This window comes from Porticoccus sp. GXU_MW_L64 (assembly GCF_052983295.1).
Map to the genome: position 1 here is coordinate 1 of NZ_JBRKJK010000004.1, position 57671 is coordinate 57671.

The window sequence follows — 57671 nt, forward strand, 5'->3', positions numbered from 1 at the left end:
CTGTGGGGGCACTATCTGTGACCGTGGCCAGCATGGATGCTGGCGACGAGCCTACAGGGACGCATTTACGGCGTGTCACAGATAGTGCCCCCACAGCTCGCCTGCGGATTTAGAATGCCATAGACAGCTAACCATCCGGAGAATACTCCAACAACCAGGCATCCATCACCTGCCGGGCGACCTTGGCGCTGCGGCTGCTTTTCTCACCGTTTTCGATAATCACCGCCACCGCAATCTTCGGATCGTCAGCGGGTGCGTAACCAATAAACAACGCATGAGGCAAGGTGCGCTTGGTAAGAATTTCGGCATCGTACTTCTCACCCTGAGCAATAGCCACCACCTGAGCGGTGCCGGTTTTGCCCGCCATACGGTACTGCAACCCTTTGGCCACCGCGTTAGCAGTACCCTTGATACCGTGAACCACTGACTCCATTGCCCCCTGCACCGCATCCCAATGGGCACTGCTGGCGGTGACGTGCTGTATCGGCGGCTCCAGCTCCTGTGGTTCATCAGCGATTTTCTGCACCAATCTGGGTGGCCTGCCCTCGCCGCGATTGGCCAGGCGCATGGCCATCACCGCCAACTGCAACGGCGTCGCGGTGGTAAAGCCCTGGCCGATGGACGCGTTGATGGTATCGCCGTGATACCAACTAACCCCGCGCGCGCCCTGCTTCCACTCGCGGCTGGGCATCACACCCACTTTCTCACCAGACATATCAATACCAGTGGGCTGCCCCAAACCAACGCTTCTACCCATAGGAGCCATCTGATCAATACCCATCTGGTAGGCCAGTTTGTAGAAATAAATATCGCAGGATTGCTGAATGGCCGTTTTCAAATTCACATGGCCGTGGCCGCGGCGCTCCCAGCAACGGTATTGGTGATCGATATTGGGCAACTTGAAATGGCCGGGAGCCCACACCTCGGTGCCGGCACTGGCCACACCACTTTTCAGGATGGCCAGTCCGTAGGCGGGCTTGACGGTAGAAGCCGGCGGGTAAGTACCCTGCAACGTGCGGTTGAGCAGCGGCTTATCCAGGGAATCCCGCAGCTCGCCGTAATCCTTGTGGCTGATGCCGGTAACAAACAGATTGCTGTCGTAGCCCGGCGCACTCACCATGGCCAACACACCGCCGGTTTTTGTATCCAGGGCAACCACAGAACCGCGTTCCCCCTGCAGGGCATCCAAGGCCACCTGCTGCAAGCGGCTGTCCAGAAACAATTGCAGATTTTTGCCCGGCTGCGGGTCATTGCGCTCCAGCACCCGCATCACCCGGCCTCGGGAATTGGTTTCCACGTTCTCGCTGCCCACACCACCCAACAGGATATCCTCGTAGTGGTATTCCAGGCCGCGCTTACCGATAACATCCGTGCCACGGTAGCGCTGCTCATCACGGCCTCTCAGGTCACCCTCACTGATACGGCTCACGTAACCCAGCACATGAGCCAGGCGCTCTTTGTGGGGGTAGTGGCGCACCACCTGAGCCACCACCTCTACACCGGGCAAGCGGTGGGCATCCACCGCCAGAACGCCGCGTTCACGCTCGCTCAGGTTGTAGCGCAGGGGGATGGCTTCGTAGGGATGACGCCGTTTAAGGCGCTTTTTGAACTGCGCCACTTGCTGATCACTGATGGATACCATCTGGCGCAATTGGGCCAACAGAGCATCCAGGTCATTGCTGCGCTCCACTACGATACGCAGGATAAAACTGGGACGGTTGTCTGCCAGCAACACTCCGTTGCGGTCGTAGATCAGCCCCCGTATGGGGGCCACCGGGCGCACGTGCACCCGGTTTTCTTCCGATGCCGCCACATAGTGCTGGTGGCTTTCTATCTGCAAGCTGTAATAGCGCAAACCCAGAGCCAGCGCCAGGCCGAGCACCACAACAGCGGCCACCAGCAAGCGCAAGACATAGAGCGATTGCTCCCGCTGGGAATCTTTAAGTTCCTGATTAATGGCGGGGCTCCAATTGGGTACAAAGGTTACTTATGGTAGGGATGACCGGCATTGATCGTCCACGCCCGATAGAGTTGTTCCGCGAGCACAATGCGCACCAGAGGGTGCGGCAACGTCAGCGGTGACAGCGACCACTTAAGGTCAGCGCGGGCCAGGCACTCTGGTGCCAGGCCGTCCGGCCCGCCGATCAAAAAACTGTAGTTGCAACCCTGAAATTGCCAGTCCGCCAGTTGAGTCGCAAGCTGTTCAGTGCTCCAGGGTTTGCCTTTAACATCCAGCGCAACCACTCTGTCACTGCGGCCTATGGCCTTGAGCATGGCCTCGCCCTCACGGGCGATGGCTCGCTTCAGATCCGCCCCTTTGCCGCGCTGACCAAGTGCTAACTCATGCCATTCCAGTTTTAGCTCCGGCGGCAGGCGTTTACTGTACTCTTCAGTGCCAGCTTCTACCCAGGCAGGCATTTTGGTACCTACAGCGACAATTTTCAGGCGCATAGTGTTGAACGACTTTTATTGTTCTTTATTGGCATCGTCCGGGCGCATGGACCAGAGTTTTTCCAGGTCGTAAAAGGCGCGGGTGGCGGGCAGCATAATGTGCACCACCACATCTCCCAAATCCACCAGTACCCATTCTGCCTTGTCAGCGCCCTCTACCCCCAGCGGCTGAAAACCGGCGGCCTTGGCCTCGTGGGTAACATTATCCGCCAGCGCCTTGACGTGGCGGTTGGAGGTGCCGCTGGCAACGACCATGGTATCCATCACATCGCTGAGACCACTGACATCCAGGGCGACGATATCTTTTGCTTTTACGCCTTCCAGGGCATCGACAACCAATTCCTGCAAATTTTGACTCATAGATTTTCCAGTGAGTTTTTATTCCGCTCCGTAGAGCCTGTACTTGTTAATGTAGCCTATTACCGCGTCCGGCAACAGGTAACGCACCGATTGCCCGACGGCCAGTGCGCTGCGAATTTCCGTGGCAGACACCGGCAACAGGGCCAGGGCTTCCAGCCACACCTTGCCGGACGGTTGCCGATGCAGCTGGGCCACATTTTCAACCCGGTGCTGGCACAGCCACTCAGCCACATCACCGCTTTGCGGCTCGGCCCAGCCGGGGCGTGCCACCACCACCAGGTGCACAAAGTCCAGTAGCTCGCGCCAGCGGTGCCAGGTATCCAGTGACAACAGCGAATCCATACCCACACAAAGGCAGATAACGGCCTGCGGCCCCAGTTCGGCGCGCAGTTCAACCACGGAATCGATGGTATAGGAAGGCCGGTTATTGCCGTTATCGGCGGCGCGGCGCAGCTCGCGGTCATCTACCTGTAAACCGGGCTCTCCCGCTACTGCCAGTTGCAACATGGCCAGGCGGTGTTGCGCTGCCACTTGCGGGGCTTCCCGATGAGGGGGCAGGGCACAGGGCATCAGGCGCATGTCATCCAGTTGCACATGCTGGCGAATGTCCAGCGCCGAACGCAAGTGGCCGATATGTACAGGATTAAAGGTGCCGCCAAAAACGCCGACGGCTGCGGGCTTACTGGCGCACATGGCCGTCGCCAAAAACCACCCACTTCTGGGACGTCAACCCTTCCAGCCCCACCGGGCCACGGGCGTGGAATTTGTCGGTGGAAATGCCAATTTCCGCCCCCAGGCCGTACTCAAAGCCATCGGCAAAACGGGTGGAGGCGTTGATCATCACTGAGCTGGAATCCACCTCCGCCAGAAAACGGCGAGCGGTGCTGTAGTTTTCGGTGACAATGGATTCCGTGTGGCCGGAGCTGTACTGGGCAATATGGTCCATGGCGGCATCCACATCCGCCACCACGCGTATAGACAGCACCGGGGCCAGATATTCCGTCGCCCAATCGTCTTCGCTGGCCGGTTTGCAGGCAATCAGTTCAGCAGTGCGCGAGCAACCGCGCAGCTCCACCTCTTTTTCGCCGTAGGCAGCCGCCAGGCGGGGCAGTATTTGCGCCGCTACCGGTTCTGCCACCAGCAGGGTTTCCATGGCGTTGCACACACCGTAGCGGTGGGTTTTGGCGTTAACGGCAATGTTAAAGGCCTTTTCCAGATCCGCTGCGCTGTCGATATAAACATGACAAATACCGTCCAGGTGTTTGATCACCGGCACCCGCGCATCGTTGCTGATGCGTTCGATCAGGCCGCGACCACCACGGGGAATAATCACATCCACGTAGTCAGGCATGGTTATCAATTGGCCAACCGCAGCGCGGTCGGTGGTGGCGATCAACTGCACCGCCGTTTCCGGCAAATCCGCCTGGCGCAGCCCGGCCGCCACGCAGTCGGCAATGGCACAATTGCTGTGAAACGCCTCGCTACCGCCGCGCAAAATCGCCGCATTGCCGGACTTAAGACACAGGCTGGCGGCGTCGATAGTCACGTTGGGGCGGGATTCGTAAATAATGCCCACCACCCCCAGCGGCACGCGCATTTTACCCAGCTGAATACCGCTGGGGCGATAGCGCATATCGTCGATGGCACCGATGGGGTCTTCCAGAGCCGCCACCTGTTGCAAGCCTTCGATCATGCCGTCGATGCGGCTGTCATCCAACGCCAGGCGGTCCAGCAAAGCGGCGTCCAGGCCAGAGTCACGGCCCGCCGCAAGGTCTTTCTCGTTGGCAGCCAGCAACAGTTCACGGGCACCATCCAGCGCGTCGGCCATGGCTGACAGGGCGCGGTTTTTCTGCTCACTGCTGGCGCGGGCCAATTGGCGAGATGCAGCGCGGGCCTGCTGGCCGGTTTCATTCATATAGGTTGCAATATCCATGACGGCGATAATACCGAAAAAGGGTTCGGATTGCTTCGGGTTTACAGGCTACAGGGCTGACATCGGTGTCTGGTGGCGACCAAGCCTGCCCCTGATCTTAAAATTGAAGTGCGTTGGCACCCTTGCAGACAAGCCGCCTTGTGCTACAGTCCGCATCCGATCCAGGGGGAATACAGTGACCGTCCGCAACCAGTTCAAACACAGCCGCCGCTGGGTGGTAAAAATCGGCAGCGCCCTGCTCACCGACAACGGTCAGGGCCTGGATACCGAAGCCATCAACCAGTGGGCAAAGCAACTGGCTTTTCTGCGACAACAGAGCGTGGAGGTCATACTGGTGTCTTCCGGGGCGGTCGCGGCGGGCATCAGCCAGCTGGAATTGGCCGAGCGCCCGGAAAGTATTCACCAATTACAGGCAGTGGCCGCCGTGGGCCAGATGGGGCTGGTACAAACCTGGCAAAGCGCCCTGCAACAACACGGCTTGCAGACCGCGCAAATACTGCTGACCCACGACGATCTGTCCAACCGCCATCGCTACCTGAACGCCCGCAGCACCCTGCGCGCTCTGCTCGATCTGAGGGTGATTCCGGTGATCAACGAAAACGACACCGTGGTGACCGACGAAATCCGTTTTGGCGACAACGACACATTGGGCGCTCTGGTGGCCAATCTGGTGGAGGCGGACACCCTTGCCATATTGACCGACCAAAAAGGGCTATACAACGCCGACCCACGCCGCAACCCCGATGCACAATTAATCAGCGAAGAACGGGCCGCCAACAGCGAGCTGGATAAGCTGGCCGGCGATGGCGGCACTCTGGGGCGCGGCGGCATGGTCACCAAACTGCGCGCCGCCCGCCTCGCCGCCCGCTCCGGCGCCCACACCCTGATCGCCTGGGGCCGGGAAACCGACATACTCACCCGCCTGCACAATGGCGAACCCCTGGGCACCTGCCTGCGCGCCGACGAGCAACCGGTGGCCGCCCGCAAACAATGGCTGGCCGGTCACCTGCAATTTCGCGGCACCCTGACACTGGATGACGGTGCGGTACAAGTGCTGCAACAGCAGGGCAAAAGCCTGCTGCCCATCGGCGTTACCAACGTAGAGGGCGATTTCCAGCGCGGCGACCTGGTGCGCTGCGTGGATACAAACGGCACCGAAATCGCCCGCGGGCTGGTGAACTACAGCGCCGGCGACAGCGCCAAAATCTGTGGCAAAAACAGTGGGGATATTGTTGGGTTATTGGGGTTTATTGATTCTGAGGAATTGATTCATCGGAACAATATGGTGGTGGTTTAGGTTTTTGGAGTTACCTTTATTTTTTTCAGATGAGTTAAGGCCACATTAAATAAAGAAACACCAATAAATACTATAATCAACGCCACCGGCCACTTACCAAGTAAGTCGTACATGTCATTTTCTATCAAGCATCAAGCCATGTAGCGACCCGAGCAGTTTTTCGGGTATTGCACATACTCACAAGCCACCAAAACTCCATAGCCAATTATCATTATTGGGAATACAAAAAAGAAATACGTGGCCTTAATCTTTTTAGAGTTTTCTTTATCAGAGGACCTCTGATTACTCATAATGCGTCCATAATCGCAACACCTTAACGACTTTATCTTTCTCCAAAACCTGATAAACAAGCCGATGCTGGATATTGATTCTGCGTGAATATGCACCGGCAAGATCACCTACCAACTTTTCGTAGGGAGGCGGATTCTGGAAGGGGTTTTCTTCAAGGACGGCAAGTAATTCCTGTGCTTTCTCCTTCAGCCCTGATGAGGCCAGCTTACGTGCATCCTTTTGTGCTTGTTTGCTATAAAAAAGCGTCCAGCTCACCAATCCAGCTCCCTGCTGCAATCATCCAAATCTGCAGCCATTCCTTCGCGTATAGACTCCCGCATTCCGGGAATAGAGAGCAGGTGCAGTGTTTCATTGATGGCATGCCAATCTTCTTCGGCCAACAAAACCGCGTTACCCCGCTTTCCGGTAATGGTAATCGGCTTATGGCTGTTGGCCGCCTCATCGATCAAAGCGTAGAGCTTTGCCCGTGCATCAGTAGCGTTTAATGTAGTCATAAAATACTCCCAGCAATCAAGCGTACGCATAAGCGTACGTAAAATCAAGAGTGCTGACACCGTGCATTAAATAATCAAATAATTAACACCAACTCGCCTCTGCGTCCGGATGCTTCAGCAATTCTTCAATATTGGCCAGCAGCACCCGGTAGCCCACGTTGCCGTACAACGTCTGCCGCCCACCATCGATCACATAAGAGGGGCTGCCTTTGATGCCCTGCTGTTTTGCCTGCTGGTAATCGCGCATCAACGCGGCCATGGCGGTGCCACTGGCAACACTGTCCGCCAGCGCCTGCTTATCCAACCCCTGCGCTTCAAGTAATTGATACAGAACCCGCATATCACCAATATCCAGCGCCTCCAGAAAAAAGCCGCTGCGCAGTTTCAGCGCCACGTCGGTGCTTTTGCTTTGCCCATAAACCTGCTCAACCGCTTTAATCATCAAATGGGCATTGGCAGAGGTAGCGGGTTTGACGTCTGTCCACAGTTTGGGATTGATGGGAATTTCTTCAAAAGCCGCCGCCGATTTTTGCACGTGCTCGGCAAACCCCGGGTAACCACCCCTGCTTTCCCATTGGTTGTGCATTTTTCCCGGCACATCACCAAATACATCCATGTAGTGATGCTGGATATCAATTTTGCCGCGCAACTGCTGGTTGAGTTCGTCGATACGCCGCTGGGCAATCCAGGCCCAAACGCAGAGGATATCGGTGTAATAGTTGATAATCAGGGGAGAGTTCATGGGCTTGAAATCTACCGGAAAAACGAGAGCCGTCCATTGATGTGTGTTAAACGATCATCAATACCTCCCATCATCACTGTCCCACAAACTCGAACAACATGAATTGGGTCTTGCTTGCTGTGACCGTGGCCAGCAGGGATGCTGGCCTCAAGCATACATGGACGTACTTGCTGCGCGTCACCCCAGATGCATGTCCGGCACCAATTTATACCGCATTAGGTTCAAGGGGCATTGAGCGCCTGTTTATAGAACAACTGTAAGTCCACATTAAACCACTGGCATCGGACACCCCAGCGCCACCGCCACTACCCGTAGCCACTCTCTTTCTTTCACTGTCACCTGGTTGTCGTACTCGATACAAACGGCGCAGGCTTTTAACAGGCGTTCCTTCAACAACGGCTTGAGGCGTTGCAGGCGATTAAGGGCGCTGTCGATGCGAGGCAGGGTAAGCTCGTCTTCGCGAACAATACGGGCGGGGCCGATATTGAGCGCTTCCATGCCTTTGTAGAAAGCGCTTTCCGCCGGGTAGTAGCCACTGTGCCCTTGATGGGCCACCAGACTGAGGATTTCAAAACACTCTGCCGCCACCTGATGCAGATGCGCAATGTTGCCACCCTGCTTACCGGGCAGGCTGTAGCTGCTGTCGAGATAGCCCTTTAACAAGCGCTGCAGCATCCATTCAAAACGATCCAGTTCGCCATCGGCGGCGATCACCTCCTGCAAATAACGGTCGAACTGTTGGTATTGGCGGAAAGATTGCTGTTTCAGGGCGGGCACCGCCAGCTCCAGCAGCGGCAGGCGTTGTTCCGGTTTGAGATTGGCCACCGCGGGCAGCAGCGTTTGCACTCTCTGACGCAGGCGAATGCCGTCATCAATCAATTGCAACTGGCGCTTCTGCAACTCCCCCGGTTGCTTGTTCACCACCATGGCCAGCATCAACGCCCTGGCGTAATAGGGGTGACGACTGGCGCGCTCCAGCACCTCGGGAAGGCCAGCGATTAACTGGCGACCTTGCTGCAGATTGTTCTCGGTCAGTTGCCCGGCCTGAGGCACTTGCTCCTGCAGGCTCGGGGTCTGATTGCCACTGGCAAATTGGCTGACGTTTGAATCCGCATCCTTCAGCGTCAAGCCGGCTGTCGGCTGCAAAAACTCGCCATCCCATTTGGGCAGTATGCGCTGGATGCGCTGCTCCAAAGGCGGGTGAGTGGCAAATGCGGAACTGGCTTTGCGCAACAACACACTGCCAAAAAACAGGTGGCTGTTTTGCTCGGCATGGTTGCTTTGCATATAAGACCTGGCGGTACTGCCACCGATCACCTGCAAGGCACCGGCGATGCCCTCCGGGTTGCGGGTGTACTGCACCGCTGAGGCATCGGCGAGGAACTCCCGCTGGCGGCTGACGGCGGCGCGAATCAGATTGCCAATCATCACCCCCAGGTAGCCGATAATGGCCAGCCCAAGACCCAGTAGCACAATACCACCGGCGCCTTTGCCCCGGCTTCTGCCTACGGAAATCCGGCTGCGGCTGCCGCGCGACCCTCCACCACGAAGAATGACCCGCCCCGCCTGGCCGATAAACACAATGCCCGCCAACACCGCGATCAAGCGCAGGTTGATGCGGGTATCACCGTGCAGAATATGGCTGAATTCATGGCCAATGACCCCTTGCAACTGGTCGCGATCCAGGGCTTGCAAAGCGCCGCGCGTCACACCGATCACCGCATCGTTGGTGCTGTAACCGGCGGCAAAGGCGTTGATGCCCGGTTCCTCCAGCAGATACACCGGCGGCACCGGCATCCCGGCAGCGATGGCCATTTCTTCCACCACATTGAGCAACTGGCGTTCGTCGCGGCCGCCACTGTCCCTGCTCAGCAACAGGCCACCCATTTGTTCTGCCACCACTTTGCCGCCGCCGCGCAATTGCAGCCACTTGAATAAAATAACCATGCCAATAGTGCCGACCACGGCAATGGATATCTGCACAAACAGACGCTTGTCAACGGAAGCGAGCGAGCCGTTGTAGCCCAGCACTGCGGCCACCAACAGGTTGGTGAGCACCACCAGGCCAACCACTGCCACAGCAAACAGCGCCACCAGTTTCCAGGTGATGCGCCGTGCTTTATCTTGGTGTTGGTAGAAGTTCATGGCTTATAGCCGATGCCATTAAAAGCTGACGTTTGGCGCCTGTTGTATAGCTTCACTGTCGGCAAATTCCAATAGCGAGGCATCTTTGCCGTGGCCAAACAATCCGGCAAAGACCACCGGCGGAAAGGTTTGCTTGTAGCTGTTGTAGGCGGTCACACAATCGTTAAAGGACTGGCGTGCAAAGGAAACGCGATTTTCCGTGGAGGTCAGCTCCTCGGTCAGCTGCATCATGTTTTCGTTGGCTTTCAGATCCGGGTAGTCCTCCACCACCACACTGAGCTTGCCCAGCGCTCCGGCGAGAACTCCCTCGGCGCCAGCCAGTTCCTGCAAGGCAGCGCCGCTGGCGGGGTTGGCAGCGGCAGATTTAAGCCCGGCAAGAGCGCTGTTGCGCGCACTGATGACCGCCTCCAGGGTTTCTTTTTCGTGCTTCAGATAGCCCTTGGCGGTTTCCACCAGATTGGGAATCAGGTCGTAACGGCGCTTCAGCTGAACTTCTATCTGGGCAAAGGCGTTCTGATAGCGGTTTTTAAACAACACCAGTTTGTTGTAGATAGAAACCACAGTCAGCCCGATGCCAACCACCACAAGCCAAAAGATGACTGTTGACCAATCCATATCAATTCCTTATCAATAGCGGGGATACCCAGCAATGATGCAGGCTTGAGGGCATAAACTCAATGGCAGGATTGCTATTGCGTGGTGTAATTTCCAAAGGGCAGACGAACGGTGACACAAAGCCCGCCACCGTCCCGATTATGGGCAGAAACGCTGCCACCGTGGTACTCGATGGCACGTTTGGTGATGGCCATGCCCAGGCCGTAGCCGCGGTCATCCGGTGCGCGTTCGCGGGCGGCACTGCCACGCACAAAGGGCTCAAAGAGTTTTTCCAGTAAATCCCCCGCTACTCCAGGGCCGCGGTCGCACACATTGATGGCAAAAAAACCGGGTTCAGTGGCAGTTATTGCAACAGTGACTTCTGTGTTTGCCTCGCTGTAGCGCACCCCGTTGCGAATCACATTTTCCAGTGCCTGGTGCAGCAGCTCACCATCTGCCATCAGAGTAGGCTCAATGTCTGCTTCCAAAGTGACCTGGCACCCTTTGCTGGTGGCTTCGTAGTTTGCATCTTCAATGATGGTGGACAGCAATTCCGCCACATCCAGCAGGTCCTGCCGATGCTGGGGCGCCACGCCGGTTTCCAGCCGCGACAGGGTCAACACCTGGCCCACCAGCTCGCCAAGGCGCTTCACGTCCCGTTCAATGCGGTCCAATTCGTCACTGTTCAGGGAGCTGTCCTGCTGGCGCTTGCGCGCCAGCCCCACGGCCATCTGCAACCGCGCCAGGGGCGATCGCAATTCGTGGGAAACATCCGTCAACAGTTGCTGTTGGCCGTCGATCAACTGCTGCAGCTTGCCGGCCATATCATCAAAATCCCGCGCCAGGTCAGCGATTTCATCCCGGCGCGAGCCCACGTGGGGGGCCACTCGCACAGCCAGATTGCCCGCCGAATAACTGCGGGTGGCACGGCTCAAACGTTTGATAGGGCGGCTCAGATAGCGGGCCAGCCAGAAGCACAACAGCAGGCTGACGGCGGTGGCGATAGACAGTATCAGCCAGCGGCCACTGGTCATGGATGGCTCGTCATTGCCGCCGCGCTGCTGACGCATGGAAATAACGTGGTAGCTTGCCCCCTGGGGCGACACCACCTGCTTTTGCGGGTACATCAGAGGCTTGCTGAGGGCGTGCTGGATATTGCGGTGGTTACGCGGGCTCAACTCCCTGCCTGACAAGCTGGCGGTACCATCTTCATTGACAATCACCAGCCCCAAACGTCGCAGAGACTTGCCCGACGAACGCATTTCCCGCAGCAGGCGCTGGGCCGCCTCTACCCCGTCATCCCGCAGGGTATTGGCAACGGTGACCACCTCCGGGCGGCTGGAATTTTCGAACAGCTCATGGGTGAGATACTGACGATACAGTGAAAGCCCCAAAAAACCGCCGACAATAATCACCACGAACGCCAGCCAAAAGGCGGTGAACAGCTTCCAAAACAGGCGCCCCATCAGTTCGCTTCACCGCTGCTGAGCAATTGATAGCCAATACCGCGCACCGTTTCGATCACCGGACTGGACGGGTTGCCATCCGCCAGTTTGCGCCGCAAATGGCTGATGTGCATATCGATGCTGCGGTCGTAGCGAGCCAGGGGTTTGCCCAGGGCATCACTGGAAATCAGCTCTTTGCTCACCACCTCCCCGGTGCGGCATATCAAGGTATAGAGAATGTTGTATTCGGAACTGGTGAGCTCCAGAACTGCACCGTTGAGCGTGCTGCGACGAGCACTGGGTTGCATCGACAGGCCGGCAAATGCCTGTTCCTTCTGGTGGTTTTCCGGGTCGCCGCTGCGACGCAGAATAGCCCGCAAGCGCGCAGTGAGCTCCCTCGGATTGAACGGCTTGGGCAGGTAATCGTCTGCGCCCATTTCCAGGCCGACGATACGGTCCACTTCCTCGCCACGAGCAGTGAGCATCAGCACCGGCAGGCGCGAACTGGTGCGAATCCGTCGCAACACGTCAAAGCCGTTGAGCTTGGGTAGCATTACATCCAGCACAATGGCATCAAAGTTACCGCTGCATCCCAGCTCCGCCCCCTGCTCACCATCGTGCACACGGGTGGTGACAAACCCCTCCAGGGTCAGGTAATCCGACACCATTTCGCAGAGCTCGGTATCATCGTCGATAATCAGTATGTGCTGGCTCATAAATCCACTCCTCAGGGCGATAATGCCACAGCGGGCCAGAGTACCATTTTCCTTTACAAAACATTTACACCCCTTTTACAGAGCCGTCACCCACCCTTACAGGCCGCAGCCGTAGACTGGCACCACCTTTCGTAAACAGCACTTTAAACAGGAGAAAATCCATGAAAACTTTCAAAACAGCAGGTATGGCACTGGCACTGGTGGGCGCATTTGCGGTTTCCAGCGCTGCACTGGCAGAGCCCGGCAAAGGCGGCAAAAAACATCGCGGCCACCACACCGAGCAATCTTTCAAGCGCATGGCCAAACATCTGGGCATGGACGAAAACCAGCGTCAACAGGCCCGCGCCATTCACCAGGAGTTGCGCCCGCAAATCCGCGAACTGCACAAGCAGAGCAGAGACGTTCGCAAAGCACTGGGCGAAGCCGTACGCGGTGGTGCCAGCCAGTCAGAAATTGATGCGTTGGCCGCCCAGCAAGGTGACCTGCACGGACAGATTGTTGCCAAGAGAGCCGAGGCAAAAAGCCGCGTGCACGCCCTGCTCAGCGACGAACAAAAACAACAGCTGGAAGAACATCGCCAAAAGCGCATGGAGCGCAAGCAACAGCGCCGTGAAAAAATCAAGGAGCGCCGGGCACAGAACGAAGGCGCCTGAACAAATATCGACGCTTTACTTGCCAAGGCGCTCCAACAACCACTGGTTGCTGGGCGCCTGCACAAACAGGGAAAACACCACCACCCCAAAGGCGATGGCTTGCACCGTCCACCAGCCTTCCATCTCTGTTGGCAACGACAACGCCAGGGCAATGGCGATCACGCCGCGCAACCCGCCCCACATAATCACTGGCCGGTAGGCTTTGGGCACCGGTTCGCCACCGGGGGTCAGCTGTGCTGCTTTCAGGCTGAGCCAGGTGCTGATCACGCGCGCCACAATCACCGCACCAATGGCAATCAGAATCGCCAACCAACGCTCTGTAAACATGGCCAGGCTGACGGTCACCCCCATCAACAGGAACACCAGGTTATTGCCCAGCTGCCCCAGCAATCCCCACAGTTGCTTGAGCGGCTGCGCCTGCTCCCGGCTGTATAAAGATTGGTGGCTGCGGCCCAACACCAGGCCCGCCGCCAGCACTGCCATAATTCCCGATACGTGCAAGCTGTGCTCCCCCACATAGAAAGTGCCGTAAGCCAACAGCAGGGTCAGCAGTGGCGCGCTGTAGCTGTCTTTTAAAATGCGGCTGAGCAAGCTGGCCAGGTAACCGGCAAGCGCCCCGAAAGCAATGCCACCGAAAAACAAGCGGGCGAAATCCAGCAGTGCCGACGATGGCGTCACCGAACTGCTGTCCCCCACCGCCAGGGTGATAAACAAGGTAAACAACACCACCGCCGTGGCGTCGTTAAACAGGCTCTCTCCTTCCAGCAGTATTTCCAATTGTTGCGGCGCATGGCTGCTTTTGATTTGCGCCACCACCGCCACCGGATCGGTGGCCGCCAGCAACGCGCCACACACCAGGGCGGTGGTCCAGGGGAAACCGGTTGGGTGGTGAATGCCAAAGTAAACCCCGGCGGCGGTGAGCAGTGCCGACAGGCCCATTCCCAAAATGGCCATCCACAGTACCGCTGGCAGGTTATTGAGCAACTGTTTGGCATTGAGGTGATAGGCGGAATCGAAAATCAGGATGGGCAAAAACACGTAAAAGATCAGCGGCTGGAAGCTGCTGGCACGAATGCCGGTATCGCCGCCAAAATAAATAAATACCTCTGCTGCCAGATAACCGATCACCACCAGCAGTGTAGTGGCGGGAAAGCGGATCAGTTTCGCCAGCGGCGGCACCAGCAAACTTGCCAGCAGCAAAATGGATAAAAATGCGATCAGTTCGGGGATGGCCATAGCAACTCTCTTTGGATCAGACCTATATCAAGTACCACAATGGATGGCAGAGAGACTTAAGAATTACGTCATCGCGCGAAGCGCGGCAATCTACATCCAATTTACACCTCACTCGCAAAGTCCTCTGCCACACTGGTCGAGATTGCCACGGTCTTCGGCCTCGCAATGACGAAATCCACAAGCCTACACCAACCGCCTGGGCTCCCCTGCCAGAAAACTCTCGATATTTTCCGCCACCTGATCGAGCAGGGTCTGGCGGGCGCGGCGGCTGCCCCAGGCACAATGGGGGGTGACAATCAGGTTGGGGATATCCGCAGCCAGCAACGGGCTGCCTTCCGTCGGAGGCTCCTGCGTCAGCACATCCACCCCGGCACCGGCAATATCACCACGGCGCAGGGCGTCGGCCAGCGCCTGTTCATGGACAATGCCACCCCGGGCAACGTTCAATAACAGGGCACTGGATTTCATGGCCGTCAGCTCGGCAGCGCCAATCAGGTTGCGGGTGTGTTCGGTCAGCGGGCAGTGCAGGCTGAGCACATCCAGCTTCGGTAACAGCTGCGCCAGTGGAGTGCGGCCCGGTTGCTCGCGACCGGGCAAAGACGCCACTTTTACCGCCATACCAAAGGCCTCGGCAATGCGTGCCACCCCACGCCCCAGCTCGCCGTAGCCGACAATACCCAACGTCTGCCCGGCCAGATCCTGCACCGGATAATCCAACCGACAAAACATGGGGCTCTGTTGCCACCGGCCTGCCATGACATCCCGGTGGTAATCGAGAACCCGGGTTTGCAGTGCCAGCAACAGTGCCCAGGTGTGTTGCACCACGCTGTTGCTGCCGTAGGCGACACAGTTGCTCACCGCAACACCGGCGTGGCGGGCGGCATTCAGATCGATCACGTTGGTGCCGGTAGCAGCCACCGCGATCATCTTCAACTGCGGTGCAATCGCCAGCTGTTGCACGCCGACAGGTGCTTTATTGGTAACCACAAAGTGAGCGCCCTGCAGCCGCTCTGCTACCTGCTCGGGACTGCTGAGCGGGTAGCTCTGCCAACTGATCGGCAGCCGGTAGATGGCGTCGAGGCTGAGGTCGTCAATCCCGAAGGTATCCGTATCCAGCAGTACGCCTCGATATGTTTTGTCGCTATATGTCATCATTCACCCTCAGTGGCCATTAAAAGCGGCGCCAGTTAACATTAGTTAACCCTAAAAAGTATAACGTTACTGTCATTTCTCGGTCATAATACCGCGCTTTTTTTCCGCGCCCGCCACGGCTATAGGCAGGCGCAGTTAACACCCCAAGGAACTTTCCTTTTAAGGGAACTTTCCTTTTAAAGGAACATCGATGTCGAAACAGCTGTTCAACTGGTACGAAGCCATCGTACTGCGTCACCCCGTTCTCTCGCTGCTGGCTGTATTTGTAGTTGCTGCCGGACTCGCCCTTGGCTTGCCCAATTTCAAATTGGACGCCTCCGCCGAGTCGCTCACCCTGGAGCACGATACCGACCTGGACTACTTCCGCGAAGTGAATAAACGTTACGGCAGCGGCGACTTTTTGTTGGTGACGTTCAAGCCTCACCAGGGGGATCTGTTTTCCGACCAATCCCTGCAAGTGCTGGACAATTTGCGCGGCGAGCTGCAATCCCTCGACGGCGTACAAAGCGTGACCTCCATCCTCGATGTGCCTCTGCTGTTCAGCCCCAATATCACCGTATCGCAACTGAGCGACGCGCCGCGCACCCTGCGCACTGAAGGGGTAGACCGCGATCTTGCCAGAAAAGAATTTTTGCAAAGCCCGGTTTACCGCGACCTGATTCTCAGCCCGGATGGGCAGACCACCGCGATTCTCGCCACCCTGGGCAGTGACGACAAGTACGTTGAACTGGTGCGCGCCCGGGACGAACTGAGGCTGAAAAAAGAGCGTATTGGCCTGATTCCCGCAGAAGCCGACGAGCTGGCCAGGGTGAGCAAGGAATTCCGCGACTACCACACTCTGCGCACGGAAAAAGACCGCCGCCGGGTGGAAAGTGCCCGCGCCCTGATTGAGCCCTACAAACAACACGCCGAGCTGTTCCTGGGCGGCCCCAGCATGGTCACCGCCGACATGGTGGACTTTATCCGCAGCGACCTGAAAGTGTTCGGCATCAGCATTGTGCTGTTTATCGTACTCACCCTGGCAATTATTTTCCGCCGTTTGCGCTGGGTGGTGCTGCCACTGACTACCTGCCTGCTGTCGGTGTTGATGATGCTGGGCTTCCTCAGCTGGGTGGACTGGCGGCTGACGGTGATTTCCTCCAACTTTATCGCCCTGCTGTTGATCATTACCCTGGCGCTCACCATCCACCTGATTGTGCGCTATCGGGAGCTGCGCGCCAGCAACCCGGGCGATAGCCAGCAAGAGCTGGTCAGGCAAACCGTGCTGTCCATGGCCCGCCCCTGCCTGTACACGGTGCTCACCACCATCGTCGCCTTTGCGTCACTGGTGGTCAGCGACATCCGCCCGGTAATCGACTTTGGCTGGATGATGACCATTGGCATCTCGGTGGCACTGGTGCTGGCGTTTGTGGTGATTCCCGCCGGCATGATGTTGGGCACAAAGGCCAGCGAACAACTGCGCCGTGACCGCTCTGGCGCCTTTACCCTGCACTTTTCCCGGTTTGCGGAAAAACATCAGGGAGTGGTTTGGGCGGTTGCCCTGCTGGTGGCCATTGCCGGTGGCTGGGGCGTTACCCAACTGCAAGTGGACAACCGCTTTATCGACTACTTCAAGGACGATACCGAGATATACCAGGGCCTGTCGGTGATCGACGCCCGCTTGGGCGGCACCACACCACTGGACATTATTATCGACATGCCGGAACAGCCAGACCTGGCGCTGGATGAGGGCGAGGAAGACCCGTTCGCGGACGACAGCGAGCTGGATAGCGGCTTCGAAAATGACTTTGATAGTAAGAATGGCGACCCCTTTGGCGAGGAAGAAGATCCGTTCGCAGACGACCCTTTTGCCGACGACGACAGCGGCACCGCCAGCAACAGCTACTGGTTCACCAACGCTGGCCTGGAGCCCCTGGAAAAACTCCATTACCACCTGGAATCCCTGCCGGAAGTGGGCAAGGTCAGCTCTTTGGTCAATGGCTTTGAAGCCGCCAACAAGTTGATGAATCACCGTCTGGACGACTTTGAACTGGCCTTTATGCGCCAGCAATTGTCGCCGCAAGTGGCCGGCATCATTATCCACCCCTACATCGACGACGAACTCAACCAGGCGCGTATCACCCTGCGCACCAAGGAAACCGCAGGTGATCTGCGGCGCTCGGAGCTGCTGCAGCAAATCAGCGATTACATCGTTAACGAAGTGGGCATCGCGCCGGACAAATTCCGCCTCTCCGGTCTGCTGGTGCTGTACAACAACATGCTGCAAAGCCTGTTCTACTCGCAGATTGTTACCCTGGGCGCGGTGTTCCTGGGCATTATGGCCATGTTTCTGGTGCTGTTCCGCTCTGTGCGATTCTCGATTATTGCCATTATTCCCAACCTGCTGGCCGCCACCGCAGTGCTGGGCGGCATGGGACTGGCGGGTATTCCCCTGGATATGATGAACATCACCATCGCCGCCATTACCGTGGGCATTGGTGTGGACCACGCCATTCACTACATCATCCGCTACCGCAAGGAATTCGCCATCGACCGCAGCTACGTGGCCGCCATGCACCGCTCCCACGGCAGCATCGGCAAAGCCCTGTACTACACGGCAATTACCATTATCACCGGCTTTTCGATTCTGGCGCTGTCGAACTTTATTCCGTCGGTATACTTCGGGGTGCTAACCGCTGGCGCGATGATTGTGGCGTTGCTGGGGTCGTTGACGTTGTTGCCAAGGTTGATATTGCTGATCAAACCGCTGGGGCGGGGCAGTTATTAAACCGGCAACCTATAAGATTGCCGGTTTAATACTGTTCAGAAATTTGTGATCAGATCTATACCGATAGTTCGAGGCCTGGGCGCACTAAAATAAGAAGTATTGAAGGCCCTGGGAGTCTGATCGTCAAAAACATTTCTCATAAACAAAGCCACCTCTGTACCCCTGTATTTAAAGGCAACACGAGCATTGGCCAGGGTGGTGCCATCAACCTGGCGCGCCTGTTGGAGATTGACTTCGTTCCCGGAGTAGGATGCGTCAAAGTGAATGGAATAATCCCAATCGTCGACAAGGTTTGCAGAATAATCGAGGAACAGCGCCATACTGTTTTCTGGAATATTATTGATGCGATCACCCGCATCAATCATTCCACCAACCACCACCGTTGGGTTGTCAAATTCCGCTTCAAGAACCGATCCGTTGAACCCGACGACGAAGCCTTCTGACACCTCGAAGGAAACTTCCGCCTCAAACCCTAATATATGTGCATCACCCGCATTCTGGGTCAGATTTCCGAATCCGCTGGGTGCCGGGGTAAACACCTGAATCTCGGACCAGTCGTTATAGAAAAGCGCAACACCGCCACTCACACGACTATCGTTGGCAACGAACTTCGCCCCGAATTCGTATGCCCATAAATCATCGGGATCAAAAGAAGCTGGATCCGCAGGGGATGAAACCAGGTTGGCACCGCCAACCCGGAAGCCTTGAGAGGCGGAAGCATAAAGGTTCAAATTATCTGAAGCACTGTATTGCATCTGAAATTTTGGCAATACTTCTGTAAAGTTGGCATCGCCATCCAGGATGGATTCTATGCCAAAGAATTGGGTAAAATTGCTCTGCTCAACATCTTCGTCAAAGTAACGCAACCCGGCCGTTAACTGCAGCTTTTCAGTTGCCTGATAACTCAACTCACCGTAGATAGAAACCTGTTCACGCTCTTCGTCGGAAGACGCAGTCGCGCCAAAGGCCGTCAAATCAAACCGCCCGTCCAGAGATTCGCTGTCCTGATAAAACACCCCCGCGATCCAGCTCAAGGGGCCATCATTTTGCGAGGCAAGCCTTGTTTCGTGACTGAAGCCTTCAAATGGCAATGTTTGTATGATTGCCCCACCTGCAAAGCCGTCGGTAAATACGGCACGGTTGTCGGTTTCAATAATACTGGTGGTGGAAACAATTTCAGCAAAGCCTGCATCGTATGTAATTGTTGCGGCGTACTGCTCAAAATCAACATTGCTATTGGAACGAGGACCGAATTCCACATTGTCCTCAAAAGGTGAAGGTGAACCGGTGTTTACCAACGACAACCCTTGCAACTCGTTCTCGTCGTGCCAGGCCTGAAAATCGATTGTCAGATTTTCACTGGGTGTCCAGCGCAATACAGCGCGAACGGATGACTGCTCTCTTGAGTCTGCGTCTTCAAAAGGCCCGTCAACCGCTGTTAGCAAGTCAATAACGCCTGACGTATCTTGTTGGCTTGCCGTTACCCGAAGCGCCAATTTGTCTGTCACCAAGGGAATATTGATCATGCCGTCTACGGCGTAGTTTTCTCCGCCTCGCTGGGTAGACGACCCCTCCAGGTGGACTTTGGCACCAAATTCAGATGCATCCGGTTTATTGGTGATGTAACGGATGGCGCCGCCCATGGCACCAGCGCCAAACAGAGTTCCCTGTGGCCCTCTGAGCACTTCCACACGTTCCAGATCAAACGTACGGATAGTTGGCTCATTGCTGCCACCAGAAAACGTTTGCGCCACTTCATCCAGATAAACCCCCACCGTCGCCGTTGTCAGATTTTGTGCGGTAACACCGCGAATTGTGAAGCTGTTGCCACCAGTGAAGGGGCTGATTGGTGGCGCAAAAAGGCCTGGGGTTAATGCGACCAGGTCATTGATGGAGTCAATACTGCGATCATCCAAAAAACCTTCACCAAATGCAGTTACGGCGGACGGCGTATCAAACAATGAGGTATTCCGTCGAGTTGACGTGACAATAATTTCTTCGAAATGCCAGTTCTTTTTTGAAGCGTTATCGGCGTTTTCTTCGTTCTGTTGATTTTCCTGTGCTTGTGTGGCGACATTTGTAATCGCCGCAGCAGATGCCAAGAGCGCGGTTGCCAGTTTATTCTTTTGCATGTCATGCCCCTCTGATTTTGTATTTTGGTGTATGCGCGAGATCGCGATAACACCACGTTGGGTCAGACTGCCAGTAAAATTTGTGCCCTTCAGCATGAGCTCTAACGCTTGCGACAAAGAGTAGGTTCCATCCAATGGCTGTGAGCGGAAACCCGACTTGCCCCCTGACGGCATAATCAATGCCTTGTTCGATAATCGCGCAAGTGCAAACAACGCTTCTTCGATATCGAGGACAGGAATTTTCAAGTCGTATGTTTTCGCTGGAGTGTCATTCTCAGCGATAGCAGTGGTGACGCACAAAAAGGCTGACATCAAAACTACCACCAAACTCCGCAACACTTTCCCCACAGAAATTGTCATAAACCGGTTAAGCTATTTGAGAGGCTCCTTTTTATCGCAGTCTACTTTGTGAGAGTAAGCAAAAGCGAAAAACCACAATATTTTTTAGAGCACGATGTAATTTGTGTCATTCACGCTACTATTTAGTCGATAGCTGAACGTGCGTATTGGATATCCATTCCGTTTCAAGAGCCAATGACAGCTCAATTCCTTCCAGAATAGTTTCAATCTCACCGATTGGCAAAATCCCTGTAATTCTTTGTTCTTTTAAAACATCGTCAGAGAAACTGATTTGAACTGTGGTATAACGAGACACTTCATCCACAACAGACTCCAGACGCTGGTCATAAAAAACCAATTGCCCATTAGTCCAGGACAGTCGTTCTGCGAGTTGGCTTTCGGTAATATCTTCTTTCTCTGTGCCGGTTGACAGCTCAATTTTTGCCGCTTCGCCCCGGGCGACAAACAGGGCACTTGCATTCAGGCTGTCCTCGCTGGGCCAAGCGCTGGGTATTTGTGCACGATCCGCCACAGCCACCTTACCTTCGGCCACAGTTACGCTGACTCCATTATCGCGAACCCGTACAGAAAACCGGGTGCCAATAGCGCGAACCACTCCGTTGCCAGCGTACACCAGGAATGGCCGTTTTTTGTCGTGCGCGACATCGAAGACGGCCTCTCCGGAAATCAATCTCACCACCCGAACTTTACTGGAATACTCTTTCTCAAGAATCGTATTGGTATTCAAATGAATTGTTGAGCCATCTTCCAGCTCAAGGATATTCGCTTGACCAACTTTGGTGGCATGATATTCCGTGGTCGGCTCTAAAGGGCTAAAGTCAACAACAAACAGGGCTCCAGAAACAACCACAACAGCGAGCACTGCCATGACTGCAACGGGCCTGGCTTTCGCCATCAATTTCGCCAAGGACAGCAACATCAATCTCCGTATTGAGACTGTTGCACAGGCAACCTCCCGAGTACGGACTGTTGAGTGGTCGAGCAAGTCACTCAAGCCATACCAATACTGAATCATGTCACGCAGGGCTGTTTTATGTTCGGAGTTTTCATTTAGCCACTGTTTGAATTCCGCTTTTTCGCTACGGCTCAAGTCACCTCGATCAAGTTTGGCAAGCCAGAAAGCCACATCAGGGGTTTCCTCCCTGACTGTCGCCAAATCAATCAAATCCTGATCTTTACTCATTTCTTTTTACGCTCAAGCACCTGTAGTGCTTTTTTGGTCGCGCGACCTGTTTGTGCCATGTCACTCACGTCGAAGCCTTTGTTTTTCATGGTGTCCTGACAGCGCCGTATACCTTGGGCAAAATACTTTTCTACGGAGCTGACGGAAACATTCATCTTTTCAGCAACCTCCTTTTGAGATAAGCCATAAATACGTCGCAACATAATGGCACGACGTTGTGCTTGAGGGAGGCTGTCCATCGCTGCCCAAAAAACCGCAAGCATCTGGCGGTAATACAGGTCATCGGATGATTCATGAGCATTCTCATCGGCGATCGCCTCGTCGATGCTGGTAAGGACTTCGCGAGACTTTCGTTTTTGTTCGCGCAAGACCATGTTGCGAGATACAGAGAACAGATAGCTCTTGGGAAATTCGATAGAGTTGGTCTGGTCGGCATCAATGGTACGAGCCAGGGTTTCTTGCAAAATATCGTCCACATCAGCAGGCGCCACCGACATGCGCACCAGAGTCCGCACGAGCACATCGCGGTATTGGTAAAACGCCTCCAGTATGCGGTTGTGCTTTTTCGCCAAAGTCTGTTTGCCCTCAGATGCTGGTTTTGAACGGCGCATCGCCTACTTTAAAACAATGAGAGCACTATCGAGACAAAAACCGTAAAGCGATGATATTGGCGTTACTGAGGCGAGGGGAAGATTACCCACTATAATCTGCAATACCTGTCATCCTGAGCGCAGCGAAGGACCTCACAGCGAATGCCGGCACCGAGATCCTTCGCTGCGCTCAGGATGACAGAATATAAACCAGAATCGCTATTCCCCCCAGCGGGACACCAAATCCTGTTCCACCCCCAAGTGGTCAAGTACCCGCGCCACCACAAAATCCACCATGTCTTCCACCGATTGCGGGCGCTGGTAGAAGCCGGGGCTGGCGGGCATGATGGTGACGCCCAGGTGGGCCAGGGCGCGCATGTTGTCCAGGTGGATGGCAGAGTACGGCATTTCTCTGGGCACCATAATCAACTGACGCTTTTCCTTGATGGCCACATCAGCGGCACGCTCGATCAGGTTGTTGCTGGCGCCGGAGGCCACCGCTGACAGGGTGCCACCGCTGGCGGGGCAGATTACGGTGGCGGTGGGGGATGCGGAGCCAGAGGCCACCGGCGAAAACCAGTCACGCTTGCCAAACACTCGCAGCTGCCCGGCTTCGGTATCAAAGTAATTACAGAGGAATATTTCCAGTTCGTCTTCGTCCCTGGGCAGCTCCATATCGGTTTCCGCCTCCACCACAATATGAGCGGCTTCGGAGATCAGGAAATACACCTGCACACCGGCATCCAGCAAACATTCCAGCAAGCGCAAGCCGTACTGGGCACCGGAGGCGCCGGTCATGGCCAGGGTAACGGTTTTTTGGAAGTCCGACATGGGCTATGCCCCTTTTAATGCGTGAATCAGTTTTTGATGGAAACCACCAAACCCGCCGTTGCTCATCACCACCACATGAGCCCCGCCCCGGGCGGCAGTGGTGACTTGTTGCAGAAGAGCCTGCAGGCAGGTTTCAGTGCTGGCTGGCACCGGGCTGTTTGCTGCCACATCGTCCAGCCATTCCATGCCTTCTGAGCGAAACCACAATACTTGATCCGCCAACGCCGAGGATTGCGCCAGTTCGCTTTTGTGATGACCCATTTTCATGGTGTTGGAACGGGGCTCTATCACCGCGATAATTTTTTCGTCGCCAACCTTTTCCCGCAGCCCGTGCAACGTGGTGGCAATGGCGGTGGGGTGGTGGGCAAAGTCGTCGTAAACCTTGACATCGTTGCAGTCCGCCAACAACTCCATACGCCGTTTGATGCCCTCGAACGCACAGAGCGCTTCACAAGCGGTGTGCGGCTCCACCCCCACATGGCGGGCGGCAGCAATGGCCATCAGACCGTTATCCACATTGTGCTGGCCGGTCATGGTCCAGCGCACTTCCCCCTGGGTTTCGCCCGCCAGCAGCACGCGGTAGTGGCTGCCATCGCTGTTGATCAAGCGGGCCTGCCAGTCTTTCTCGCTGCCGGTTTTTTCCAGCTCTGACCAGCAGCCTTTTGCCAATACGTCTGCCAGATTGAGGTCCGCTGCCGGGGCAATAATCTTGCCGATACCCGGCACCGTTCTGACCAGGTGATGGAATTGAGTTTGAATAGCTGCCAGGTTGGGGAATATATCTGCGTGGTCAAATTCCAGATTGTTCATAACCAAGGTGCGCGGGCGATAGTGAACAAACTTGGAGCGCTTGTCGAAAAAGGCGCTGTCGTATTCATCCGCTTCCACCACAAAAAACGGCGATTCCCCCAGGCGGGCAGACACACCAAAATTCTGCGGCACGCCGCCAATCAAAAAGCCGGGCTGATAGCCGCTGTATTCCAGTATCCACGCCAACATGGTGCTGGTGGTGGTTTTGCCGTGGGTGCCAGACACCGCCAGCACCCATTTGTCTTGTAAAAACACATCACCCAGCCACTGCGGGCCGGAGGTGTAGGGAATGCCCTTGTTGAGCACCGCCTCCACACAGGGGTTGCCGCGGGACATGGCGTTACCAATCACCACCAGATCCGGCGCCGGATCCAGTTGGGCCGGATCGTAGCCCTGGATAATATCGATACCCGCCTGCTCCAGCTGGGTGCTCATGGGCGGGTAGACATTGGCATCGCAGCCGCTCACCCGGTGGCCACTGGCCACCGCCAGCTGCGCCAGGCTGCCCATAAAGGTGCCGCAGATGCCTAAAATATGGATGTGCATGTTTTGTTCGATTCAGTCTTTTTTTGATGGCGGGATTATCGCACTCGGGGTGAGCTGCGGGCAACGGGCGGTATGGTTGCGGGCTGCGGGCAGATTGAACGAGATTGTCATCCTGAGCGCAGCGAAGGATCTCAGAGGTTGCAGCAATATCGAGATCCTTCGCTGCGCTCAGGATGACCGGCAGGCACGAACTGCGCGCAACACGCAACTCGCAACCCCACCGCCATTCCGTTATCATCGCCGCCAATTGAAATGACCATTTTCGGGGAACACAATGGCCAAAAAAAACGCATTCTATGCCCAATCCGGCGGTGTTACCGCTGTTATCAACGCATCTGCCTGCGGTGTGATTGAAGCGGCTCGCGCCAGCAAAAAAATCGGCAAGGTATACGCGGGCAACAACGGTATTATCGGCGCCCTGAGGGAAGAACTGATCGACGTCAGCAAGGAGACTCGTCGTACCATCAGCGCCCTCAAGCACACTCCGTCCGGCGCCTTTGGCTCCTGCCGTTACAAGCTCAAAAGTCTGGAAGAAAATCGCGCCGAGTACGAGCGTTTGATCGAGGTGTTCAAGGCCCACAATATCGGTTACTTCTTTTACAACGGCGGCGGTGATTCCGCCGATACCTGCCTGAAAATTTCCCAGCTATCGGAAAAAATGGGTTATCCCATTCAGGCCATTCACGTGCCCAAAACCGTCGACAACGACCTGCCCCTGACCGATTGCTGCCCCGGCTTCGGCTCGGTGGCCAAGTACGTGGCAGTGTCCACCAAAGAGGCGAGCATGGATGTGGCGTCCATGTGTGAATCCTCCACCAAGGTATTTATTCTGGAGGTAATGGGCCGTCACGCGGGCTGGATTGCCGCCGCCGGTGCACTGGCACAGGAGCAGGAAGGCGACGCCCCCCACATTATCCTGTTCCCGGAAATCGCCTTTAACAAAGAAAAATTTCTGCGCAAGGTCAAACAGACCGTCAATAAAAACGGCTACTGCGTGATTGTCGCCTCAGAAGGCGCGCAGTACAAAGACGGCACCTTCCTGGCGGACGCCGGCACCACCGATGCCTTTGGCCACAAACAACTGGGAGGCGTGGCCCCCACCCTGGCCAATATGGTGAAAGACGAACTGGGCTACAAATACCACTGGGCACTGGCGGATTACCTGCAACGGGCGGGCCGCCATATCGCCTCCGCCACCGATGTGGAACAAGCCTACGCCGTGGGCCGCCACGCTGTGGAGCTGGCGGAGCAGGGCAAAAACGCGCTGATGGTGACTATTGAGCGCGGCACAGGCAAAAAATACAGCTGGAGCGTGGGCGAAGCACCGCTGGGCAAAGTCGCCAATGTGGAAAAAATGATGCCTCGCAGCTACATCACCCGCGACGGCTTTGGCGTTACTGAAGCGGGCCGGGCCTATCTGCAGCCGTTGATTCAGGGAGAAGATTACCCGCCTTACAAAAACGGTATTCCGCAGTATGCACGGTTGAAAAAGGTGTTGGTGGAAAAGAAGCTGAAGAAACGGTTTAAGGTGTAAATTTCGCGTTGCGAGTTACGCGAAACCCGCAACTCGAGCGAATCTGTCATTCTGAGTGCAGCGAAGAATCTCTTTTTTAATAATTCCGAGATCCTTCGTCACTGCGTTCCTCAGGATGACAGCCGTTAATCTCACACTTCCAGCATAAACGTCACCGGCCCATCGTTACACAGCGACACTTTCATATCACCACCAAACTCGCCGGTGGCAACAGGGCTATGCTGCGCTCTTATTTGCTCAACAAAATAATTGTATAACTGCTCAGCTTCTGCCGGTGGCGCGGCTGAGGAAAAACTGGGTCGCAGCCCTTTTCGGGTATCCGCCGCCAGAGTGAACTGGGAAACCACCAACACGCCGCCACCAATATCGGCAACACTGCGGTTCATCTTGCCGTCGTCATCGGGGAAGATGCGGTAGTTGAGCACTTTGTGAATCAGCTTGTCAGCTTTGGCTTTGTCGTCGCCTTTTTGCACGCCCAGCAGCAGCAGGATTCCACGATTGATTTCGCCAACGGTTTCCCCTGCAACTACAACATCTGCGCGGGAAACCCGCTGAATTAAACCTAACAATGACCCCCTCCAATGTCGTCATTCCCGCGCAGGCGGGGATGACGGGATAAATAACCTTACGCCAAATCACCCAGTTTATTCGCCATTTCATCAGTGGCTTTTACCAAGGCATCCAATGTACCCGGTTCCGATGACGCGTGGCCGGCATCGCGAATAATCTCCAGGCGCGCTTGTGGCCACACCCGGTGCAGGGCAAATGCCTGATCCACCGGGCACACGGCATCGTAACGGCCGTGCACAATAATACCGGGAATACCTCTTAACTTTTCCGCATTGGCCAGCAATTGGTTCTCTGTCAGAAAAGCACCGTGGTGAAAATAGTGGCACTCCACCCGCGCCATGGCGAGGGCCATATGGGGGCTGCCGAGGCGCTCTACCACCTGGGGATTGGGGTGTAAGGTGGCGCAACGCCCCTCCCAGATAGACCAGGCTTTGGCGGCGCTCATGCGTTCCAGCTCATTGTCACCGGTAAGGCGGCGGTGATAGGCCGCCACCATGTTGTCCCGCTCCGCCGGGGGAATGGGCTCCAGATAGTCGCGCCAGTAATCTGGAAACAAGTGATCGGCGCCACTTTGGTAAAACCAGTGAATATCCCGCTGGCGACATAAAAAGATGCCCCGCAAAATCAGCCCCAACACCCGCTCAGGGTGATTCTGGGCATACAGCAAGCTCAAGGTAGACCCCCAGGAGCCGCCGAACAACATCCACTTGCTCACCCCCAGCGATTCCCGAATCAACTCCATATCCGCCACCAACGCCTGACTGTTGTTATCTTGCAGCGATGCATGGGGCGTAGAGCGGCCGCAGCCGCGCTGATCAAACAGGATGATGCGGTACTTTTCCGGGTCGAAAAAACAACGATCCTGTTTGCTACATCCGGCACCAGGGCCGCCGTGAACAAACAGCACCGGAATACCATCCGGGCTGCCACACTCCTCCACGTACAGTTGGTGAAGTGCATCAACAGCCAGCATGTGCACTTTGTAGGGTTTGATATTGGGGTAGAAGCTGCGCATTATTGGCCACTCTAAAAAGCTCGTACAAATAAGGTTAGGGGGTTAGCTGTGTCTAAGCAAGGCAATCATCGCTGTGAATGGTGCGGCGATTCTGAACTGTACCAACACTACCACGACACCGAGTGGGGTGTGCCCTGCTACGACGATAACACCCTGTTCGAGTTTTTAATTCTGGAAAGCGCCCAGGCCGGGCTGTCGTGGATTACCATTTTGAAAAAGCGCGAGAACTACCGCAAAGCCTTTGCGGATTTTGACGCTGCCAAAGTAGCGCGCTTTAACAGCCGCAGTGTGGAGCGCTTGATGCAAGACGCCGGCATCGTGCGCAACCGTCTGAAAATTGAAAGCGCCATCAGCAACGCCAAGTGTTTTCTGGACGTGCAAAAAGAGTACGGCAGTTTCAGCAATTACATCTGGGGGTTTGTGGGTGGAAAGCCGATACAGAATCGCTGGAAATCTCTGGCAGAAGTGCCCGCCTCAACGCCCCTCTCCGATACCATCAGCAAAGACATGAAAAAACGCGGCTTCCGTTTTTTCGGCACCACCATCTGCTACGCCCATATGCAGGCTACGGGGATGGTGAATGATCATGTGGTGGGTTGCTTTCGGCATAGGGAGTGCAAATAAATAGCTAACAGTTGACAGCACGGGCTTACGCCCTACAGGACGCGGGCCTGGCCCGCTACAGGAAAACCCCTGTCTTCTGTAACCTGTAAGCGCAAAGCGCGCCCTGTAGCCGCGAAGCGGCGTCCTGTCGCTGGCTTAGCCGGCGACTACCATATCCCGCCCCATCTGCTTGGCCTGATAAAGCCCGCGATCGGCAGTAGACACCAAATCATCCGCACCTTCGTGCCCTTCCATACAGGCGAGGCCAAAACTCATGGTGATGTTCTGAATTTCGCCGGATACTTCCAGCTGCAATGCCGACACATTGCGGCGCAGGCGTTCTGCCACCTGGTGAGCAGCTTCCATTTTCTGGCCGCTGAGCAGCACCAAAAATTCATCACTGCCCCAGCGGGCCACCACGTCATCGCTGCGCAGGCCCCGTTGCAGGGCGCCACTCACCGCTTTAACCAGGCGGTCGCCAAACTGATGACCAAAGCTGTCGTTGAATTGTTTGAAATTATCGATATCGCAAACCACCACCGAAAACACCTCGCCGCTGAGGTGGTAGCGGTTGATGCAACCACCCAGCAGGCGTTCCATTTCCCGGCGGTTGGGCAGGCCACTGAGCTCGTCCTGAGTGGCGCTGCGGCTGAACTTTTCGCTCGCGCCCAATAAACGCATGCGGCTGCGTTCCCGATAAAAATCCATCATCAGTAAAAAAAGCGCCACTGAGCTGTAGCCAAAGATCAGGCTGTATGTCATATCACGACCATGGTCGGCCACATGCCATTGTAGCCAGCCGTTGGCCCAGACAATAATCAACAACAAGTTGAGTACCAACAAGCCAGCGGCAAGCCGGTACCCGCAACCTGCAACCACAATCGGGATTATTGCCAGTGCCCCTACAACTCCCACTTCAGCGACAGGGCTCAGTACCACAATAGCCTGGCAAGCCACCACCATTAACGCCCCAAACAGCAATTGCATGGGCAACGGATTCACCTTGGCAAGGTGTGAGCACAGCACCAGTAACACCACGGCACTGGCGCCAATAATAGTAAGAACAACGGAAAAGACACTGAGGCCATCCAGGTAAAACCAGGCGGCGTAGCCAAGGGTAAACAGAGCAGCAAAGGTCAGGCACAGCGGCAGGGTAAACAGTGCATCTTCCCGGCGAAGCTGCTGGAACATTTCCTGATGGCTGGTGAGTTCCTGATCCGCAGGCATGGCACTCTCGTTGTTATGGTTATTGAACGCTCTGTATTATGCGGTGAACTTGAGGGGTTCTCAATGACAAGCCCCGTCATTGCGAGGCCGAAGGCCGCGGCAATCTCCTGACATCGAAGTACCCAGATAGAGATCGCCGCGCTGCGCTCGCGATGACGAGGGAGAAATTAAAACTTCCGCCCGCGCTTGCGCTCATTTTCTTTCAACAGCTTTTTGCGAATACGAATACTCTCCGGGGTGACTTCCACCAGTTCGTCGTCTTCAATAAATTCCAGCGCCTGTTCCAGGGTGTGCTTGATGGGGGGCGTCAGGGTCAACGCCTCGTCGGTACCGGCGGCGCGAATATTGGTGAGTTGCTTGCCCTTGGTGGGGTTTACCGCCAGGTCGTTGTCGCGGGAATGAATGCCGATCACCTGACCTTCGTACACATCCACACCGTGGCCCAAAAACAGGCGGCCACGATCTTGCAGAGTAAACAGCGCGTAAGCCAGCGTCTTGCCATTCACCATGGAGCAGAGCACACCGTTCTGGCGGCTCACCACTTCACCGGCCTTTACCGGGCCATAGTGGTCGAAGATGCTGGTCATAATACCGCTGCCTGAAGTCAGGGTGAGAAACAGACCACGGAAACCGATCAGGCCACGGGAGGGCACAATAAATTCCAGTTTTACCCGGCCCTTGCCATCCGGCTCCATATTGGTGAGCTCCGCTTTGCGCAGCCCCAGCTCCTCCATCACCGAGCCCTGGTGTTGGTCTTCCACGTCAATCACCACTTGCTCAAAGGGCTCGTGGATTTCGTCGCCCACCTGTTTCTGCACCACTTCCGGGCGGGAAACACCCAGCTCAAAACCCTCGCGACGCATGGTTTCAATCAGCACCGACAGGTGCAGTTCGCCACGACCAGACACCTTGAACTTGTCCGGGCTGTCGCCGGGCTCTACCCGCAGGGCGACGTTGTGAATCAGCTCCTGTTCCAAACGCTCCTTGATATTGCGGGAGGTAACAAACTTGCCCTCTTTGCCCGCAAAGGGCGAGTCGTTTACCTGGAAGGTCATGCTTACCGTGGGCTCATCCACCGACAGGGGTGGCAGCGCCTCTGGATTACCCAGGTCGCACAACGTATCGGAAATATTCAAACCATCGATACCGGTAATACACACAATGTCACCAGCGGAGGCCTGCTTTACTTCAACACGCTCCAACCCAAGATGCCCCATTACCTGCAATACCCTGGCCTTGCGCTGCTTACCGTCGGCGCCCACCACCATCACCTGATCGTTGGGGGACAAGGTGCCGCGGGTGATACGGCCAATGCCGATCACGCCCACATAACTGTTGTAGTCCAAGGCAGAAATCTGCATTTGCAAAGGCGCACCCACATCCACTTTTGGCGGCTGCACCTGCTCGACAATCTGTTCGAAAAGCGGCGTCATATCCTCCGCCAGTTCGTCCGCTTCCAAGCCGGCAACACCATTCAGGGCAGAGGCGTAAATCACCGGGAAATCCAGTTGCTCGTCGGTGGCACCCAAACGGTCGAACAAATCAAATACCTGATCCAGCACCCAGTCCGGGCGAGCGCCGGGGCGGTCCACCTTGTTGATCACCACAATGGGATTGAGGCCTTTTTCAAAGGCCTTGGAAGTGACAAAACGGGTTTGCGGCATGGGGCCGTCCACCGCATCCACCAGCAGCAGCACGCAATCCACCATGGACAGCACCCGCTCCACCTCGCCGCCAAAATCCGCGTGCCCCGGGGTGTCAACAATATTGATGTGGTAACCTCTCCACTCAATAGCGGTGTTCTTCGCCAGAATGGTAATGCCGCGCTCTTTCTCCTGGTCGTTGGAGTCCATAATACGCTCCGCGCCCTGATCCTTGCGATCCAGAGTGCCAGACTGCTGCAACAGCTTGTCCACCAGAGTGGTTTTGCCGTGGTCTACGTGGGCCACGATCGCTATATTTCGTAACTTACTGACTTTAAAAGACATTTTTTAGCCTTTGATTTCAATTCTGGTATTTCTGGCGACAATATGGACAGAAATTAGGTTTATAGGCAGCCCTACCACCTCAGTTCATGCTGAGGCCACAAGCTTCAAATGGAGTAGAAAATTGGCGCGCATTGTACGTTATTCATGCGCGTTATTGGAAAATAATAAAATGCCCTACTAGGTTACTGGCAGGGCATAATGCTGGCAGATTTTTTGAAACTGTTAAGCCGTTACTCTTCTATTTTTTATTCGTCAACAAAGCTACTTCTTTAGCACTTCGACATTTGTACAAGGTGAAGGGCCGACCTCAACTAAAAACTCCATCCTTTCTCGCTTTGTATCAACAGATACCACATATGATTTATCTTTATTAGTCATGGGTAAAATCAATTTTTTAGCTCCATACACTGGAGTCATATCTTGCGTAACGCCAACATTAGGTTTCATGCCAGACAGTTGAACTAAATCTATCCTTGATTCTTTGACACCTGACTCCCTGTCGTAAACCTCCAAGAATTGGTTATTGACTACTTGATAGTGGCGTTTAGGAATACCTTCACGCCAAGGTGGATACATACCTTTATTCCCTTCAAGCTCTTTTTTGAATAAAATTTCGCCACTATATATATCCTGAACCACTACCCCGCCTTTCCATTCTTTAATAGTGAAGCCTGTTGCTGAAGGTATTCTTTTTTTCCCAGACGTCCAAATACTGGCGATACTTTTAGAATCTGGAGAAAAGAAGTTTTTTTGAGATATAGACGTGTCAGTCCCAGCAACAACTTTTCCAGACTGCCGATCAACAACTGAAAACAACTTAGAGTTGATATTATTTCCTACAAAAATTTTCTCACCATCATCAGATAATCTGAATGAATAAACTTCATCAATATCCTCTATTTTCAACTCTGATAGTCCCTTTGTTTCATCTATGAAAAACCTACTCTTTGTCTCAAAACCAAAATTTCTAATATCTAGAGATAGTAATGGAATAAAAGGCTCACCACTAATACTCCTGTCACTGCTTATGTAAAGAAGCGACCGCTCTGAATCGATATCGATCTGACTTGCTCCTCCTATATCAGGAATTTTTTTTGATATATGAGAAACCATGCCTTTTTTTAAGTCAACTACATATACCTTTCCATCTGAGCAAACAGTGAAAGCCAAAGGCGGCACAGTATCGTCCTGATAAGAAACCCAAAAAACAGCTCCAATAACAAGCAAAGTAGCTAGTGTGTATATATTTTTCATAACTCTACCAAGGATTCGAATTTATATGACCACGAACGAGATTAGCGTAGTTACAACCAGCCGAATTTGCAGAGCAATTTCGATTGCCGCCGTTCCCATTGGGAGAATATATAGGACTACCTGTGTTGTAACGTGAAAAGCCTTCATCCCACACACGATCAGGAAATTGTGTTGCAGGGTTCCATGACCAATCATCCGATGGATCTAGGCTATTAGCTGCGACCGAATACCAATTATTAAGTGCTTGGCAAGGGGGCTTGTTTTGTTTACCACCCTTAAAGTTCAACAACGAAACTGTATCGCCGTTTATTGCAAACAGAATGCGGCAAGTCCCGATCAATAATTGCCTGATTTCATATTTATCCCGAACAAAATCGGGAATGATTATGTTATATGTCTGTACCAGAGAAGCGCACCCTCATCCGTGTTTTTAATGTATCAAAAGCATCATCTAATGACTGATACTGCCCGTTCTCTATCTGCGCCTTGGCTGCTGCAATTTCTTCCAAGGTGCGAGACAGTTCTGCATCCTGCCTGAGCTGGTCGAAAGATTCAGGGTCAATCATCACAAGAGCGGCCTTGCCGTTCACAGTTAAAACCTCTGGATTCTTGGTTTCCTGAATACGCTTAATATGCTCAGAAGGCTTCCTGTTGAAGTCGGAAACGGGGTAAATGTCGGTTGTTTGCATGGCTTACCTCAATATTTTAACAGCGAATTTGCTGTTTAATTACTGTTCTGTACTATATTTCCGTACTCTGTCAATTGTTCAAATCTTAGACATATCCACTGGATCGGCAGAGAGGTACACTTGAGCATCGTTGTCGGGGCACAGCATCGCTGATTTTTCTAAGGCAAAGACAAAAAAATAGTATGGTTGCTACGATCAGAAACATCACATAAACACGGACGGCAGGTAATATGAAAACCATAAAAAGGCATGAAGGGTTTACCCTCACCGAGCTCATCGTTGTTATTGTGTTGCTGGGTATTCTTGCGGCAATAGCCGTACCACGTTTTATTAACTTAAGTTCCAGCGCCAATGCAGCGGTCATAGAAAACCTGGCCGGCACGTTGCGTTCGGCAGCTACGCTTCAACACTCTCTGGCCCTTGTAAATGCCAGCAATGGCGGCCTGCAAAATGGTTTCGTTTCAGCGGACGGGATTTTTTTTGATCAGGGCTATCCCATTGGCGTTTCTTTTGGTGATTCAGACAATATTCCTGAAATCCTTGAAGCGCTGGACAGCGATTTATCCGGGCTGACTTTTAACACAATTTTTGCGGGCACCGGCAGCACAGGAGGTCCGACTCGCGAGCTGTATGTTACCTCTGCAGACGTACTGGCAAATGGTGCCAGTGCCGCACAAATCATTGCCACCAACTGCTATGTCTCTTTTGAGTCATACATCGTAGAGGCCACCCCTCCAGAAATCGTCACAGTTACCTCGGGGTGCTAATTTGCCTATTTAAGCCGCCTCAAAATCGGCTTATTGATTCCGTTCGACCAGATATAACGCAGAGCCCGCACCAGCCAGGGCTTGCGCAAGCTGCGAATCTCGCTTTCGGTCAGGGGCTCGCCCACCAGATCCGGCTTCATCTTTAGCAGGCTGGCGCGGTCGGTGCGCTGCAGGTAGTTCACCAACCAGCTTTTGGGGAACAACAGCCACGTCAAAGACTGTGGCTTGCGCATGGCAGAAGCAAAATCAAAAAAACGCATGTCGCCGCCGGGCTGTACCAGAATATTGGCGCGGCGAAAGTCGTTGTGGGCGTAGCCTGCCTTGTGAAACAGGGCCAGAAATTGCCGGGTTTGTGCATAGGCCTTGGGCCAGCGGCCGCGATTCTCTTTACCGGGGTGTTCGCCATCCAGAAATTCCATGGCAAACATATCGCGGCCAATGGCGCCGTAGTATTGGGGCACAAAGCCACTGTCATTAAAGTGACTGAGTACACCCACTTCCCGCTTGATAAGGCCACGACACACCAGCACCCGGCTCCACCAGGGGCGGCGACTGAAATCCTTCACCACCACCAGTTGGTCGTCCACATTCACCAGATACACGTCTGCCTGGAACAGCCCACGGCTGGGGCGCAATTCCTTGTAGAAGCTCTGTTGCAGGGCACTGGCAATGGCGTGTTGCAGGCTGTTGTCGGTCATGGTTTTCACGGTTTGAAAAGTGACGCTATTGTAGCGGAATCATTGCGAATTGCCTGCGCAAATCTCTGTGGCACAATATCAACCATGCTCAAGATACTGATACTGTTTCTGCTGATTCCCGCTGCGGTATTTGGCGACCAGGCACCCCTTGCGGACTCTGTTTTGGTGGACAAGTCCGAGCGCAAAATGTGGCTGATCCACAATGGCGAGCGATATCGGGAATACAACATTTCGCTGGGCGACAGTCCCGAAGGACACAAACAGCAGGAAGGAGACGAGCGCACCCCGGAAGGCCACTATGTGCTCGACTACCGCAATCCCAAAAGCCGCTACCACTTGTCAATCCATATCAGTTACCCCAATGCAGCCGACACAGCCAGGGCAAAAGCCAAGGGCGTCAGTCCCGGCGGAGATATTTTTATTCACGGGCTGCCCAACCGTATGGGCTGGGCAAAGGCCTACTTTTCCGGCATCGACTGGACCGATGGCTGCATCGCCGTCACCAACAAGGAAATGGACGAAATCTGGACATTGGTAAAAAACGGCACGCCGATTGAAATAAAACCGTAGCTCAAACAGCGGTGGCGACCGGAGGTAGGGAATACCTTCTCGGGCACGCTGTGAATACATCCCTGTAAGCTCGGATGCGACATCCTTGTCGCATACGGCCCGAGAAGGCATCCCCTACCCCCGATCTTCACAGGAAATATCTGAGCCTTTATGAGGCTTGACCTCGAGACAAACAACAACGACCGACAGCAGTAGCATCCCATCAATGGTGCCTATAGAATCCGCGCCATGACAGCATCTCTACCAGGCACATCCCTGCCCGAAAGCTACCAACAACGCTTTGGCGGCATCGCTCGCTTGTATGGTGAACGGGGCTTGCAGGCGCTGCACAACGGTCACTTTGTGGTGGTGGGTATTGGCGGGGTGGGTTCCTGGGCGGCAGAGGCATTGGTTCGCACCGGGCTTGGGGTTATTACTCTGGTGGATATGGACGATATTTGTGTCACCAACAGCAACCGCCAGGTACACACTCTGGCCAGTACCATTGGGCAGGCCAAAACCCATGCCCTCGCCCAACGTCTGCAGCAAATAAACCCGGAGCTCCAAGTCAACGTTATCGATGATTTCGCCGAACCGGAAAATCTGGCTCAAGTGATTCCTGCGAATGCCCAGGTGGTGATTGATGCCATCGACGCCTCCTACGCCAAAGCAGCACTCATCGCCCACTGCCGCCGCCAGAAGCAACAGGTGGTAACCGTGGGCTCAGCCGGTGGCCGCACAGACCCCAGCAAAGTGACCGTTGGCGACCTGCACCGCTCGGTAAAGGATTCCCTGCTGTCGCGTGTGCGTACCCGCCTGCGCACAAAATACAATTTTCCCCAGGATCCAAAACGCAATATGCGTGTGCAGGCCGTGTTCTCCACCGAGCAGATGAAGTACCCCACCCCGGATGGCGACGTGTGCCAGCGCAAACAACAAATGGATGCAGGCGTAAAACTGGATTGCAGTGGCGGCTTCGGCTCCTCTACCATGGTGACCGCCACCTTTGGCATGGTGGCCGCCGCCAAAGCGGTGGAGCGTTATCTGGAAAGGCACCAATAAAAGGACGAACCATGAAAGACACCATTATCGCACTGGGGCGGGTGCGTACCGTTGCCATTTTTACAATCGCCACGGTACTACTGTCCGTGCTGATCACCTACCTGGTTATGAGCACTTTCGCCAGCGGGATAAACCCACTGGGGCTGGGCATTTCTATTGCCGTACCCAGCATTGTTGCCCCTATTGCCACCTGGTACAGCACCGGGCTGATTATTCGCATCGACCGCCTGGAGCGAGAAGCCCGCAAGCTGGCCACCTACGATGCCCTCACCACGGTAATGACTCGCAGGGCATTTATGGACAGTGCCCTCAGCGTGATGAAAGTAGCCAGCCGCGATCACGCACCTTTTTCATTGATGTACCTGGATATCGACGATTTTAAAAAGATTAACGACACCTACGGCCATCCGGCTGGCGATGAGGTGTTAAAGGCCTGCGGTGCACTTATTCGCAACCAGATAAGAGCCGCCGACCTGGTTGGCCGCATTGGTGGTGAAGAATTTGCCCTGGCGCTGACCGGCACCCATTTGGGCGGTGCCATGCACCTGGCGGAAAAGCTGCGACGCAGCATTGACCAACATACGGTGAATTACCGCCAGCAAGATATTCAGTGCACAGTCAGCATTGGAATATCGGCCACCGAATGGAGCCAACCACTGTCCTTTGAACAACTCTGCAACGAAGCGGACAAAGCCCTGTACCGGGCAAAAAAATCCGGCAAAAACCGGGTTACCCATTCCGCTCCCGGAGCGGGGCACTCGGCAACCGCTGTCAGCGGGCCAGTTGATATTTCAGATTCTGGCGCACCGCTGGCCATTCCCCGTTGGTAATCGAGAACACCACAGTATCCCGATAGCTGCCATCGGCACAGCGCTGGTGGTTTCTTAACACACCATCCTGTTTCGCACCCAACCTGGCAATGGCTGCCCGCGATGCGCGGTTGTGCCAGTGGGTGCGAAATTCCACCGCAATCACCTCGAGGGTTTCAAACGCGTGTTGCAGTAAAAGCAGCTTGCATTCGCTGTTCACTGCGCTGCGCTGAAACGATTTGGCGTACCAGGTGTAACCGATTTCCACCCGGTGATGAACGTTGTCGATATTGCAAAACCGGGTTGAACCAATCACCTCGCCACTGGCTTTATGGCGCACCACAAAAGGCAACATGGTTCCGTTTTGCTGGCCATTGAGTGCAGTATCCACATACTGTTTGGTGGTTTCCGGCGCGGGGACACTGGTGTACCAGAGCCTCCATAACTCACCATCGGTACAAGCCTGTTGCAGTCCTGCCACATGGCCCACGGTCATGGGCTCCAGGGTGATGTGGTTACCCGACAAGGAGACGGGGCTGATCCAATTATCCATTATATTGACTCCCGGGATTCTTCGCTGCGCTCAGAATGACAGTACACAAAAACGATACACGTATTTATTTCACAACCTGTAGCACTCGTTCCACCAAGGCGTGAAAACCATTATTGCGTGAAGGGCTGAGGTGTTTTTCCAGGCCCAGCTCTGCGAACAGAGCATCCATATCCAGAGCAGTGATTTCAGTCGTGGTTTTGTTGTTCACCAACAGCAATAACAACACGGCCAAACCTTTTACCACCCGCACCTCGCTATCGACCAGGAATTGATACCGATTATCCACCATCCGATGGCTCAGCCAAGTGTTGGCCTCGCAACCTCGCACCCGGTTGCCCTCGGTGCGAATACCCGGTTTGGCGACGATGGCATCGGCCCATTTCAACAACTGCCGGTACCGTTGCTGCCAGCCCCTCTGCTGCCTCAGTTGATCAATGGAGAGCCCTTCAAGGTGGTCACTGTTCACCCTTGGCCCCTGCAGAGAATCACTTTGATGAGCCGCCAGGCAGCCCATCAAAGTCTCAATCATGCGATCAATATCGTCACGGCTATTGTAGGCTGCAACCGAGGCACGCACGCTGGCACTGTGCTGAGAATGCAGATCCATCAACGGCATGGCGCAGTGGCGACCGGCGCGCACGGCAATATCATGGCTGTCCAGCCAGTGGGCGATATCCTCTGCCTGCAATCCACTGCCCACAGCGGGGGCAAAGGTGGCGATACCTACATTATTGTCAGCACTGGACAATAATTCGATACCCGGCAACTGCTGCAATTGCCGGTGTAGGTAATCGCCGAGTTGCTGCTCGTAGATTGCCATGGCATCGCGATCCAGCGGCTGTAAAAACTGCAAGCAAGCTCCCAACCCGGCAATGGCCGCCAGTGAGGAAGTGCCGGTTTCAAAGCGGTGTGGCGGCGCGCCATAAGTACTGCTCTGCAACTGTACCTGCTCAATCATCTCGCCGCCCCCCTGCCAGGGAGGTAATGCCGCCAGGCATTCCCGGCGGCCATACAATAAACCCACTCCGGTAGGGCCGTAAAATTTGTGGGCAGAACACACCAGAAAGTCACAGCCGATGGCCTGCACATCCATCACCTGATGGGCAGCCAGTTGCGCGGCATCCACTATCCAGTGGATATTGCGGTTTGCCAGTTGTTGCTTCAACAGCGCAAAATCTGGCACAAATCCCAGGGCATTGGAGGCCGCAGTAAGCGACACAATTCGGGTGCGCCGGGACAGCACTTGGTGAAGGCGATCAAACTGCGGCACGCCGTTGTGGTGGGGCACAAATTTCACAACAAGGCCGTGACGTCGGGCCGCCATCTGCCAGGGCACCAGATTGGCGTGGTGCTCCGCCGTGGTCAGCACCACTTCATCTCCGGGTTGCAAACCTTCGCTCAGGCTGTTGGCCAGCAGATTCAGTCCCTCGGTAGCACCACGGCTAAACACCACTTCAGCGGCATCCGTCGCATTGAGAAATTGCCCCGCAGCAACGCGAACAGCCTCTACCATTTCCGTAGCACGGCGTGCCAGGCGATGGCTGGAGCGGTGGGCATTGGCGTTGCTGGTGCAATAAAAATCCGCCACCGCGTCGATCACAACCTGCGGGCGCTGGGTAGTGGCGGCGTTATCCAGATACACCAGTTCACGATTTTCCGGTTGGGTAAAAAGGGGGAAGTGCTGTTTGAATTGCTCAGGACGAAAAGGCATATCAAATACCAAACAATCGCTGGCTGTTGTGGGTTGTCTGTGCGGCAATTTCTGCAACAGGTTGATCCCGTAGCTGTGCCAGACAATTGGCAATTTCCGGCAGATATAGCGGGCTGTTGGATTGCCCCTGGTGGCCCCAGAGTGGCATGTCCGGAGCATCGGTTTCCAGCAACAGGGATTCCAGCGGCAACTGTGTTACTGCCTCGCGAGTTTTGCGGGCGCGCTGGTAGGTGATGGTACCGCCGATACCCAAATAAAAACCCAACCGCCAATAACTCTGCCCCAATTCCGCGCTACCGGTAAATGCGTGGATTACCCCACCACGGGACAGACGATATTTTTTCAGCCGTTCGATAACGCTATTGTGAGCTTTAAGAACGTGAACAATCACTGGCAGATTGGCATCACAGGCAAGCGCCAGCTGTCGTTCAAACCAGGGTAACTGTTGTTCGACGGAAATATCCAGATAACCATCCAGACCGCATTCGCCCACTGCCACACAGCGCGGGTGCTGGAGGTATTGTTCCAGTGCCGCGCCCAATAGCTGCGGACTGTGTTGTTCGCTCCAGGCGGCCACCCACCAGGGGTGCAAGCCGGCAGCGGCATACACACCCGGCAGTGATTCGGCACATCCAAAGGGTACATCCAGTTCCCCCGGGTTGACGCCGGGAATGATTAACTGAGCCACCCCCGCTTGCCGACAATCGCGCCAGCATTGTTCGCGGTTATCGTCGAACGCCCCAAAGTCGAAGTGGCAGTGGCTGTCGATTAGCATGGTAGGTCATTGTAGTACGTATAGCGGCAGCAATGCTGTCATTCTGAGCAACGGGAAGAATCTTGTGCCAGAAATGAAATACGAGATCCTTCGCTGCGCTCAGGATGACAAAATGGGGCTTTTAGCGTTAAAAAAAGATCGCCCAAAGAATCAAACCAAACAGCGCCCATTTCACCAAGTAATAAAGCGGCTTGTTAAAGGCCTTGATTTTTTTGCCAATAATACGAATCTGGTACACGCCGCCAAAAATGCGGTTGAGTACGCCCACTTTGTCACTGTCGGCATTTTTGGTGGCGGAGGCGGTCACCACAAAACGGCCAAAAATTTTGTTAAACCATTTGGCGATGGGGTTGTTCATGGGGCGCTCGATGTCGCAAAACAGAATCAGGCGGTCTGTGTCGCTGTTGTTGGCGGCGTAGTGAATATAGGTCTCGTCAAACATCACCTGCTCGCCGTCCCGCCAGGAATACTTTTCGCCATCCACAGCGATATAGCAGTCGTCGCTATTTGGGGTTATCAAACCCATGTGGTAGCGCAGGGAACCGGCGTAGGGGTCGCGGTGGCGCACCAGAGTGCCGCCGGGAGGCAGCATGGTGAACATGGCGGCTTTTACCGACGGACACTGACGCAAAAACTCCAGGGTTTTCGGGCACAGGGTTTTGGCAGAGGGCAAATAATCCTGATACCACTTCAGGTAAAAGCGGGTCCAGCCAGTTTTAAAAAATGAGTTAAAACCCAGGTCGTCCAGTTTTTCACTTTTCTTGATATGGCCTTCACCGGACAGCTGTTTGGCCTCGTCGCGAATGGTTTCCCAGTTATCCTGAAGTATCTGCAATTCCGGAAATTGTTTAACGTCTATATAGGGCGTGTTGGGCACTTTGGAGAACAGATACATAAAGCAGTTCACCGGCGCCATGATGGTGGAGTGGTCACTCAGCTGGCGAAAGAATTTGTGCCGCACCTTGCCGCGGTAGTGCACGTAAATACCGCAGCCGATAAAGGTGTAAAGAATCAATAATTTTGGGGCGAAAATTTGCGCTAGCATTTGGAGTTCCACTTGGAAAATACACTTTGTCATCCTGAGCGCAGCGAAGGAACTCTCAGGTTAGCCAAACCAAGAGATCCTTCGCTGCGCTCAGGATGACGCCCGTTTAAGGGCGTCACTTTGGTCGATAGACCGCCACATTGCCATGACCTTGCTCAAATAAAATCTCCGCGTGCAGGCGGCTCATTACACCCCTGTCGCAGTACAGCATGTAGCGGGTATCCTCATCCAGCTGTTTGAATTTTTTGCCCAGCTGGTAAAACGGAATTTTCTCCACTTTGGCGCCACTGACGCTGAGGGGCTTTAATTCTTCTTCGTCCGGATGGCGAATATCCAGAATCACCGCTTCCGCCAGTGGCACTGACAGCACTTCCACATCTATATCCGTATCCACAGAGTCCATTACATCGTGGATCATTTCTTCCCGGCGATGACTCACCGCGGCATCGAGAACCGCAAAGTCGAAACGGGATTCTTCCCGCTCAATACGCTCCATGCGCGCCCGGGTGGTGGGCTTGACGGAAATCACCCCGCAGTACTCCGGCATACTGGCAGAAAATGCCTCGGTGCCAATATCCCGAGAGGTCTGGATAATGTCCGCCTTGTCACTGGTAATCAGCGGCCGCAATACCAGGGTGTCTGTGACCTTATCTATGACCGACAGGTTCACCAGGGTCTGGCTGGACACCTGGGCCACCGCCTCGCCAGTCACTAACGCCTCTACATTCAGAGTCTCCGCCACCTGGCTGGCGGCGCGCAACATCATGCGTTTGAGAACCACCCCCATCTGGGAGTTATCCACGTTTTCCAGAATCTCCGCCACCACTGTCTCGAAGGGCACGGTGATAAATTTTACCGAATGGGAGGCGCTGTATTTTTGCCATAAAAAATGCGCCACCTCTTTCACGCCCAGCTCATGGGCGCGACCGCCGAGATTAAAAAACAGAAAGTGAGTGCGCAGACCACGCTTCATGCTCAGATAGCTGGCCACGTTGGAATCAAAGCCACCGGAAATCAGCGAGATCACCGAATCCTGGGTGCCGATGGGAAAGCCCCCCAAGCCTGGCTCGGTATTTTCGATCACGTAGAAATTGTCGTCTTTGATTTCCAGGCGCACAGTCACGTCCGGATTTTTCAGCTTCACCCCGGCAGTTTCGGTGTTTTGATTCAGCCCACCACCGACGTACTGCTCCACTTCGTTGGAGGTAAAGTTGTGACTACCAGTGCGTTTTGCCCGCACACAAAAAGTTTTGCCCGCCAGGGCAGCACCCCAATGGGACAGGGTTTGCTGGTACATCTGATCCATGTCGCCCAGAGCGTAACGGTGCACGGAAGAAAAGTTGGCAATGCCTGGGGTATTTTGCAGCACCTCCCGCACTTTCAACGCCAGCGGCTCATTGCTTTCGGGGCCCACCACCTCGATCTTGTCCCACTCACGCACCACTCGCAGCTCCTCCGACAAGCCTTTCACCAACTTGGTGAGGTTGTTGGCCAATTGCTTGATCATACGTTTGCGCACTGGCGGCGACTTGACGATGATTTCCGGGAACAATTTAACGATAAAGTGCATATTCGGGCTTGCTGTTGAGGAAATTAAGGGGCGGGGATTATAGCTGTAGACAGCGCTTCGGGCTACGGGCCCCGGGTTGCGGCCAACCATGCCATCTCATGTCATTCTGGGCGCAAGCGAAGAATCTCAACTCCTGCGCACAAGGAGATCCTTCGCTTACGCTCAGCATGACGGGCTAGCTCGATCTACTCTCAGCCCTGCTGTCGCACCAATATAATGCATAACGCACCAAAATAGAGCAAACATTCTCCCTCCTTCCAGCCAGACTTTTGCTAAACTCCCGTCTTCCTTGCCATTGTCGCCCAACCCTCTGTTGGCACGCCGATTGCTAAAGGCTGTTCAACATTTTTACGACATTCACCCATTCTCACGGAGAACATCATGTCCAAGACTCTCGAACTCATCAGCGAAAGCGGCGCTCGCTGGATTGACCTGCGCTTCACCGACACCAAAGGCAAGGAGCAGCACGTTTCCATCCCCGCCAGCGAAGTCGACGAAGATTTTTTTGAAGACGGCAAGATGTTCGACGGTTCCTCCATCGCCGGCTGGAAAGGCATCAACGAATCCGACATGATTCTCGCCCCCAAAGACGACACCGCTGTTCTCGACCCGTTCACTGACGAGCCCACAGTTATCGTTCGTTGTAACATCGTTGAGCCCAGCACTGGCCAGGGCTACGAGCGCGACCCCCGCTCTGTGGCTGCGCGCGCGGAAGAATACCTGAAGTCCACCGGCATCGGCGACTCCGCCATGTTCGGCCCGGAACCCGAATTCTTTGTATTTGACGATGTGAAGTGGAAGTCCGACATGAGCGGCACCTCTTACGAAATCAACTCCGAAGAAGCCGCCTGGTCTTCCGACAAACACTTTGAAGAAGGCAACATGGGCCACCGTCCGAAAGTGAAAGGCGGTTACTTCCCCGTTCCCCCGGTTGACTCCCTGCACGACCTGCGCGCCAACATGTGTGCCGCCATGGAGCAAATGGGCCTGGAAATTGAAGTACACCACCACGAAGTGGGCACCGCCGGCCAGTGTGAGATTGGCGTTGGCGCCAACACCCTGGTGAACAAGGCAGACGAAGTTCAAATCCTGAAATACTGCGTGCACAACGTGGCTCACGCCTACGGCAAAACCGCCACCTTTATGCCCAAGCCTCTGGTAGGCGACAACGGCTCCGGCATGCACGTTCACATGTCCATTTCCAAAGACGGCGTCAACCAGTTCGCTGGCGATGCTTACGCCGGCATGAGCGAAACCGCCCTGTACTACATCGGCGGTATTATCAAGCACGCCCGCGCCCTGAACGCCTTTGCCAACGCCTCCACCAACTCTTACAAGCGCCTGGTTCCCGGCTTTGAAGCCCCGGTAATGCTGGCTTACTCAGCCCGCAACCGCTCGGCTTCCATCCGCATCCCTTACGTAACCAGTCCCAAAGGCAAGCGTATCGAAGTGCGTTTCGGCGACCCCACAGCCAACCCCTACCTGATGTTCGCCGCCTACCTGATGGCTGGCCTGGACGGTATCATCAACAAGATTCACCCCGGCGATGCAGCGGACAAAGACCTGTACGACCTGCCCGCAGAAGAAGCCGCGGAAATTCCAACGGTTGCCAGCAGCTTTGAACAAGCTCTGGAAGCACTGGACCAGGACCGCGCCTTCCTGACCGCTGGTGGTGTATTTACCGACGACACCATCGACGCCTACATCGAACTGAAGAAAGAAGAGGTAGAGCGCCTCAACATGACCACCCACCCGGTGGAATTCGATATGTACTATAGTTGTTAAGTACAGCTGTTAAACACAGCTACCGGTACACCGCAAAAGCAGCCTTCGGGCTGCTTTTTTGGTTTTTGGGGAATTGCCATCAGCGCAAACAGTCCAATTTGAGGTAGGATTAAGCAATCGCAATCAGAGGCAAAGACGATGGCACGTCACCTGACTTACCTGCTGGCCACTGCATTATTATTCAGTACACCGGCCATAGCCCAGCAGCTCTATAAAATTGTCGACAAGAACGGCAAAGTTACCTTTACCGACAAAAAGCCCGGCAGCGATGTGAATTACGAAAAAATCACGGTGAACACCACCGAGCCCGACCCGCAGGCGGCTCAAAAGGCCCGTACCAACAAACAGCGCCGGCAATCATCACAAAACCAAAGCAACCCCAAAAAATTTCGCGGCTATCGGCACGTGCAAATCACTCATCCGACTAACGACCAGAGCATACTTCACGACCAGCAAAGGCTGGCAGTGAAGTTAGCACTTACCCCCGGCCTGCAACCCAACCACAAAGCACAACTGTTGTTCGACGGCGCCAGCTTTGACAAGCCGTCGAAAAACCTGAACTTCGTACTCACCGACCTGGAACGGGGCAGTCACAGCATCAAAGTGAATATTGTCGACGCCAGCGGCAAAACCATCGCCAGCTCCAACAGCGTCACCATTCACGTCAAACGCCCGATTGTTCGCGATGGGCCATTGAGGACGCCGGGTCTGTAACAAAAGCACCGCCACCGGCAAATCAACAACGCACCAAATTGGTGCAAAACAATTTCCAAACCGCTAAACTGCCCGTTTTCTCACCTGGCCACCCATGAGCAACGAATCGCAAATCCGTCCACTGGACCAACTCCACACAGCAGTACTACTGTTGGGGCAAGACATGTGCATCCTGCAGGCTAATCTGGCTGCGGAAAACCTGTTCAGCATGGGCCGCAACCAGTTGCAGGGCATGACTTTCGCGCCCATGCTGGCAATCCCCCAGCAGGCTCCAGAACTGCAAAAAATACAGCAGGGCGAAACCCCCTACACCTATCGGGCAGCCAGACTGACCACCCCCGGCAACCGCCATATCACTGTCGATGTCACCACTTCACCCCTGCCAGGCAACCAATTATTGCTGGAATTGCAGTCGGTGGATCGAATCTTGCAGATCAATCGGGAAGACGCCCTGCTCTCCATCCAGAGCGCCAGCCGCGAGCTGGTATTGGGGCTTGCTCACGAAGTGAAAAACCCCCTCGGAGGCATCAAGGGGGCAGCGCAACTACTGGCATTGGAGTTACCCGTGGAACAACAGGAATATACCGACCTGATCATCGCAGAGGCCAACCGTCTGAGCCTGCTGGTGGACGAATTACTGGGCCCGGCACGGCCCCTGCAACGAACCACCACCAACATCCATGAGCTCACCGAGCACGTAGCTGCCCTGATCACCGCCGAGCTGCACAGCAACAACAACACCGCACCTGCCATTGCCATTCTCCGGGACTACGACCCCAGCATCCCGGAACTGGAAGTAGACGGCCAGCAACTCATTCAGGCGCTGCTCAACATCACCCGCAATGCGGCGCAGGCACTGGGCGCCAAAGACGGCGGCACCATTACCCTGCGCAGCCGCATCCAGCGCCACTTCACCATTGGCAAAGCCTCCCACCGCACCGTGCTGCGCCTGGATATTGAAGATGACGGCCCGGGCATTCCCGAGGAAATCGTCGACCGTATTTTCTACCCCATGATCAGCGGTCGCCAGGGCGGTTCTGGCCTGGGCCTGCACATTGCACAAACCATCATCGGCCGTCATGCGGGCTTGATTGAATGCGCCAGCCAGCCGGGAGCAACCCGTTTTTCCATCTTCCTGCCGCTGCAACAGGAGGTGCAACATGAGCACTGACAGCGTTTGGGTAGTGGATGACGACAACTCCATTCGCTGGGTGGCGGAAAAAGCCCTGACCCGCAACGACATAGAATGCCGCAGCTTTAGCAGCGCCGAACAACTGGTCGCCGCGCTGAACACCGACGCTCCCGAAGTGATTGTCAGCGATGTTCATATGCCCGGCATGAGCGGCATGGAACTGCTGCAAGCCATTCACGGCAGCCACCCGCTGATTCCGGTGATCATTACCACCGCCCACTCAGACCTGGACAGCGCCGTTTCCGCCTATGAAGGCGGCGCCTTCGAATACCTGCCCAAGCCTTTCGACATCAACGAGCTGGTAGCGGTAACCCGGCGCGCCATCAACCACCGCCGGGAACAGATCGCCAGCCAACTGAAGACCGAACAAAGCAGCATCGAAGAAGGCACCAGAGGCTCCGACATTATCGGCGAAGCACCCGCCATGCAGGAACTGTTTCGCGCCATTGGCCGCCTCTCCAACTCCCACCTCACCGTGCTGATCAACGGCGAATCCGGTACCGGTAAAGAACTGGTGGCTCGCGCCCTGCACCGCCACAGCCCGCGACGTGAACAGCCTTTTGTGGCCATTAACATGGCCGCCATCCCCAGCGATTTGATCGAGTCGGAACTGTTTGGCCACGAAAAAGGCGCCTTTACCGGGGCTACCCGCCAGCGCACAGGGCGCTTTGAACAGGCGGATGGCGGCACCCTGTTTCTGGACGAAATTGGCGACATGCCCGCCGAAGCACAAACCCGCTTGCTGCGGGTACTGGCGGATGGAAAATTCTACCGGGTGGGGGGCCACAGCCCGGTAACTGTAGACGTGCGTATCATCACCGCCACCCATCAAAACCTGGAGCAGCGGGTAGATGAAAAGCGTTTTCGCGAAGACTTGCTGCACCGCCTGAACGTGATTCGCCTCAACCTGCCAAAGCTGTCGGAGCGCCGCGAAGACATCATCAAACTGGCGGAACACTTTCTGCAAAAAACCGCCAGCGAACTGGATATGGAACCCAAGGCACTGCTGCCGGAAAGCCAGCAGTTTTTGCAGCAACACCCCTGGCCCGGGAATGTGCGCCAACTGGAAAACTGCTGCCGCTGGCTAACAGTAATGGCGCCAGGGCGGGAAATTCATGTGGCCGATTTGCCACCGGAGTTGCTGCAAACCCAGGGGGATTCAGGCAACAGCAATCCACCGGCAAGCGGCGATTGGCAACAGGCATTGCAGCAGTGGTTTGAACAGCAATTGCACAGTGGCAAAGACGCGGTGCTCTCCAGCACCCAGCCATACATTGAGCGCATCGCCATCGACGCCGCCCTTAACCATACCGGCGGCCGCAAAGAGGCCGCAGCCAAGTTGCTGGGCTGGGGCCGGAATACCCTGACCCGCAAGATGAATGAGCTGGGGATGAACGAGCCTGTCTGAGCTTGTCATTCCAGCCCTTGTCAATCAAACGCTAATCGCCGCCAGTGCCTGCTCCACATCGGCAATAATATCGTCGATATTTTCAATGCCCACCGAGATGCGCACCAAATCTGCACTCACGCCGGCAGAGGCCAGCTCCTTTTCATTCAGCTGGCGGTGGGTGGTGGACGCCGGGTGACAGGCCAGGGATTTGGCATCGCCAATGTTCACCAGGCGCAAAATCATCTGCAGGGCATCGATAAACTGCGCACCCGCTTCCAGGCCACCTTTAATGCCAAAACTCAAAATGCCCGACGCCTGCCCGCCACAAATTTTCTGGCAGCTGTCGTAGTAAGGGCTGTCTTCCATAGCGCCGTAGTTCACCCAGGATACTTTGTCGTGCTGCTTCAGGTACTGCGCCAACTTCAGGGCATTTTCACAGTGACGTTCCATACGCAAACCCAGGGTTTCCAGCCCCTGAAGAATCTGAAAGGCATTCATGGGTGAGATCGCGGAGCCGGTATTGCGCAGTGGCACCACCCGGCAGCGGCCAATAAATGCCGCTGGCCCCAGGGCCTCGGTGTACACCACGCCGTGATAGGACGGGTCGGGCTCGTTCAGCACCGGGAAGCGGGCTTTATTGGCCACCCAGTCGAACTTGCCGGAGTCGATAATAATGCCACCGATGGATGTGCCGTGGCCGCCGATGTATTTGGTCAGGGAGTGAATAACAATATCCGCCCCCAGCTCGATGGGGCGGCACAGGTAAGGGGTGGCCACGGTGTTGTCAACCATCACCGGCACACCGTGACGTTTGCCGATTTCCGCCAGCGCCTGAATATCGACAATGTTGCCCGCCGGGTTGCCGATGGATTCGCAAAAAATGGCCTTGGTGTTTTCGTCGATGGCGCTTTCAAAACCCGCCAGATCGTCAAACGACACCATGCGCACATCAATGCCTTGCTTGGGCAGCGTGTGGGCAAACAGGTTGTAGGTGCCGCCGTACAATTGGCTGGTGCTGACAATATTGGAGCCCACGTCACACAGACACTGGATGGCGTAAGTGATCGCCGCCATACCCGACGCCACCGCAAGGCTGGCAATACCCCCTTCCATGGCCGCCAGGCGCTGCTCCAACACATCTGTGGTGGGGTTCATAATGCGCGTATAGATATTACCCGGCACTTTCAGGTCAAACAAATCGGCACCGTGCTGGGTATCGTCAAAGGTGTAGGACGTGGTCTGATAAATAGGCACCGCTGCAGCTTTGGTGGTTTGCTCTGCGGTGTAACCGTGGTGAAGCGCCAGGGATTCGAGTTTCATGATGATCTCACTTAATAAAATACTGTTATTCTTGGTAATTAGAAACCGCTTTTTGCTGCTTGAAAAGCCTGTCTCATTCTCTCTAAAACCTCCGGGCTTGCCACCCGATGCCCCTGCACCAGCAGGGCAAAATTATCCGCCAGCACTTCTTCCGCATGGAACAGATATTTGGTGTTGCGGCCAATCTGCTCGTACAGACCTGTGATTTGATCGGCTGGAGCGAAAAATGGTGCACCGTCTTTTATTGCAGCTACCGGGTCTGATTTGCCATCCCAGTTATAAACCAGCATCCCCACGTTTAAATACTGAAAAAAGATTCGTTTAACCGCGCGATTGTAATCAGTTTCGGAGTAAATCACGGGGGTTGCCCAATGTTCCTGGCCATCGACGGTAATTTTTATCAGGTGAGACAGAATGGGCACATCGGGGTTATTGATTTCCCGCTCTTTCAAACCATCCGGCAGCACCAATTCATTGGTTTTTACAAAACCGATAGCGGCGTACAGGCGGTCGCGCAATTCGGGGTTGTTGCTGGCAATAATATGGAACAGATTGTGCAGCATCACTGTTTTCAGTTTGTCTTCTGGCAAAACCATCTGCTGCACAGGAACATGTATGCTGTTGCCGCGCACATAAAATGCCGCCGATTCCACTCGGCCAGTGGTTTTCACCAGGTGTATTTTTTCAGGGAGAAACTTGCTATAGGGCGCTATTGAGTGGCGAAAGCTGTTAAACACATCGCTGATTGTCTGTTGCTCCTGCTCGCTCCACGCCATTCCCTGTTTGCTGGCAAATGTCAGAAATTGTTTTTTTGTGGCCGGTTTTTTTCGCTGCATTTTGGCGGTGAGATCAAAGCGGCTGAGGCGTTCGCTGTAGGCGTCTTTTTGGCCCAGCAATTTGGCCGCCTGCTTTTTGCTGGCGAATACCACGGTGGTGTTTTCTGACAGGGGAATATCCGCAAGGGCGAGTTGGTTAACAGCCAATAAACAAAAGAAAACTGCGAAAAAATTTTTCATAGCACACCATTAAGGTTACGAGATTGCCGCGTCGCTACGCTCCTCGCACTGACGAATATCCCCCCGTCATTGCGAGCGCAGCGAAGCAATCTGCTCGATTTACAACTGATCCATCGGCTTGGGTTGCGACAACGCATAGCCCTGCACATAGTCGACACCGATTTCCCGCAGCATGGCCAGTTGGTTGTCGTTTTCCACACATTCTGCCACGGTGCGAATTCCCATAATATGGCCCAGGTGGTTGATGGTGCTGATCATGGAATAGTCCACGTCATTGAATTCCATATTGTGAATAAAGCTGCCATCAATTTTCAGAAAATCCACCGGCAGTTGCTTTAAATAAGCAAACGACGACAGGCCACTGCCAAAATCATCCAGGGAAAAGTAACAGCCCTGAGCTTTGAGGGCACGAATAAATTCCATGGCGCGATCAAAATTTCGCACCGCCGCGGTTTCGGTAATTTCAAACTGGATATGGCGCGGGTCTACCCCGGTTTCCCGAAAGCGACGCAGCACGTATTCGCGAAAGTCGTCGTCGCCGATGGTGCTGCCGGACAGGTTCACTGAAAAACGCCGCTTGTAATCTTTGTGATTTTCCAGCTGCCGCTGCAGGTAGCTGATGGTGCGTTCAAAGGTCCAGCGATCCAACTCGTCGATAATGCCGTAATGTTCCGCCACCGGAATAAATTCCCCGGGAGGCACCAGCTTGCCTTCGCGGTCCACCATACGCACCAGCACCTCGTAATGGCGCGCAGTGGGCTCCACTTTACTGGTGGGCACAATGGGCTGCACGTAGAGCACAAAACGGTCTTCTTCCAGCGCCTCGGTGATGCGTGGAATCCACTCGGCAGCACTCTGACGGCGGGTGACATCCTTGACCAGGTAATGAAAGTGTATGCGGTTGCGCCCGGACTCTCTGGCGGCGGTGCAGGCACTGCCCGCCTCCACCAGCACATCGATGGCGGAATGGGTATTGCTGTCGATCACCTTGGCGCCGATGCTGGCCCCCACCTTGAGGCGTCGTTCCCCCCAGGGAAAGCTGAAGGTTTTGATCTGCCACAGCAATTGATCCGCCATTTCCCGGCATTCATCCACGCTGCGATTGGCCAGCAACAGGGCAAATTCATCGTTGCCCAGGCGGGCCACAGTATCGTCTTTGTCGCTGAGGCGGCTCAACAGGCGGGCGAACTGGCGCAACAATTCGTCACCGGCATTGTGGCCGCAGGTGTCGTTGATGACCGAGAAATTGTAAAGGTCTATATAAAGCAGCGTGTGTGTGTCGAGGCTGTTTTGGGTGCGCTCGATCAGCTGCGCCAGGTCTGCCATCAGCTGACGGCGGTTGGCCAGTTGGGTAAGCGGGTCGTGCATGGACTGCCAGGCCAGGCGGCTGGACATGCGGCGGGATTCGCTCACCGCACGAAAAATCACCACCACACCCACCAGGTCGTTTTTGCGGTTGCGCAACGGCATGGCCGAGGCCATGGCATTCACCGGCGGGTGATCCTGGGCTTGCAGCTGCGCGCCTTCCGGCAGGCTGACCAGAGTGCCACGGCGCAGCGCCTCTGTAGCCGGGCACGCCAACGACTCGCCACTCTCGTCCACAAAGGTGAGCCAATGACTGACTTTGCCGTGCAGCAAATTGGTCTCACTGCTGTGCAGCAATTCCAGGCCCACCGGATTGACGTGTTCAATCAAACCCTGGTCGTCCACCAATATCAGGCCATCCGCCACCTGTTCGTAGATAATGCTGATCAATTCCCGCTGGCGGAACAAGGTTTCCTGGGCGCTGCTGAGGTTGGAGAGGTCACCACAGCACAGTACGTAGTGGCCGGGCTGTTGCACCGAGCGAAACACCTGCACCTGCATTTGCAGGGTGCGGCCATCGGCGGTGGCAGCTTCCAGCAGGCCGTCGCTGCTCTGGCGCATTTGCTTTTCAAAAAAGCCTTTCAGGTCGACTTCCGGCAATTCGTCGATGGCGGGAAACAGAATGCGCACCGGGGCGTCCTGCAATTGTTCTTCCCGGTAGCCAAACAGCACCCGGGCGGCCTCGTTGGACTGCTGAATAACACCGTCTGCATCTACGGTCAGCACCCCCAGCCAGTCGGTTTCCAGATACGCCGGCGCTTCGCCGTCCAGGGCGCTGGGTTTGCGAGCTTTGACAAACAGCGGGTCGTAGGGGGCTTCGTCAATTTGCAACAGACACAGAGCGTTGGGCCCCGGGTTAATGGCGCTGATCTGCACCCGGTGCAGAGGCATTTCCCGGTCGCCACGGGTCATGGCGTGTTCAATGGCGTCGAGCCTTTCCGGGTCGACGGTTTGCGTCCAGCACGCCGGGCTGCCGCTGTTCAGAACTGCGTCCACCGCCACATTCAGGTCGCCCCCCACCAACTCCGGAAACAAGTCGTTGAGACTACGCTGCAAAATCTGCTCGGCGTCGATGCAACTCCATTGCTCCATCCAGCGGTTCCACAACAACACCCGCTGGCGGCGATCCACCACGACCACCCCCAAAGGCTGGCAGGCCAGCGCTTGCAGTGCCAGTTCGCCGAGATTATTGTCGCTTTCCACTTGCACGTTGCCCATTTCCTTTGTTTATCCCTGATCCAGCTGTTTATCCCTGGTCCAACAGGGAGCGCAGATCAATCAGTGCAGCATTGGCGCGGCTTATATAAGACGCAATAACCAGAGAGTGATTCGCCATCAGTCCAAAACCGTCACCGTTGAGCACCATGGGGCTCCACAGGGTTTGCTGGGTACCCTCCAGCTCGCGAATAATTTGCTGCAGGCTGACCCGGGCGTTTTTCTTTTCCAGCACTTCGGCAAAATCCACTTCCACCGCGCGCAGAAAATGTATCAGCGCCCAGCTAGCACCACGGGCCTCATAAAACACATCATCTATTTCCAGCCAGGGGGTTTTGACTTCCAGCTCGCCTGAGGTGGGTGTCGACTGACGCGCCTCCGGTTCACCGGCCAGGTCGGTATTCAAGCGGGCCTGACCAACACTGGCTGACAGCCGTTGGGACAGGCTGCCCAGGCGGGTTTCCACGGAGCGCAGCCAGTAATTGAGGTTGTCGGCACGGGCGTAAAACTGGGCGTCGAACTGGTCTTCATCGCTGAGGCGCTGCAAATAGTTGTCGATGTGGCCAATGGCCTCGCGATAACCGGTTTCCGGGGCCGGAAACATCCATTTGTAAGGATCGTAATTGTAGCGGGTGTCCGCCACCGCCAAGTCCGGGTCTTCCGCAGATTGGGACTGGGAGCGGCTCAACGATTCCCGCATGGCTTTGCTGAGGTCACGCAGTTGGGTCACCACGCCGTACTCCCAATTGGGAATATTGTCCAGCCACAACCCCGGCGGCGAGATATCGTTGGAAAGAAAACCGCCGGGCTTTTCCAGCAGGGCTTCTGTTACCCGTATCATGGTGGTTGCAGTGACCGCCCCCACCGGCTGATCACCCCGACTGGACGGAATATCCAGGGGGTCCGGCTCCTGACTCCAGAACCAGCCCACCAGTAACAGCACCAACAACACCGCCAGCAAAAACCACAGCAGATGCTTCAGAAAAGAGCGTTCCACCAGGTAGTCTTCGCGCCATTCTTTGAAGCGTTCCTTGATACCCGCGATCTTTGCATTCATTCCAGACAACCTTATTTACGCTTGATACTGCGCACTTCGGCCTGCACCACTACAGGCTCACAGTCGGCAAATTCCAACACCATTTCCACCGGCTCAGCATCCTTTAACGGGCGCACGCGAAACAACATCACATGCAGGCCACCGGGCTTGAACGACAACTGCTCACCGGCGGGCACATCGACACCGGGCACCCGGCGCATTCTCATCTTGCCATCTTTATGGATATGGGTGTGTAGCTCGGTGGCACCGGCAATGTCGGTTTTCGCCGCCACCAGGCGACAATCGCGGTCACCGTTATTGGCGATTTCAAAAAAGCCCGCGGTAACGGTGCGCCCTGGGGGCATAGCGCGCACATAGGCATCGGATACGGTGACGGAGTGGCTTTCTGCCATCACTGATGTGGCCATCAGCAGCCCCAAAACAGAGAAAAATGCTTTCATAATCTGGATATTCTCAAGGTATTTTTCAAGAAACGGTTTGCAAGGACTATAGCAGGAAATCCACCCCGGCCCCTACCGCCAAAAGCAGCAAATTTGACAAGATTTTCAGACTGCATCTTGCAGGACAAACACAGCCTTCAAGTTGCCCACTTTTAGCGACCTTTTTCTGCATGATGAGCGCAAAGTTTTGCAACTTGCCTCAACAAAGCCAGATCAGCGCTGATTTGTCGGCAACGTGCATGGAACAGGTCAAAACAGGCAGCTTCAGCACAACAAAAATCACTTAATGCCGAGATATATGCTCTATCGTGCAGCGATTGTCTGCGAACCCCAAAGAAATCGGCAAACAATTGGACACAACGTCCATTTTGGTGCAGACTTCCGCAACAAACCTGTATCACTACCCCTGAAAACACCGGCCCAGGCAACCGACTATGGCAACCATTCTGGTACTTCACGGCCCCAATCTGAACCTGCTTGGCAGCCGCGAGCCCGATGTGTACGGGGCGGACACTCTGAACAGTATCAACCAGCAACTCACCGAGCAGTGCCGGGCCCATGGCCACCACCTGCTGACCCTGCAAAGCAACGCCGAATATGAGCTGATCGAGCGCATTCAGGACGCAGCCCAAGAGGGCGTCAACTATATTCTGTTTAATCCCGCCGCCTTTACCCACACCAGTGTGGCGCTGCGGGATGCATTGCTGGCAGTCGCCATTCCCTTTATTGAAGTGCACCTGTCCAATGTGCACAGCCGGGAATCCTTCCGCAAGCACTCCTATTTTTCAGACATTGCCGACGGCGTTGTCTGCGGCTTTGGCGCCAACAGCTATCAGCTGGCACTACAGGCGGCATTCGACAAACTCGGCGATAGCTAACTATCAACAGCAACGGGATCCAACATGGACATTCGAAAAATTAAAAAACTGATCGAGCTGCTCGAAGAATCCGACATCGGTGAGCTGGAAATCGTCGAAGGCGAAGAATCCGTGCGCATCAGTCGTGGCGGCCCGGTCGCCGCCGTACCAGTAGCTGCCGCAGCGCCTGTCGCCCCGGTAGCCGCCGCCCCTGTTCCGGCACCTGCCCCAGCAGCAGAGGCACCCGCTGCCGCCGAGCCAGAAGGCCACGCGGTACTCTCACCCATGGTGGGCACCTTCTATCGCTCACCGGCTCCGGGGGCTCCGGCGTTCTGCGAAGTGGGTAAAAGCGTGAAAGCTGGCGACGTTATCTGCATTGTGGAAGCCATGAAGATGATGAACCAGATCGAGGCCGACAAATCCGGCACCATCGGTGCCATTTTGGTGGAAGACGGCGAGCCGGTAGAATTTGACCAGCCGATGGTCACCATCGTCTGACTGACGCCACCCAACAACAGCGGGAACACACCATGCTGGAAAAAGTGTTAATCGCCAACCGTGGCGAAATTGCCCTGCGCATTCTGCGCGCCTGTAAAGAGCTGGGCATCAAAACCGTTGCTGTGCATTCCAAGGCAGACGCCGAGCTCAAGCACGTGCGCCTGGCGGATGAGTCTGTCTGCATCGGCCCCAACCCCTCCACCGACAGCTACCTGAACGTACCGAGCATCATCAGCGCCATGGAAGTCACCGATGCGGTGGCGGTGCATCCGGGCTACGGCTTTTTGGCGGAAAACGCCGACTTTGCCGAACAGGTGGAGAACAGCGGCTTTACCTTTATTGGCCCCAGCGCCGATGTAATTCGCATTATGGGCGACAAGGTAGCCGCCATCGACGCCATGAAAAAAGCCGGCGTACCCACCGTACCCGGCTCCAATGGCCCGCTGGATGGTGACAACGAGCGCAGCCTGCGCATTGCCTCCGAGATCGGTTACCCGGTGATCATCAAGGCCGCCGCTGGCGGTGGTGGCCGCGGCATGCGCACCGTGCACACCGAAGCGCACCTGATCAATGCCATCCAGGTCACCAAATCCGAAGCGCGCACTGCCTTTGGCGACGACACGGTGTATATGGAAAAATTCCTCACCACCCCGCGCCATGTGGAAGTGCAGGTGCTGGCGGATGGCCAGGGCAACGCCATTCACCTGGGCGACCGCGACTGCTCCCTGCAGCGCCGCCACCAGAAGGTCTTGGAAGAAGCGCCAGCGCCGGGTATTCCCGACCACATTCGCCAAGAAGTGTACAAATCCTGCACCCAGGCCTGTATCGACATTGGCTACAAGGGCGCCGGCACCTTCGAATTCCTGTACGAAAACGAGCGTTTCTACTTTATTGAAATGAACACCCGCGTACAGGTGGAACACCCGGTATCGGAAATGATTACCGGCGTGGACATCATCAAGGAACAGCTGCGCATCGCCAGTGGTGAGAAGCTCAGCTTCACCCAGGACGAAGTGATTTTCCGCGGCCACGCTTTCGAATGCCGTATCAACGCGGAAGACGCCAGAACCTTTATGCCCAGCCCCGGCAAAATCACCAATTTCCATGCCCCGGGCGGCTTTGGTATTCGTGTGGATTCACACCTGTACAGCGGCTACAGCGTACCGCCCCACTACGACTCGATGATTGCCAAGGTCATCACCTACGGCAAAGATCGCGAAAACGCCCTCAAGCGCATGAACAACGCCCTGGACGAGCTGATTATTGAAGGCATTAAAACCAATATCGATCTGCAAAAAGATCTGGTGAACGACGCGGAATTTATAAAAGGCTGCGTGAATATTCACTACCTGGAGAAAAAGCTGGGGTTGTAAGGCTTCACGCTTCCTTAAAAGCCGACCGTCAAGGGTCGGCTTTTTTACGCCTAAGGATTGAGTGGCCGCACATCAGACGTGCGACCTGCGGCCATCACAACTACCGACCAAACACAATCTCCCCGTAATACGCCCGCGCCGAACCTCCGCCATTATCGGAATCCGACATTATCGCCACGCCGTGGGCCGTATCAAAAGAACGGCCAAAGTAACGTTGGAAATCCGCCGCCACATTTACCCGCTCACTGTGCCACTGGCCCAACCCCTCGTCGCCACAGCGCACTGGAATCATCACCGCATTT

The 57671-nt window shown here is 55.2% G+C and carries 53 protein-coding genes (1 of these 53 running past the window's edge); 16 read left to right on the forward strand and 37 right to left on the reverse strand.

From position 1 onward, the window contains the following. Positions 1-127: 127 nt before the first annotated feature. The 5 genes from mrdA to ACVBEJ_RS03200 form a co-directional block, all read right to left on the reverse strand. Positions 128-1897, reverse strand: a complete 1770-nt coding sequence (gene mrdA, locus ACVBEJ_RS03180) for a penicillin-binding protein 2 (protein WP_447128150.1) — start codon at positions 1895-1897, stop codon at positions 128-130. 86 nt (positions 1898-1983) lie between these two features. After that, complete coding sequence (gene rlmH, locus ACVBEJ_RS03185; protein WP_447128151.1) at positions 1984-2451, reverse strand: 23S rRNA (pseudouridine(1915)-N(3))-methyltransferase RlmH; 468 nt, start codon at positions 2449-2451, stop codon at positions 1984-1986. Positions 2452-2466: 15 nt separating this feature from the next. Then, positions 2467-2811, reverse strand: a complete 345-nt coding sequence (gene rsfS / locus ACVBEJ_RS03190) for a ribosome silencing factor (protein ID WP_447128152.1) — start codon at positions 2809-2811, stop codon at positions 2467-2469. Between the two features lie 18 nt (positions 2812-2829). Further along, on the reverse strand, positions 2830-3504 hold the full coding sequence (gene nadD, locus ACVBEJ_RS03195; RefSeq protein ID WP_447128153.1) for a nicotinate-nucleotide adenylyltransferase: 675 nt from the start codon (positions 3502-3504) through the stop codon (positions 2830-2832). After that, the gene (locus tag ACVBEJ_RS03200; protein WP_447128154.1) at positions 3491-4744 is read right to left on the reverse strand and encodes a glutamate-5-semialdehyde dehydrogenase; all 1254 of its coding nucleotides are present in this window, start codon (positions 4742-4744) and stop codon (positions 3491-3493) included. The genes nadD and ACVBEJ_RS03200 overlap by 14 nt, the downstream gene beginning before the upstream one ends. 175 nt (positions 4745-4919) lie before the next feature. On the opposite strand from ACVBEJ_RS03200, the gene proB reads away from it, so the two are divergent. After that, positions 4920-6041: a glutamate 5-kinase gene (gene proB, locus ACVBEJ_RS03205; RefSeq protein ID WP_447128155.1), complete on the forward strand. Its 1122-nt coding sequence runs from the start codon at positions 4920-4922 to the stop codon at positions 6039-6041. Between the two features lie 282 nt (positions 6042-6323). On the opposite strand, the gene ACVBEJ_RS03210 is transcribed toward proB, so the two are convergent. From ACVBEJ_RS03210 to ACVBEJ_RS03240, 7 genes are all read right to left on the reverse strand, one after another. Continuing rightward, positions 6324-6587: a Txe/YoeB family addiction module toxin gene (locus ACVBEJ_RS03210; RefSeq protein WP_447128156.1), complete on the reverse strand. Its 264-nt coding sequence runs from the start codon at positions 6585-6587 to the stop codon at positions 6324-6326. After that, on the reverse strand, positions 6584-6826 hold the full coding sequence (locus ACVBEJ_RS03215) for a type II toxin-antitoxin system Phd/YefM family antitoxin (RefSeq protein WP_447128157.1): 243 nt from the start codon (positions 6824-6826) through the stop codon (positions 6584-6586). Before ACVBEJ_RS03215 ends, ACVBEJ_RS03210 begins: the two co-directional genes overlap by 4 nt. Positions 6827-6908: 82 nt before the next feature. Continuing rightward, positions 6909-7568 (reverse strand): DsbA family oxidoreductase, encoded by a 660-nt coding sequence (locus ACVBEJ_RS03220; RefSeq protein WP_447128158.1) that lies wholly within the window; start codon positions 7566-7568, stop codon positions 6909-6911. A gap of 267 nt (positions 7569-7835) precedes the next feature. Next, positions 7836-9713 carry a M48 family metallopeptidase gene (locus ACVBEJ_RS03225; protein WP_447128159.1) on the reverse strand — a complete coding sequence of 626 codons (1878 nt, stop codon included), beginning with the start codon at positions 9711-9713 and terminating at the stop codon, positions 7836-7838. 18 nt (positions 9714-9731) lie between these two features. After that, entirely contained in the window at positions 9732-10328 is a 597-nt protein-coding gene (locus ACVBEJ_RS03230; protein ID WP_447128160.1) for a LemA family protein, read from the reverse strand. A 74-nt stretch (positions 10329-10402) separates the two neighbouring features. Then, positions 10403-11773, reverse strand: a complete 1371-nt coding sequence (locus ACVBEJ_RS03235; protein WP_447128161.1) for an ATP-binding protein — start codon at positions 11771-11773, stop codon at positions 10403-10405. Continuing rightward, positions 11773-12468, reverse strand: a complete 696-nt coding sequence (locus ACVBEJ_RS03240) for a response regulator (protein WP_447128162.1) — start codon at positions 12466-12468, stop codon at positions 11773-11775. Before ACVBEJ_RS03240 ends, ACVBEJ_RS03235 begins: the two co-directional genes overlap by 1 nt. A gap of 161 nt (positions 12469-12629) precedes the next feature. Between ACVBEJ_RS03240 and ACVBEJ_RS03245 the strand changes: the two genes are divergently transcribed. Beyond that, positions 12630-13121, forward strand: coding sequence for a Spy/CpxP family protein refolding chaperone (locus ACVBEJ_RS03245; protein ID WP_447128163.1), 492 nt, complete (start codon positions 12630-12632; stop codon positions 13119-13121). A gap of 15 nt (positions 13122-13136) precedes the next feature. Here the strand turns inward: ACVBEJ_RS03245 and ACVBEJ_RS03250 are convergent, their stop codons facing one another. After that, positions 13137-14357: a cation:proton antiporter gene (locus ACVBEJ_RS03250; protein WP_447128164.1), complete on the reverse strand. Its 1221-nt coding sequence runs from the start codon at positions 14355-14357 to the stop codon at positions 13137-13139. 183 nt (positions 14358-14540) lie between these two features. Continuing rightward, a complete protein-coding gene (locus tag ACVBEJ_RS03255) occupies positions 14541-15512 on the reverse strand; it encodes a 2-hydroxyacid dehydrogenase (RefSeq protein WP_447128165.1) in 972 nt (323 codons plus the stop codon). 187 nt (positions 15513-15699) lie between these two features. On the opposite strand from ACVBEJ_RS03255, the gene ACVBEJ_RS03260 reads away from it, so the two are divergent. Beyond that, a complete protein-coding gene (locus ACVBEJ_RS03260; RefSeq protein WP_447128166.1) occupies positions 15700-18276 on the forward strand; it encodes an efflux RND transporter permease subunit in 2577 nt (858 codons plus the stop codon). Between the two features lie 35 nt (positions 18277-18311). On the opposite strand, the gene ACVBEJ_RS03265 is transcribed toward ACVBEJ_RS03260, so the two are convergent. From ACVBEJ_RS03265 to mpl, 5 genes are all read right to left on the reverse strand, one after another. Next, entirely contained in the window at positions 18312-20720 is a 2409-nt protein-coding gene (locus tag ACVBEJ_RS03265; protein WP_447128167.1) for a TonB-dependent receptor domain-containing protein, read from the reverse strand. Between the two features lie 166 nt (positions 20721-20886). Continuing rightward, positions 20887-21951: a FecR family protein gene (locus ACVBEJ_RS03270; protein ID WP_447128168.1), complete on the reverse strand. Its 1065-nt coding sequence runs from the start codon at positions 21949-21951 to the stop codon at positions 20887-20889. Continuing rightward, positions 21948-22562, reverse strand: coding sequence for an RNA polymerase sigma factor (locus ACVBEJ_RS03275; protein ID WP_447128169.1), 615 nt, complete (start codon positions 22560-22562; stop codon positions 21948-21950). Before ACVBEJ_RS03275 ends, ACVBEJ_RS03270 begins: the two co-directional genes overlap by 4 nt. 198 nt (positions 22563-22760) lie before the next feature. Continuing rightward, positions 22761-23372: a flavin prenyltransferase UbiX gene (locus ACVBEJ_RS03280; protein ID WP_447128170.1), complete on the reverse strand. Its 612-nt coding sequence runs from the start codon at positions 23370-23372 to the stop codon at positions 22761-22763. A 3-nt stretch (positions 23373-23375) separates the two neighbouring features. Further along, positions 23376-24728 carry a UDP-N-acetylmuramate:L-alanyl-gamma-D-glutamyl-meso-diaminopimelate ligase gene (mpl, locus tag ACVBEJ_RS03285; RefSeq protein ID WP_447128171.1) on the reverse strand — a complete coding sequence of 451 codons (1353 nt, stop codon included), beginning with the start codon at positions 24726-24728 and terminating at the stop codon, positions 23376-23378. A gap of 274 nt (positions 24729-25002) precedes the next feature. Here mpl and ACVBEJ_RS03290 point away from each other — a divergent pair, with 274 nt between their 5' ends. Next, positions 25003-26262, forward strand: coding sequence for a 6-phosphofructokinase (locus ACVBEJ_RS03290; RefSeq protein ID WP_447128172.1), 1260 nt, complete (start codon positions 25003-25005; stop codon positions 26260-26262). A 131-nt stretch (positions 26263-26393) separates the two neighbouring features. On the opposite strand, the gene dtd is transcribed toward ACVBEJ_RS03290, so the two are convergent. Together dtd and pip are read right to left on the reverse strand one after the other, a co-directional pair. Beyond that, positions 26394-26831, reverse strand: coding sequence for a D-aminoacyl-tRNA deacylase (dtd, locus tag ACVBEJ_RS03295; protein ID WP_447128173.1), 438 nt, complete (start codon positions 26829-26831; stop codon positions 26394-26396). A gap of 56 nt (positions 26832-26887) precedes the next feature. Beyond that, positions 26888-27847, reverse strand: a complete 960-nt coding sequence (pip, locus tag ACVBEJ_RS03300; RefSeq protein WP_447128174.1) for a prolyl aminopeptidase — start codon at positions 27845-27847, stop codon at positions 26888-26890. A 48-nt stretch (positions 27848-27895) separates the two neighbouring features. Here pip and ACVBEJ_RS03305 point away from each other — a divergent pair, with 48 nt between their 5' ends. Then, entirely contained in the window at positions 27896-28471 is a 576-nt protein-coding gene (locus ACVBEJ_RS03305; protein ID WP_447128175.1) for a DNA-3-methyladenine glycosylase I, read from the forward strand. Between the two features lie 135 nt (positions 28472-28606). On the opposite strand, the gene ACVBEJ_RS03310 is transcribed toward ACVBEJ_RS03305, so the two are convergent. From ACVBEJ_RS03310 to ACVBEJ_RS03325, 4 genes are all read right to left on the reverse strand, one after another. Next, on the reverse strand, positions 28607-29677 hold the full coding sequence (locus ACVBEJ_RS03310) for a GGDEF domain-containing protein (RefSeq protein ID WP_447128176.1): 1071 nt from the start codon (positions 29675-29677) through the stop codon (positions 28607-28609). 167 nt (positions 29678-29844) lie between these two features. Then, on the reverse strand, positions 29845-31665 hold the full coding sequence (gene typA, locus ACVBEJ_RS03315; protein ID WP_447128177.1) for a translational GTPase TypA: 1821 nt from the start codon (positions 31663-31665) through the stop codon (positions 29845-29847). Between the two features lie 261 nt (positions 31666-31926). After that, positions 31927-32919: a hypothetical protein gene (locus ACVBEJ_RS03320; RefSeq protein ID WP_447128178.1), complete on the reverse strand. Its 993-nt coding sequence runs from the start codon at positions 32917-32919 to the stop codon at positions 31927-31929. A 389-nt stretch (positions 32920-33308) separates the two neighbouring features. Then, positions 33309-33608: a type II toxin-antitoxin system Phd/YefM family antitoxin gene (locus ACVBEJ_RS03325; RefSeq protein WP_447128179.1), complete on the reverse strand. Its 300-nt coding sequence runs from the start codon at positions 33606-33608 to the stop codon at positions 33309-33311. A gap of 230 nt (positions 33609-33838) precedes the next feature. Here ACVBEJ_RS03325 and ACVBEJ_RS03330 point away from each other — a divergent pair, with 230 nt between their 5' ends. Next, positions 33839-34375, forward strand: a complete 537-nt coding sequence (locus tag ACVBEJ_RS03330) for a type II secretion system protein (RefSeq protein ID WP_447128180.1) — start codon at positions 33839-33841, stop codon at positions 34373-34375. A 5-nt stretch (positions 34376-34380) separates the two neighbouring features. On the opposite strand, the gene ACVBEJ_RS03335 is transcribed toward ACVBEJ_RS03330, so the two are convergent. Then, a complete protein-coding gene (locus ACVBEJ_RS03335) occupies positions 34381-35073 on the reverse strand; it encodes a hypothetical protein (protein WP_447128181.1) in 693 nt (230 codons plus the stop codon). Between the two features lie 84 nt (positions 35074-35157). On the opposite strand from ACVBEJ_RS03335, the gene ACVBEJ_RS03340 reads away from it, so the two are divergent. The 3 genes from ACVBEJ_RS03340 (at position 35158) to ACVBEJ_RS03350 (ending at position 37514) form a co-directional block, all read left to right on the forward strand. Continuing rightward, complete coding sequence (locus ACVBEJ_RS03340) at positions 35158-35643, forward strand: L,D-transpeptidase family protein (RefSeq protein ID WP_447128182.1); 486 nt, start codon at positions 35158-35160, stop codon at positions 35641-35643. A gap of 228 nt (positions 35644-35871) precedes the next feature. Next, the gene (gene tcdA, locus ACVBEJ_RS03345; RefSeq protein ID WP_447128183.1) at positions 35872-36684 is read left to right on the forward strand and encodes a tRNA cyclic N6-threonylcarbamoyladenosine(37) synthase TcdA; all 813 of its coding nucleotides are present in this window, start codon (positions 35872-35874) and stop codon (positions 36682-36684) included. Positions 36685-36695: 11 nt separating this feature from the next. Further along, positions 36696-37514 (forward strand): GGDEF domain-containing protein, encoded by an 819-nt coding sequence (locus tag ACVBEJ_RS03350; RefSeq protein WP_447128184.1) that lies wholly within the window; start codon positions 36696-36698, stop codon positions 37512-37514. Here ACVBEJ_RS03350 and ACVBEJ_RS03355 read toward each other — a convergent pair. The 5 genes from ACVBEJ_RS03355 to thiI form a co-directional block, all read right to left on the reverse strand. Then, on the reverse strand, positions 37456-38046 hold the full coding sequence (locus ACVBEJ_RS03355) for a GNAT family N-acetyltransferase (RefSeq protein WP_447128185.1): 591 nt from the start codon (positions 38044-38046) through the stop codon (positions 37456-37458). The two genes, ACVBEJ_RS03350 and ACVBEJ_RS03355, sit on opposite strands and share 59 nt — an antisense overlap. A gap of 64 nt (positions 38047-38110) precedes the next feature. Further along, the gene (locus ACVBEJ_RS03360; RefSeq protein WP_447128186.1) at positions 38111-39757 is read right to left on the reverse strand and encodes an aminotransferase class V-fold PLP-dependent enzyme; all 1647 of its coding nucleotides are present in this window, start codon (positions 39755-39757) and stop codon (positions 38111-38113) included. A 1-nt stretch (position 39758) separates the two neighbouring features. Beyond that, positions 39759-40532, reverse strand: a complete 774-nt coding sequence (locus ACVBEJ_RS03365; protein ID WP_447128187.1) for a TatD family hydrolase — start codon at positions 40530-40532, stop codon at positions 39759-39761. A 127-nt stretch (positions 40533-40659) separates the two neighbouring features. After that, positions 40660-41577, reverse strand: a complete 918-nt coding sequence (locus tag ACVBEJ_RS03370) for an aspartyl/asparaginyl beta-hydroxylase domain-containing protein (RefSeq protein WP_447128188.1) — start codon at positions 41575-41577, stop codon at positions 40660-40662. Between the two features lie 115 nt (positions 41578-41692). Continuing rightward, on the reverse strand, positions 41693-43147 hold the full coding sequence (thiI, locus tag ACVBEJ_RS03375) for a tRNA uracil 4-sulfurtransferase ThiI (protein ID WP_447128189.1): 1455 nt from the start codon (positions 43145-43147) through the stop codon (positions 41693-41695). Positions 43148-43525: 378 nt separating this feature from the next. Between thiI and glnA the strand changes: the two genes are divergently transcribed. The 4 genes from glnA (at position 43526) to ntrC (ending at position 48246) form a co-directional block, all read left to right on the forward strand. Continuing rightward, a complete protein-coding gene (gene glnA, locus ACVBEJ_RS03380) occupies positions 43526-44932 on the forward strand; it encodes a glutamate--ammonia ligase (protein ID WP_447128381.1) in 1407 nt (468 codons plus the stop codon). Between the two features lie 138 nt (positions 44933-45070). Then, positions 45071-45646 carry a DUF4124 domain-containing protein gene (locus tag ACVBEJ_RS03385; RefSeq protein ID WP_447128190.1) on the forward strand — a complete coding sequence of 192 codons (576 nt, stop codon included), beginning with the start codon at positions 45071-45073 and terminating at the stop codon, positions 45644-45646. A 94-nt stretch (positions 45647-45740) separates the two neighbouring features. Beyond that, positions 45741-46817 (forward strand): nitrogen regulation protein NR(II), encoded by a 1077-nt coding sequence (gene glnL, locus ACVBEJ_RS03390; RefSeq protein ID WP_447128191.1) that lies wholly within the window; start codon positions 45741-45743, stop codon positions 46815-46817. Further along, entirely contained in the window at positions 46807-48246 is a 1440-nt protein-coding gene (ntrC, locus tag ACVBEJ_RS03395; protein WP_447128192.1) for a nitrogen regulation protein NR(I), read from the forward strand. The genes glnL and ntrC overlap by 11 nt, the downstream gene beginning before the upstream one ends. Positions 48247-48270: 24 nt before the next feature. On the opposite strand, the gene ACVBEJ_RS03400 is transcribed toward ntrC, so the two are convergent. From ACVBEJ_RS03400 to ACVBEJ_RS03420, 5 genes are all read right to left on the reverse strand, one after another. Further along, positions 48271-49548 (reverse strand): O-acetylhomoserine aminocarboxypropyltransferase/cysteine synthase family protein, encoded by a 1278-nt coding sequence (locus ACVBEJ_RS03400; RefSeq protein ID WP_447128193.1) that lies wholly within the window; start codon positions 49546-49548, stop codon positions 48271-48273. A 38-nt stretch (positions 49549-49586) separates the two neighbouring features. Further along, positions 49587-50564 carry a hypothetical protein gene (locus ACVBEJ_RS03405; protein WP_447128194.1) on the reverse strand — a complete coding sequence of 326 codons (978 nt, stop codon included), beginning with the start codon at positions 50562-50564 and terminating at the stop codon, positions 49587-49589. A 99-nt stretch (positions 50565-50663) separates the two neighbouring features. Further along, the gene (locus ACVBEJ_RS03410) at positions 50664-53147 is read right to left on the reverse strand and encodes a putative bifunctional diguanylate cyclase/phosphodiesterase (RefSeq protein ID WP_447128195.1); all 2484 of its coding nucleotides are present in this window, start codon (positions 53145-53147) and stop codon (positions 50664-50666) included. Between the two features lie 28 nt (positions 53148-53175). Beyond that, complete coding sequence (locus tag ACVBEJ_RS03415) at positions 53176-54201, reverse strand: DUF2333 family protein (protein ID WP_447128196.1); 1026 nt, start codon at positions 54199-54201, stop codon at positions 53176-53178. 11 nt (positions 54202-54212) lie between these two features. Next, on the reverse strand, positions 54213-54641 hold the full coding sequence (locus ACVBEJ_RS03420) for a copper chaperone PCu(A)C (RefSeq protein ID WP_447128197.1): 429 nt from the start codon (positions 54639-54641) through the stop codon (positions 54213-54215). A 434-nt stretch (positions 54642-55075) separates the two neighbouring features. Here ACVBEJ_RS03420 and aroQ point away from each other — a divergent pair, with 434 nt between their 5' ends. From aroQ to accC, 3 genes are read left to right on the forward strand one after another with little or no spacing between them, the layout of a single operon-like run. Next, positions 55076-55519 carry a type II 3-dehydroquinate dehydratase gene (aroQ, locus tag ACVBEJ_RS03425; RefSeq protein WP_447128198.1) on the forward strand — a complete coding sequence of 148 codons (444 nt, stop codon included), beginning with the start codon at positions 55076-55078 and terminating at the stop codon, positions 55517-55519. A 24-nt stretch (positions 55520-55543) separates the two neighbouring features. Then, positions 55544-55996, forward strand: coding sequence for an acetyl-CoA carboxylase biotin carboxyl carrier protein (gene accB / locus ACVBEJ_RS03430; protein WP_447128199.1), 453 nt, complete (start codon positions 55544-55546; stop codon positions 55994-55996). 32 nt (positions 55997-56028) lie between these two features. Next, on the forward strand, positions 56029-57369 hold the full coding sequence (accC, locus tag ACVBEJ_RS03435; protein ID WP_447128200.1) for an acetyl-CoA carboxylase biotin carboxylase subunit: 1341 nt from the start codon (positions 56029-56031) through the stop codon (positions 57367-57369). A 100-nt stretch (positions 57370-57469) separates the two neighbouring features. On the opposite strand, the gene ACVBEJ_RS03440 is transcribed toward accC, so the two are convergent. After that, positions 57470-57671, reverse strand: partial view of a DUF3047 domain-containing protein gene (locus ACVBEJ_RS03440; RefSeq protein WP_447128201.1) — the final stretch only. The gene runs 443 nt beyond the window's last position; 202 of the gene's 645 nt are visible here — the last part of the coding sequence; its start codon lies beyond the right edge, outside the window; the stop codon is at positions 57470-57472.

What these genes read in the sequence shown, in the direction of transcription:
- tcdA (WP_447128183.1), top strand. Translation starts at nt 35,872, where the DNA reads ATGACAGCATCTCTACCAGGCACATCCCTGCCCGAAAGCTACCAACAA.
- ACVBEJ_RS03240 (WP_447128162.1), bottom strand. Translation starts at nt 12,468, where the DNA reads ATGAGCCAGCACATACTGATTATCGACGATGATACCGAGCTCTGCGAA.
- glnL (WP_447128191.1), top strand. Translation starts at nt 45,741, where the DNA reads ATGAGCAACGAATCGCAAATCCGTCCACTGGACCAACTCCACACAGCA.
- ACVBEJ_RS03385 (WP_447128190.1), top strand. Translation starts at nt 45,071, where the DNA reads ATGGCACGTCACCTGACTTACCTGCTGGCCACTGCATTATTATTCAGT.
- ACVBEJ_RS03220 (WP_447128158.1), bottom strand. Translation starts at nt 7,568, where the DNA reads ATGAACTCTCCCCTGATTATCAACTATTACACCGATATCCTCTGCGTT.
- accB (WP_447128199.1), top strand. Translation starts at nt 55,544, where the DNA reads ATGGACATTCGAAAAATTAAAAAACTGATCGAGCTGCTCGAAGAATCC.
- ACVBEJ_RS03255 (WP_447128165.1), bottom strand. Translation starts at nt 15,512, where the DNA reads ATGATGACATATAGCGACAAAACATATCGAGGCGTACTGCTGGATACG.
- ACVBEJ_RS03365 (WP_447128187.1), bottom strand. Translation starts at nt 40,532, where the DNA reads ATGCTAATCGACAGCCACTGCCACTTCGACTTTGGGGCGTTCGACGAT.
- thiI (WP_447128189.1), bottom strand. Translation starts at nt 43,147, where the DNA reads ATGCACTTTATCGTTAAATTGTTCCCGGAAATCATCGTCAAGTCGCCG.
- pip (WP_447128174.1), bottom strand. Translation starts at nt 27,847, where the DNA reads ATGCGCAGCTTCTACCCCAATATCAAACCCTACAAAGTGCACATGCTG.
- ACVBEJ_RS03410 (WP_447128195.1), bottom strand. Translation starts at nt 53,147, where the DNA reads ATGGGCAACGTGCAAGTGGAAAGCGACAATAATCTCGGCGAACTGGCA.
- rlmH (WP_447128151.1), bottom strand. Translation starts at nt 2,451, where the DNA reads ATGCGCCTGAAAATTGTCGCTGTAGGTACCAAAATGCCTGCCTGGGTA.
- ACVBEJ_RS03200 (WP_447128154.1), bottom strand. Translation starts at nt 4,744, where the DNA reads ATGGATATTGCAACCTATATGAATGAAACCGGCCAGCAGGCCCGCGCT.
- nadD (WP_447128153.1), bottom strand. Translation starts at nt 3,504, where the DNA reads ATGTGCGCCAGTAAGCCCGCAGCCGTCGGCGTTTTTGGCGGCACCTTT.
- rsfS (WP_447128152.1), bottom strand. Translation starts at nt 2,811, where the DNA reads ATGAGTCAAAATTTGCAGGAATTGGTTGTCGATGCCCTGGAAGGCGTA.
- ACVBEJ_RS03265 (WP_447128167.1), bottom strand. Translation starts at nt 20,720, where the DNA reads ATGTCAGCCTTTTTGTGCGTCACCACTGCTATCGCTGAGAATGACACT.
- ACVBEJ_RS03260 (WP_447128166.1), top strand. Translation starts at nt 15,700, where the DNA reads ATGTCGAAACAGCTGTTCAACTGGTACGAAGCCATCGTACTGCGTCAC.
- ACVBEJ_RS03335 (WP_447128181.1), bottom strand. Translation starts at nt 35,073, where the DNA reads ATGACCGACAACAGCCTGCAACACGCCATTGCCAGTGCCCTGCAACAG.
- ACVBEJ_RS03350 (WP_447128184.1), top strand. Translation starts at nt 36,696, where the DNA reads ATGAAAGACACCATTATCGCACTGGGGCGGGTGCGTACCGTTGCCATT.
- ACVBEJ_RS03330 (WP_447128180.1), top strand. Translation starts at nt 33,839, where the DNA reads ATGAAAACCATAAAAAGGCATGAAGGGTTTACCCTCACCGAGCTCATC.
- ACVBEJ_RS03290 (WP_447128172.1), top strand. Translation starts at nt 25,003, where the DNA reads ATGGCCAAAAAAAACGCATTCTATGCCCAATCCGGCGGTGTTACCGCT.
- ACVBEJ_RS03245 (WP_447128163.1), top strand. Translation starts at nt 12,630, where the DNA reads ATGAAAACTTTCAAAACAGCAGGTATGGCACTGGCACTGGTGGGCGCA.
- accC (WP_447128200.1), top strand. Translation starts at nt 56,029, where the DNA reads ATGCTGGAAAAAGTGTTAATCGCCAACCGTGGCGAAATTGCCCTGCGC.
- ntrC (WP_447128192.1), top strand. Translation starts at nt 46,807, where the DNA reads ATGAGCACTGACAGCGTTTGGGTAGTGGATGACGACAACTCCATTCGC.
- ACVBEJ_RS03370 (WP_447128188.1), bottom strand. Translation starts at nt 41,577, where the DNA reads ATGCTAGCGCAAATTTTCGCCCCAAAATTATTGATTCTTTACACCTTT.
- ACVBEJ_RS03415 (WP_447128196.1), bottom strand. Translation starts at nt 54,201, where the DNA reads ATGAATGCAAAGATCGCGGGTATCAAGGAACGCTTCAAAGAATGGCGC.
- ACVBEJ_RS03275 (WP_447128169.1), bottom strand. Translation starts at nt 22,562, where the DNA reads ATGCGCCGTTCAAAACCAGCATCTGAGGGCAAACAGACTTTGGCGAAA.
- ACVBEJ_RS03230 (WP_447128160.1), bottom strand. Translation starts at nt 10,328, where the DNA reads ATGGATTGGTCAACAGTCATCTTTTGGCTTGTGGTGGTTGGCATCGGG.
- ACVBEJ_RS03280 (WP_447128170.1), bottom strand. Translation starts at nt 23,372, where the DNA reads ATGTCGGACTTCCAAAAAACCGTTACCCTGGCCATGACCGGCGCCTCC.
- ACVBEJ_RS03400 (WP_447128193.1), bottom strand. Translation starts at nt 49,548, where the DNA reads ATGAAACTCGAATCCCTGGCGCTTCACCACGGTTACACCGCAGAGCAA.
- ACVBEJ_RS03250 (WP_447128164.1), bottom strand. Translation starts at nt 14,357, where the DNA reads ATGGCCATCCCCGAACTGATCGCATTTTTATCCATTTTGCTGCTGGCA.
- ACVBEJ_RS03320 (WP_447128178.1), bottom strand. Translation starts at nt 32,919, where the DNA reads ATGAAAAATATATACACACTAGCTACTTTGCTTGTTATTGGAGCTGTT.
- ACVBEJ_RS03405 (WP_447128194.1), bottom strand. Translation starts at nt 50,564, where the DNA reads ATGAAAAATTTTTTCGCAGTTTTCTTTTGTTTATTGGCTGTTAACCAA.
- ACVBEJ_RS03355 (WP_447128185.1), bottom strand. Translation starts at nt 38,046, where the DNA reads ATGGATAATTGGATCAGCCCCGTCTCCTTGTCGGGTAACCACATCACC.
- ACVBEJ_RS03420 (WP_447128197.1), bottom strand. Translation starts at nt 54,641, where the DNA reads ATGAAAGCATTTTTCTCTGTTTTGGGGCTGCTGATGGCCACATCAGTG.
- ACVBEJ_RS03270 (WP_447128168.1), bottom strand. Translation starts at nt 21,951, where the DNA reads ATGAGTAAAGATCAGGATTTGATTGATTTGGCGACAGTCAGGGAGGAA.
- aroQ (WP_447128198.1), top strand. Translation starts at nt 55,076, where the DNA reads ATGGCAACCATTCTGGTACTTCACGGCCCCAATCTGAACCTGCTTGGC.
- ACVBEJ_RS03360 (WP_447128186.1), bottom strand. Translation starts at nt 39,757, where the DNA reads ATGCCTTTTCGTCCTGAGCAATTCAAACAGCACTTCCCCCTTTTTACC.
- ACVBEJ_RS03325 (WP_447128179.1), bottom strand. Translation starts at nt 33,608, where the DNA reads ATGCAAACAACCGACATTTACCCCGTTTCCGACTTCAACAGGAAGCCT.
- mpl (WP_447128171.1), bottom strand. Translation starts at nt 24,728, where the DNA reads ATGCACATCCATATTTTAGGCATCTGCGGCACCTTTATGGGCAGCCTG.
- ACVBEJ_RS03340 (WP_447128182.1), top strand. Translation starts at nt 35,158, where the DNA reads ATGCTCAAGATACTGATACTGTTTCTGCTGATTCCCGCTGCGGTATTT.
- ACVBEJ_RS03310 (WP_447128176.1), bottom strand. Translation starts at nt 29,677, where the DNA reads ATGCCTGCGGATCAGGAACTCACCAGCCATCAGGAAATGTTCCAGCAG.
- ACVBEJ_RS03235 (WP_447128161.1), bottom strand. Translation starts at nt 11,773, where the DNA reads ATGGGGCGCCTGTTTTGGAAGCTGTTCACCGCCTTTTGGCTGGCGTTC.
- ACVBEJ_RS03215 (WP_447128157.1), bottom strand. Translation starts at nt 6,826, where the DNA reads ATGACTACATTAAACGCTACTGATGCACGGGCAAAGCTCTACGCTTTG.
- typA (WP_447128177.1), bottom strand. Translation starts at nt 31,665, where the DNA reads ATGTCTTTTAAAGTCAGTAAGTTACGAAATATAGCGATCGTGGCCCAC.
- ACVBEJ_RS03225 (WP_447128159.1), bottom strand. Translation starts at nt 9,713, where the DNA reads ATGAACTTCTACCAACACCAAGATAAAGCACGGCGCATCACCTGGAAA.